This window comes from Frankia casuarinae, from assembly GCF_000013345.1.
GTDB lineage: Bacteria > Actinomycetota > Actinomycetes > Frankiales > Frankiaceae > Frankia > Frankia casuarinae.
The window spans coordinates 2,234,056-2,289,659 of the sequence record NC_007777.1; the positions used below are offsets into that span (position 1 = coordinate 2,234,056).

Sequence of the window (55,604 nt, forward strand, 5' to 3'; positions counted from 1 at the left end):
CATGGCCCAGATCGATGACCACCGGTGGATGACGCGGGCCATCGAGCTCGCTCACCGCTGCCCGCCCGCCACCGGTGCCTACTCGGTGGGTGCCGTCATCGTCGGCGAGAACGGCGAGGAGATCGCGTTCGGGTTTTCCCGCGAGGTCGACGACACGGTGCATGCCGAGGAGTCCGCGCTCGCGAAGGTCGCTCCCGATGACCCCCGTCTCGCCACCGCGACGATCTACAGCACACTCGAACCCTGCTCCCAGCGCATGTCGTGGCCACGCACCTGCACCCAGCTCATCCTGGAAGCGAAGATCCCCCGAGTGGTCATCGCCTGGCGGGAACCCAGCCTGTTCGTCGCCGACTGCCAGGGCTACGAACTGCTCGGCGCGGCCGGGGTCACGGTCGTGGGAATGCCCGAGCTCGGCGAGCGGGCCCGCGCCATGAAGGCTCACCTGGCCGTCTGATCATCGGCTGGATCACCCGCGATGGCGTCCGGGTGGGCCGGTGCCCGCCCCGGCTGCCGCGCGGGAGCCGGGGCAGGCGATCTTCTTGCCCGGCGGCGACGCATGTGGGGCGCGCCGACGGATATCGTAGATGGCGCGGCGTCGCCGTGCCGCCACGCCGCTGGCTGATCGAAACCAGGGGCGCGCCTTCCCTCTCAGTTGAGGTGGCTCAGCAGTTGAGGTGGCTGCGGCGGTGCGGTCGGCGCAACCGCGAGGGGGTGGGTCGGTGGGCGTGATCCGGGTGGAACCGTACGGCGGCCGCGACTTCGACGTCGAGGTCGCGGAGGAGACGTCTCCGGGAGTCCGCGGGCTCTCCTTCAACTACCGGGTGCGGGTCGATGACAAGGTGCTCACGGCGGTGGGGCTCTCGCCCGACGATGTGCCGGGCCTGATCGCGTTGGTCCGCGCGTCGTTCGCGTTCCTGCTCGCGCGGGAACCGGCCGGGTCCATCCTGCCCACCTTCGAGCTGTCCGAGATCACCCGCTACTTCCCGAGCTATCCGGCGGAGATCGCCGGCAGCGTGCCGAGATGAGCGGGGCCGGGGCATCGGGGGACGTCGGGGCATCGGGGGACGTCCGGGCATCGGGGGACGTGGACGCCCTGCTGCTCGTCTCGTTCGGGGGTCCCGAGGGGCCCGGCGACGTGTTGCCGTTCCTCCGCAACGTGACCAGGGGCCGGGACATCCCCGCCTCCCGGCTGGCGGTCGTCGCCGAGCAGTACCACCTGTTCGGTGGGCGTAGCCCCCTCAACGAGCAGAACCGGGCGCTGGTCACCGCGTTGCGTGCGGAGCTGCCCGGGCTGCCGGTCTACTGGGGGAACCGGAACTGGGCGCCCTATCTGACCGACACGGTCGCCCAGATGGCCGCCGACGGCATCCGGCGTGCCGCGTGCTTCGTCACCTCGGCTTTCTCGTCCTACTCGGGATGCCGGCAGTACCGGGAGGACCTCGCGGCAGCCGCCGCCGCGGTGGGGGACCGTGCGCCCGAGCTGGTGAAGCTGCGGCTGTTCTTCGACCATCCGGGGTTCGTGGAGCCGATGGTGGACCGCGGCGTCGCGGCGCTGGCCGACCTGCCGGCGAAGGTGCGTTCCGATGCCCATCTGATCTTCACCGCCCATTCGCTCCCCCTCGCGCAGGCCCGCGCCAGCGGGCGTGGCGAGGGCGCCTACGCTCGCCAGCTGCGGGCCACCGCGGCGGTGATCATCGAGGGGATCGAACGCATCACCGGCGTGCGTCATCCCTTCGACCTGGCCTTCTGCAGCCGCAGTGGATCGCCGGGCGTGCCGTGGCTCGAGCCGGACGTGCGCGATCGGCTCGCGCAGCTGGCCGCGGCGGGGGCCGCCAGTGCCGTGATCATTCCGCTGGGGTTCGTCAGCGATCACGTGGAGGTCCGCTACGACCTCGACGTGGGGGCCCTGGAACGGGCGCGGGAGCTGGGCCTGCCGGCGACGCGGGCGGGCACCGTCGGGGTGGATCCGCGGTTCGTCTCGATGGTGGGAGAACTGATCGAGGAGCTGCGTCGTCCCGGCGGTGTCCGACGGTCGCTGACCGGCCTCGGGCCATGGCCGGCGGACTGCCCCGCGCACTGCTGCGAGCCCCTCGGGCCGCCGCGGACCTGAACCCCCGCGGACCTGAATCCCCGCGGACCCGAATCCGGGGTGGTCCTGAATCCGGGAGGGTGGGCGAGGGCGGACCGCATGGCGATGCGGCCATACTGATGGTGAACCGAGGCTGATGGGGAACCGATACTGATGGGGAACGAAGCGATCAGAACCGAACGACGAAGCGAGTCAAGGTAACGGAGCGATCGGAGATATGCGGCGCTACGTGTTCGAATCCCCGGAAAGGTTCGTGGTGGGAACCGTCGGCCAGCCGGGTGACCGGGTCTTCTTCCTGCAGGCTGCCGGGCGTGGTCAGGTCGTGACGGTCGGTCTGGAGAAAACCGAGGTCACCGCCCTCGCGGAGGGGCTGACCGCGTTGCTCGGCCAGGTGGGCCAGACCCAGGGCATCGTGCTTCCGACCGCTTCGGACGTCGAGATCGATCTTGCCCCGCTGGATGCCCCGTTCGAGGAGGACTTCCATCTGGGCCAGCTCACGGTGTCCTGGGACGGCCATCGGGTCTTCGTCGAGGCGGCCGGGCTGTCTCCCGGGGAGTTCCGGCTCCCCGAGAGCGAGGACGAGCTCGACTCGTTGCGGGTGGGACTGTCGATCAAACAGGCCCGTGCCTTCATCGAACGGGCCCGCACGATCGTCGCCGCCGGGCGTCCACCGTGCGTCCTGTGCGGTCGCCCGGACGATCCGGCCGGGCACTTCTGCCCTCGGCTGAACTGACCGGAGCCGGCCGGGGCGGACAGCCGGCGATCGTCAGTTCGAGGGCGGCACGGGGGCATACGTCGGGTCGAAGGCGTCGTAGGCCGCCGCATAGGCGCGACGCACCGCCGCGGAAAGGTTGCGCAGCGCCGCGGACCTGCGGGCGATCTCGCTCGCGGTCACCGCGGCACCGTCGTCCCGGGCGGCGAGGTCGAGCAGGGTCGACAACCGCTCCGCCCGGGCCAGCAGGGCGTGCGCCCCCGGTGGATGGCCCGGGCCCAGCCCCGGGCCCGGGTCATCCACCCCGCGGTCGCGCAGCAGGGCGAGCACCTCGGGGCGGGCGCTTGCGATGTCGAGGTCGATGAGCGCGGCCGTCGTGGTGCGGATCGCGTTGCTGAGGTCGTGTTCCGCGGCGCGCAGGCCGGCTCCGGGCGGTGGCACGCGGGACGCGACGAGCACCCGCCAGTGCACCGACTCCAGCCGCCCCTCCAGGGCCGGCCCGTGCACGACGACCCCGGGGACGAGCACCAGCGGCGGGTTCGGGCCGATCACGATGATCGCCTCTCCGGCGGTGATCGCGTCCCTGTTCACCTCCGCCGGGCCGGGCAGGCCGGTGGCGTCCCCGGGGGCGGGCAGGACCAGCCGGAGCCGTTGCGCTCCGGCCGAACGCAGGGCTCCCAGGCCCAGCACGAGCGGCTCGTCGCCGAGGGTGTGCGGCGCCGCCTCGCCACCGAGCGCGCGGTGCATCTGGGTGATGACGTCGTCGAGCCCGACGAGCCCGGCAAGCCACGCATTGCCCCATCCGGTGAGGACTCCGGACCGGGGCGACGCTGACAGGGCGGGAAGCACATTGCCTACCGTAGGCAATCGAGGAGCCTTCAGGCTCGCCGAGGGGGCCGTACCAGACCTTTTTCCGGGTGATAGCGCCATTTGTCGCCTCTGGGCAGGCACCGCCCGGCCAGCCAGGGCAGGCCCACGCTCAGCAGCCAGTAGGAGTGCTCGATGATTCCCGGAGCCGGTTCCTCATGATCGGGTCCGTCCGGCAGACCCACGAGTGGTACCCCGGCGTGCGACAGACGGTGGGCGAACGCCTGCGCGATCAGGCGGTGGCCGCGTGGCCCCGGGTGGATCCGGTCCACGTCGAAGCTGGACCGGCTGCGCACCGCAGGGTGCCCGCCGAGGTCGACCATCAACACTCCGGGGTCCGTCCGGGCCGCGGCCTGGACCGCCGCGTTGAGCCGTTCGACCCGTTCGCTCAGGATCCGGCCGAACGGCGCCGGCACCGGGAGCAGCCGGCTGGGATCGGGCATGGTAGCGGTGAGGACGACGACTCCGTCGGCCCGCAGTCGGCCCACCGTCCAGACCAGGTCCTGGCGTAACCGCAGCGGATCGAACGTCGGTTTCAGCACGTCGTTCATGCCGGCGATCACGCTGGCGATCTGGGGGCCCAGCGACAGGGCGACGGGGAGCTGACGGGTACGCACGTCGTGCGTGGTCGCTCCCGTGGTGGCCAGATTGGTGAATTCCATGGCGCCGGCCGGGCCCAGGCACGCGGCGAGCCGGGCGGCGAAGCCCCGTCCTCCCGTCGCGGGGCGGCGGTGTTCGCGTCCCATCGTCACGCCGTCGCCGAGGCCGACCGTGATGCTGTCGCCCAGCGCGACGAACCGCCGGGATCCGGTGCCGGAGTCCATGGCTCTGCCCGCCTTTCAGGCCGCGAGTCAGGCCGCGAGCGGCGGCGCCGGTGGCTGCGGGAAGGCCGTGCCCGGGGCGGCCGGACCGGGCGAGTCGTGGCAGGCAAGGAAGCCCGCGACCGTGGCCGACCAGGGGAACTGCTCCGCGCGGGCCCGGGCCGCGATCCGGCGCGCGTGGATCTGCGCAGGCGAGGCGGACAGCAGGTCCACGACGGCGTCGGCGAACGTGAATCCGCTGCCCGCGGCGATCGTGCCCACTCCCGGGACGATCAGTTCGGCGAGCGCGCTGGCGTGGTGCACCACTGCCGGGGTGCCGCTGGCGAGCGCCTCCAGAGCGGCCAGCCCGAAGGTCTCCACCGGGCCGGGGGCGAGCGCGAGGTCGGCGGTCGCCAGCAGGCCGGCGAGCCGTTCCCGGTCGGCCACGAACCCGAGGAAGGTCACCGGCAGCCCGGCCGCATGCCGTTCCAGCCGGCCCCGATGGGCCCCGTCACCGGCGATCACCAGGCGCGCCGGCACCCGGCGGCGGACGAGTTCAGCTGCCGCGTCCACGGCGAGGTCGACCCGCTTCTCCGGTGCCAGCCGGCTGGCCACCACCAGCAGCGCCTCCTGGTCACGGGCGAAGGCGCGTCGCAGGGTCAGGTCGTGGTGGGCGGAGGAGAAACGGTCGAGCTCGACGCCGAGCGGAACGTGGCGCAGGTTGCCGGCGCCGATGCGGACGAACTCCGCCGCCGCCCAGGCCGTCGTCGCCACGACGGAGTCGAAGGCGGCCGCGAGCGAGGCGTTCGCCCGGTCCGCGGCTGTCGAGACCGGCAGGACTCCCCGCAACGGTGCGGGTGTCCAGGTGCCGAGCAGGCGGTCGAGCCGCTCGTGGCTGACGACCAGCGACGGCACCCCGCGACGGCGGGCCCATCGGGCCAGTGGACGCAGGGTCGCCCGGTCGTGGACCTCGAGTCGGTCGGGCCGTTCCCGGTCGAGCAGGTCGGCGACGCGCCACGGCTCGGTGATGATCCGGTAACCGGTTCCGGGTAGCCGGGGGGCGCGCAGTTGGAGCACGCGGGCATCCGGCCGGACCAGTTCGGCGTCCTGCTCGCCCGGAATGATCTGGACGACCTCGTGGCCCGCCGCGGTGTAGCCGGCGGCGAGGTGGCGCAGTGTCGTCCGGATGCCGCCGGAGGCCGGCGCGACGAAGTTTGCCGCCTGCACGATCTTCATGCTGACCACCCGTCGTCGTTTCCCGTCCCGGGCCGCTTGCGTGCGTCCCATCCGTCCCGTCGTCCGCCCCGCCGTCCGCTCCGTCCCTCGATGACCGGGCCGGGGTGCCTGAGGCGGCCGAAGCGACCGGCCCCGCCGCCGGTGCCGAGCACGTCACGGTAGTGGCCGAGCAGCTCGTCGCCGATCGCGCTCCACCCGCATCCCGCGACCGACTCCCGGGCCGCCGCACCCATCGCCACCCGACGAGGGAGGTCGTCGGTCAGGGCCGCGACCTGCGCCCGCAGGGCCGCGGGGTCGCCGGGAGTGTAGTGCAGCCCGGTGCGGCCGTGCTCGACAACGTCAAGCAGCCCGCCCGCCGCAGGGGCGACCACCGGTACCCCGCTCGCCTTGGCCTCCTGCGCCGCCTGGCAGAATGTCTCGTGGATGCCGGTGTGGACGAAGACGTCGAGGCTCGCGACCGCGGCCGAGAGCTCCTGCCCGGCGCGGAATCCGAGGAACGCCGCGTTCGGCATCGACCGGGCCAGGGTGGGACGGGAGGGGCCGTCACCGACGACGACGAGCCGGGTGTTCGGGATGTCGGACACCGCTCCGAGCAGCTCCACCCGCTTCTCCCGGGCCAGCCGGCCGACGTAGCCGACCAGGACCTCGCCGTTCGGAGCGAGGCGGCGGCGCAGCTCGTCGTCCCGGTGCGCCGGGTGGAAACGTTCGAGGTCCACCCCCCGACTCCAGCGGGCGACCCGTTGCACGCCCTGGCTCAGGAGGGTGTCGACGGCATCCCAGGACGGCGCGAGGGTCCGGGCCGCGAGCCGATGTACGATGGCGAGCCAGTGCCAGATCGTGCGTTCCGCGGTGGCCAGCCCGTAGCGGGCTGCGAACGCGGCGATGTCCGTCTGGTAGACGGCGATGCTCGGTATGCCGAGGCGCCGCGCCGCGAACACCGCCTGCGCCCCGAGGCCGGCGGGCGCCGCCAGATGGACGATGTCCGGGTTGAACTCCCGTAAGGCGGCGGGAAGCCCGGGCCACGGGACTGCGAAGCGAAACGCCGGGTAACCCGGTAGGGGAGCCGACGGTGCCCACAGCACCGGTGCGCCGGCGTGGCTGCGCGCCGCCGCGCGTCGGGCGGCGGGCGCCGGAGCCGGCGCGATGACCATCGCCTCGTGCTGCCGGTCCCGCAGATGTTCCAGCACTCGACAGACCGTGTTCGTCACCCCGTCAACATGGGGGAGGAACGACTCGGTGATCACCGCTATGCGCACACGAGCACGGTGGCAGGGCATGGAGCCGTGCCGCAGACGGCCAGCCGACCGTTACATGAACGTTCTGGCACAGCTTGGTGCACCGTACGGGTGCACACGACCGGCTGTTCATCCGGTCGGCGGATCCGGGCCGGATTCCCGTCCGACATGGTGCCACTTGACATGATACTGCTTGACATGTTGTCACTTGAGGTGGTGTCACCTGACATGGTGCTAGCTGACATGGTGTCGTCCGACACGGCGCCCGGCGGACGCCGTGGTTCCTGGTCCGCACCGTCGCACGCCGGCCGCCGGCATTTTCCCCGGGCGCCGGTGAGGAGGATATTTGGAGGCACGGGGCGGCGCACCGGTCGGGGAGTGAGAGCCATCGAGGTGTACGCGTGATGTTCAGGCGGCAGGACACGGTCCTGATCACGTCCGCGGCCCGGTCGCGGCAGTGGGACATCCATCGGCGGGAGGTGCGTTACCTCCTCTCGATGATGTTCCGGATGCTCTGCTTCGTGCTCGCCGTGGTCGCCTTCCACGGCTGGCTACGGTTCGTCGCCGTCGCGATGGCCGTGATCATTCCGTGGGTCGCGGTGGTCATCGCCAACGGTGGTCCGACGCCCGAACGCGACCGGCCCGTCAGCTACGATCCGGGCCAGCCGGCGGCGGGCGAACTGCCGGCCCTGGAGGCCGATCCCCACCGGGTGGTCGACAGTGAGGGCTGGGTGGATGACGAGGGCTGGGTGCACGGCCATCCGGACCCACCGGGCCGGGACGGCACCGGGCTCGGCGAGGCGTCCGTCTCCGGGCCATCGGGTTGACGTCAGCCATCGGGTTGACGTCAGGTTGAGCCGGTGAGGTGCATCAGCTTCACCACTGACTACGGACTCGCCGACGGCTTCGTCGCAGCCTGCCACGGGGTGATCCTGCAGACGGTGCCGGATGCCCGGATCATCGACGTGACCCACCTGGTGCCGCCGGGGGACGTGCGGCGGGGGGCGGCCGTGCTCGCCCAGACGGTGGGTTCCCTGCCTCGGGGGGTGCACCTCGCCGTGGTGGATCCCGGGGTGGGCACGTCGCGCCGGGCCCTGGCACTGCGCGCGGTCGGCGGTCACCTGGTCGGGCCGGACAACGGCCTGCTGATCTCCGCGGCCGAGCGGCTGGGGGGGATCGAGGCCGCGGTCACGCTGGAGGTGCGGCCCGCAACCCCCGCGACGTTCCACGGCCGGGACGTCTTCGCCCCGGTGGCTGCCGCCCTGGCGCGCGGGACACCGCTCCAGGAGGTCGGTGAGCCGGTGGAGCCGGCGACCCTGGTCCGTCCCCGGGCGGCCCTGGCCCGGCTACGCCCGGATGGGACCGTGGAGACCGAGGTGGTCCTCGTCGACACGTTCGGCAACGTCCAGCTCGCGGCCTCCGGCGCGCTGCTCGGCGCGGCCGGGCTGCGCCCGCCGGGTCGGGCGGTGCTGCGACCGCTCCGGCGGGACCGCCTGACCGGGGCCGAGCAGGCGGCCGGCCCGCTCGCGGCCGCGGGCCCGATGACTGAACTGGCCGTGGGGGTCACCTTCGGCTCGGTCGGCCCGGGGGAGGCGGTGCTCTACGTCGACTCGGCGGGGATGGCGGCCCTCGCCGTGCGCGACGGTGACGCCGCGCATGCCCTCACACTTATGCCCGGCGACCGCCTTACGCTGCGCCGCTGGGACGGGCGTCCGGGACAGGCGTCCCGTGAACAGGCGTCCGGGACAGGCGTCCCGTGAACAGGCGTCCGGGACGCCGCACCGCCTGTCGGGGGTCCGCACCGGTCAGCAGAATCCCGGGAGGGTCAGCCAGCTCGGCCCCGGGTCGGGAGCGTCATCGCGCAGGACCGTTCCCTCGATCTTGCCGTACGGCCGGTCCGCAGCGTAGTAGACCGTGTTGGGATTATCGAGCCCGAACGGTTCTAGATCAACCAGAAAGTGGTGTTTGTTCGGCATTGACAGGCGGATTTCGGCGACGTCGGCGTGCGCGGTCAGCGCCGCCTCGCCCATCCGGTACAGGGTCTGTTGCAGAGCCAGGCTGTGGAGGCTCGCGAAGGTGCTGACCAGAGCCGTCCGTACCCCGTCGAACAGCCGCCCGAAGTCGAGGTCTGACTGGGCGTAGCGCCAGCGGGCGGTGACCTCTGTCGCCAGGATGCGGTCTGTCGTCTCGGGCAGTGTGGTGTACCGGTCGCGGAGAAACCCCGAGAATTCCGAGCCGGTCGACTTCAGCAGGACCAGCCCGGCGAGTCCGGACACGACGAAGGCCGTGCCACGGTCGAGGGTGACGACCGTCGTCCTTTTCTCCCCAGCCGACCTGCTGAAGGCATGGTCGTGCGGCACCCCATCCACCTGGATGCGGTCCCACCGGTACTGCTCGATTTCTATCCGGGCGCCGTCGATCCCCGGGAGGGATCCGGCGAAATGGTGACCCAGCCGGATCGCGAAATCCTCGATCTGGCCGATTCCGTGCTCGCGGGCGAAGGCGTAGACGGTGTTTTTCTGCGCGTCCGTGGTGAGCACGTGCGCATTGTCGCCGGACAGGTGCGCGGCGGCGAAGTCACCACGAAGCGCGGTGGAGACGTTCAGATCGGTGATCTGGTGCACCGGTCCGTTCCGCGCCACGTGGACGAGACGGACCTCCGCCTTTCCATACTGATTGGGCCCGAGAACGATCGCCATGTGGCCTCCCTGTCGTGGGACGGTCATTTCCCTTGTCCGGAGTGCGCCTTTCGCCCGACCGGGTCGATCGGCCTGCCGTGGGTCCGACCGTCCCGGCGCCGCACCGGTGTCGTGCCGGCACCGGTGCGGGCCGGAGACCGCCGAACGTGGCCCGACCATTCTGCTGGACCGGGTGACATCCCGGACCGACGGTGAGTTTCGCGCGCCCGACTCGTGCCGCCCGGCGCCCCGGCCTGTCGCCCCGGCCTGTCGCCTGGGTGCCCCTCCGAGCCGTGTGGACCGCGGGGGTGGGATCACGCGGTGGTGGCCCGTCCGGGCGGCTTCCGGCAATGGAAAGCCAGTGAGACGTCAATGGTCCCGCATGCCGGCGGTGCCGTGTACCGCCCAGTCGTCTCTGGTTGCGGAAACTCATCTGCGCGGGTGACGGGTTGCGTCTTCTTTGATATCGCCGTGGGTTCTGGCCGTCGTTTCGGGTGGTCGGTGAAATGTCCTCCGGGGCGGGCAACCTGGGAAGGCGTTCGTGCGTCAGAAGGGGAGAAGGGGAGGGGTGTATGTGGGACGCCTGGAGAGTGCTACTCTCCGTATTAAGATGCTCGACACCGGGTGATGATCTGCCGGTTGGCGCCGTAGATTACGCTGATCGAGGGTACGTGGGGTTGATCTCTGGGTACCGTTCGGACGTAGCTTCCCGTCCGGCGATGCTGCCGGCGCGGTCTTCGGGAGGGGGCATTACATGTCTCGCTCGGTAATGATTCCCCCGCGTATTTCCCGTGGGTGGGGTCACTCGGCCAGGCCGGAATCCCGGCCGGCGGAATCGCCTGGTCGCCGGCCCCGGCGGTGGCCGGGGGGGACGCTTCTGCTCGCCGCGGTGCTGTCCGCGGCGGCCTGTTCCGGCGGGGGGGCGTCACCGGCGCCGGCCGGGGCCACCCCCGCCCCGGATCCGGCGGCGAGCGTGACGGTCACGCCGAGGGACGGCGCTACCGGGGTGGCGCTGACCAGCCCGATCGTCGTGCGCGGCAACGCCCCGCTGGCCGCGGTCTCCGTCAACCGGGGGGCGAGCGCGTCGGAGAAGACGGAGCCGGGGACAATGCCCGGCACCTTCTCGGCCGATCATCGGACCTGGACATCCTCCGGCGGGCTGTTCGCCGACTCGCGGTACGACGTCGAGGCGTCAACGTCCCCGGCGACGGGCATCGCCGGGACGACGTCGGTGCGGACCAGCTTCGTGACCGGCGTCCCGGCGAAGTCGTTCAAGGTCTCCTGGGAGCCGGTCGCGGGCCAGACCGTCGGGATCGGCGCGCCGATCAGCCTGACGTTCAGCGCCCCCGCGTCCAGTCGGGCCGCCGTCCAGAGCCGGCTGGTCGTACGGACCGATCCGCCGGTCCTCGGCGCGTGGAACTGGCTGTCGAACCGGGTCGTCATGTGGCGACCGGAGGGGTACTGGAAGCCCGGGACGAAGGTGCACGTCGAGGCTAACTTCGCCGGCTACGACGCGGGCGGGGGCCGGCTCGGGGTCAAGGACCGGGCGATGGACTTCGTCATCGGCTCCGCCCAGGTCTCCAAGGTCGACTCGGCCACCCACACGATGAAGGTCTTCCGGGACGGGCAACTGCTGCGCACGATGCCGGTCAGTCTCGGCAGACCCAGTCTGCCGAGCATGGACGGCCCGCACAACGTGCTGGGCAAGTCACCCGAAGTGATCATGGACTCGGCCACCGTGGGCATCCCCCAGGGCAATCCGGACTACTACTACGAGAAGGTCCAGTGGGCGGTCAACTACACCAGTGGCGGGCAGTACGTGCATTCCGCCCCCTGGTCGGTGCCCTCCCAGGGGCGAGCCAACGTCTCCCACGGGTGCGTGAACGCCTCACCCGCCGACGCCCAGTGGTTCTACAACTTCACCCGGCTCGGTGACATCATCGACATCGTCAACACCGGTCGGCCGCCGGACACCTCACAGCTCGGCAACGCGTGGTCGGTCCCCTGGGCCACGTGGAAGGCGGGCAGCGCGCTGCCGGTGTCCGACCAGCTCGCCCCCGTGGTGAGCCTCGACTCCGCGGTGAGCACAGTCACGCCCGGGCCCGTGACCGCCACCCCCAGGACCGGCGCGGCGGGCGCCGGCGCCTGACCGGGCGATCGCGGCCTCGCACCCGCGGCAGCGTGGACGACGCCCGGCCCGACCGGTTCGGTGCCGGGCGTCGCCAATGTGCGCCCTCGGCCGCTCCCACCGCTATGGCGGGGGCGGGATGGCGCGGGATGGCGCGCGGTGGCGGGGTGGCGGGACGGGGACAGCCGGTCAGGGGGAGGAGTCGGGCGGGCGAGCAGGCGGTGAATTTCCGTCCGGGGGAGGTGTCGTAAACGACGGATCGGCCCGTGACGGTCGCGAACGGCTCATGCTGTTGAGTAAGGGTATGGAGAGCGAGCTGTCGAGACGCTCCGGCCCGTCGCGACGGTCGGTGCGCCGGTCCGTTCGCGCGTGCGGTCCTGCCCGAGGGCGTCGAGGCGCGCGGGCGCGGCGTCTCGTGCGGGTGCGACGTTCGAGAGGTGCATAGTGAGGCGCTTGCGCAACCAGACCACCGGCCTGCTGGTCTGGTGGGTCGAGGTGCTGATGCTGGTGATCCTGTACTACTCCTACACCGGCACCCGTGCCGTGGCCGACGCCTCCACCGGCGAGGCGATGCGGATGGGCCACGATCTCCTGCGCCTGGAGACCTTCCTGCATCTCGATCCCGAGCTCGGGCTCAACCGCTGGTTGCAGAGTGTACCGGTGCTGGCGGTCGTCTGTTGTTACTACTACGCGACGCTGCACTTCGTCGTGACGCCGGCCCTGCTGGTGTGGATGCATCGTCGGCACCCCCCCCGGTACGCTCAGGCCCGCTGGACGCTGGTGATCACCACTCTGATCTGCCTGGTCGGGTTCTTCCTGTTCCCGACCGCCCCGCCCCGGTTGCTCACCGGCACGTCCTATGTCGACACCATGTCCCACTTCGAGGGCTGGGGATGGTGGAGCGGTAGCGCGAGCGCCGCCCCGGACGGGCTGGAGGGACTGACGAACCAGTACGCCGCGCTCCCGTCGCTGCACTGCGCATGGTCGTTGTGGTGCGGTTTCCTGCTGGTGCGCTTCGGGCGCCGACCGCTGGTCCGGGTACTCGGCGCGCTTTATCCGGCGGCGACCCTGTTCGTCGTCATGTCGACGTCGAACCACTATCTCCTGGACGCGGTCGCCGGATGGGCGGTCCTGGGCGGCGCCGCCGGTGCGGTCGCGCTCGTCGCCGGGTGGCGGTCCCGGGTCGGTTTCGTGGGGAGTGCCGCTGGGCAGCCGGCCGTGCCGGGAGCCGGATCGCAGCTTGCGCCGAACGCGCTGGCACCGGTGTCCGTGCCACTGCCGTCTCCGCCGCCGTCTTCACTGGCGCCGCCGCCGTCTTCACTGGCGCCGCCGCCGTCTTCACTGGCGCCGCCGCCGTCACCGGTGCCTCCGCCCGCCCCGCCGGCCACCTCCAGCATGGCGATGCGGGTCACACCGGTGGCGCGAGCCGATGGAGCGCACGCGAACTGATCGCGGTGGGTGGCCGGTGCCGATCCGACCGGTGCCGATCCGACCGCTGTCGGCCTGGTGTGGCTCCCCAGGTGGGTGCATCTTTCGCCCCGATGCGTTACTTCTGGGACCGATGTGCGAAAGTTGCGGGACAGCGGTTTTCCCGGCCGCGTCCGACCTTGCGGCACCCCTCTCCCCACACCACCTCGAAGATCGGCCCTGTCCCGACGATCAGCGCCACCTCGAAGATCCCGCGTCCGGTCCGATCCCGCTCGGAGTCCGATCGATGTCCCTGTCCACGACCGTGCGTCTGCAACGTCCGCGCCCGGTCGCCTTCGCCATCGCACTCGTGCTGGCGTGGTTGCTGCTTGCCCTTGTCGCGTTCGCCCTGCGCCGCGGTCCCATTGAGGATGATCTCGCAGCCCGGGCGACCGCGGCGGTCCGGTCCACCGGCGGCGTGCACGCCCAGGTTCACGTCGAGGGGCGTGAGGCGGTTGTCACCGGTCGTTTCCCGAGTGCCGCCGCCGCCGAACAGGCGCGAGCCTCGGCCGCGGTCGCCGGCACGACCTCCGCGCGTCTCGGCGACGACGTGGTCATCGCGACCGAACCTGCGCGCCCCCTGGTGCTCGCTGTGGCCGGCCGAGGACTGTCGATCACGGCGACCGTGCCCGACCGGGCGAGCCGTGCCGCGTTGCTCGCTGCCGTGGCGGACGCGAGCGGCGGCTCGGTGACCGGTGAGGTCCGGGTCGACCCGGCCGTGGCGGAGCCGCCGGTGGAGGTGGTGGCCGCCGTCGCGGCGGCGCTGCGCGGTTTTCCCGGGAGCCACTCGGTCACGGTCTCCGGGACGACCGTGGCGGTGGCCGGCAGTGCCCCCGACGAGGCCACGAGGCGGCGCCTCGGCGCCCAGGTGCTGGCAGCGGCCGGTACCACCGTCCCCGATGCCACCCTGGACAACCGGCTTGTCGTCCCGCGCGAGAAGCCTGCCGCCGCGGCGGCGAAGTCCACCTCCGATGCCGGGGCCCTCGCGGCCCTACGCGCCGCCCTCGACGCTCGGAACGTGACGTTCCCGGTCGGCGCAGCAACGCTGAGCCCCCCGGCCCGCCTTTGGCTTGACCGGGTGGCGGCGGCGCTGCGCGCCGGCCGGGTCGTGGTCCTGGTCGGCGGCCACGCCGACGCCTCCGGGTCGGCGACCCTCAATCAGGCGTTGTCTCTGGACCGGGCCCAGGTGATTGCCGACTACCTGACGGACCGGGGCGTACGTCCCGACCTCATACGCGTCGCCGGGTTCGGTTCCCGGTGGCCGGTGGCCGACAACGCCACGCCTCGGGGACGGGCGGCCAACCGTCGGGTCGAGATCGTTCCGTGGCCCGACAGCTGATTCTGGGCGAGCCGGATCTCGGCTGATCCGGCCGATCTGCAGTCCGGCCGGATCTCGGGCCCGGCGGGACTGTCGGGTCCGGCCGATTTCCGGCCCAGTGCCACGATGATGTCGCGGATGCGCGACTGTCTTGCCTGCGGCGGGTGGCCCATGGCATCCTCTGCTTAGGGAAGCCTTAGCTAAGGCCGCTCCACGGGGTCGACCGCTCCACGGGGTCGAAGGATCATCGACAGATCGACGGATCGACAGGGTCGCGAACTGCCGCTTGGCCGTCCGCGTGCTGGCTGTCTCGGGCGTGGTGAGGTGCGGTGCTCGTCTGTTCGTGCTTCGCGGTGTCCGACCGGTTGCTACGCAACGTGATCGCCTCGGGTGCCTGCGACGTTGACGCCGTCGGCGAGCGATGTGATGCCGGGACGGGCTGTGGCGGCTGTGTGGAGGAGATTGCCGAGCTGTTGGGTGAGGCGTCCGCGCGCCGCGGCAGTCCGGTTGCCAGAGCGGGGCAGGGTTCCGGATCGGGTTAGGGCCGCGTGGCGGCCGAAGTGCCGCCGTTGCCGTCGTCACGGAACATCATCAACGCTCTGAGTACGGTCGCGTTCCTGGCCCGTCGGCTACGGAATGAGACCGGCTATGACCGATATCTCGGACCGCCGGCGGACCGGCCCGCCTCCGCGGTGACCGTGCATCGGGCCAGGTGACCGTCATGCTCGGGCGGTGTCCCCGCGCCCGGACACATCCGGTCCACCCGCGAGCTACCGCGTGGAGCTACCGCGTGCTGGGATCACCCTCGCGCTGCCACGACGGCATACGGATGACCCACCCCGACATTGCCGGCTACCGTGGGCCAACCGGCCGAAGTCCGCCTGAGAGGTAGCATCGGCCGGTCGATCCGGCCGAGCCGCGACGCCCCGCTGGTTGCGAGGCACGAGGTCGGCGACGGCGCTGAGTCGGCTGCGCCAGCCGGATCGCGGGCGATGCCTACGGGTACGGTACGGTGCCCCGTGAGGAGGTCGTGGCGATGTCCGCTCGCCAGGTGCGGCGGTTTCAGCTGGAGCGTGACGTTGACGTCTCCGGCGTCTCCGGGACGGGTGCGGTCGCGTTCGGGGCGCAGGCCCCCGACGGCACCTGCGTGCTGTGGTGGGACTCCGAACACGATTCCATCGGGATCTATCCGACGATGGAGACGCTGCTTGCCATCCACGGACACGGCGGTAGTACCCGCGTCGTCTACATCGACGCCGCCGACCAGACCGTCCCCGCGGTTGCGGTGGGGCCCGCCGCTTCGGCCGTTCCCGTCCTCTCCGCGGCGTCGCCCGTGCCGGGTCCGGCGTCGCCCGTCCCGGGTCCGGCGTCGCCCGTCCCGGGTCCGGCGTCGCCCGTCCCGGGTCCGGCGTCGCCCGTGCCGAGCCCGGGGTCGCTGGCCACCCCGGCCCGGTCGGCCCGGCCGAATGCGCCCCTGCGTGCCGCACCGTCGCTACGCCTCGGTTCCGCGGCGCGTTCGGCCGCCGCGGCTCGTGGCCCGCGTCCTTCGCCGACCCGCAAGACGCAGCCCGGGGGTGACGGCCGCTGATCAGGTCAGCGGGCGGAAGCAGGCGGTGGTCCGTTCCTGCGGGTCTACGGTGTAGAGCGCCAACGTGCCCGCCATCTCCTTCGGATCCACGCCGTTGTCGAGCATTTGCCGGTGCAGGCCCGCCATCATGGGCAGGGCGTAATGCACCAGAATCGACGTGATGTCGGCGGGATGGCGCAGCGCCTCGCGAAACTGTTCGTCGGTCGCCGCGTCGCTGGTGAGAGCGGCGAGGACGCCGAGCCGAATCCGCCCGGCGAGGTTCTCCCAGAGCTGGGCGTTTTTCGGGGCCTCCGGTCCTCGCCAGATCCCCGGGAACGCCAGGTCGGCGACGACGGCGGTCGGCTGTCGTCCCGTCCGGAGATGTATCGCGACGACCCACATCGCCATGAGCCAGCACATCCCGCGCAGGGTGTGCAGCGGATCGACCATCATCTGCTCACGGAGGTGCCGCTCGGACTGCGGGCGGCTGGCCGGAGCCAGCCAACCGCAGACGAGACGTTCGAGGTCGACGATCTGGACCATGGGCAGGTCCGCGGGGTGCGGCCGGGCCAGCGCGGCGGCCCGGTTGGACTCGGGGTCGACCAGGGCGAGCGCGCCCGGATCGGAGAGTGTCTGCCAGGCCAGACCTGCCGACGGCATGCGGCACACGGTAACGCGAAACGCGGCGCACCGACCACAGCATGGCGGCATTGTGTGGCATTCGACGGTTGCCTCACCGCCGATTCTCTGGATGTGTCGTCGTGGTCTCCACCGGAGGACCGATGCCGCGCCCACAGCGGTCCCCGGATCCGGGAGGAGCGTCGCGAACGGCAAGCGGACGCCCGGGGTTCACTCCTCGCCGAGGAGATCTGACTACTCGCCGAGGAGGTCGAGGGGGGTGGTGGGTTGGTGGGGGGTGTGGGGGGTGGTGGTGAGGTGGTGGCGCCAGAGGGTTTCGGCGGCGTCGGGGTCGTGCTGGGTGAGGTGGGTGAGGAGCTGGTGGTGGGTGGTGTGCTGGTGGCGCAGGGTTGGCAGGTCGGGGATGGGGGTGGGGGTGTCGGGGGTGGTGGCGTCGAGGATGTGCCGGAGCATGCTGGTGATCATGGTGAGGGTGTGGTTGGTGGTGGTGTCGAGCAGCAGGGTGTGGAAGCGCAGGTGGCGGGTGTGGATGTCGGTGGGGTCGGGGGTGGGGGTGGTCAGGGCGTGGTCGGTGGCGGTGAGGTGGGCGGTGAGGGTGGTCAGGGTGTGGTCGGTGGCGGTGGTGGCGAGGAGGCGGATGGCGGTGGGTTCGAGGTGGGTGTGGGCGGTGTGGATGTCGGCGAGGGTGGTGTGGCGGTGTTCGAGGACGAGGGCGGTGTAGCGGGCGGCGACGTCGCCGTTGGGGGTGTGGACGCGGGCGCCGCCGTGGGCGCCGCGGCGGACGGAGATGAGGGCTTCGGATTCGAGGACGCGGAAGGCTTCGCGCAGGGTGGGGCGGGAGACGCCGAACTGTTCCATGAGGACGGCTTCGGGGGGTAGGGCGTCGCCTTCTTGGAGTTCGCCGCGGACGATCTGGCGGCGTAGGTGGGCGGCGACGAGTTCGGCGGTCTTGGGGACGCGGACGTGTTGGCCGACGCGGTTGGTGGCTAGCAGGGGGGTGGGTAGGGGGTGGCCGGGGCCGGTGGCGGTGATGCCGCCGATGCCGGGGGTGCCGGTTCGGGTGATTGTCGTGGTGGTGTCCCGGGCGGGGCGCGACTCGCGGTCGTCCGTCTCCCCCGGGCGGGCCAGCCGAACCGGATGCCCGGTCATCAGGCTCGTCGGCGTCTCGGTCGGATGCGTTAACGTCATGATCTCTTGATCCCCCTGATGATCGTGCTGTCCGGAATCTGGTATTCCCCAGACTCCGGACTGCGATGTCGGATGTGTGGCTAGTGGTCTTTGGTGCCGTCTGACTACGAACCGTGCTTACGAAGTCGCATTGTGGCAGCGATGGGGGTGGTCCTCCGGTCCGGGGCGGTGAAGGACCACGTTGTATTCCGCATTCTGTTACGCAGAGTTAATAAAAATGTCGACCTGACCGACTCGGCCCGGGTGCGGGCGCGCTCGACCGGACTGCCGCGGTCCCCGCTCCGTCTGGTCCCTCGAACAGGCGTTGACCAGCGCGTCCTTGAAGGGGTCAATGGACGGTGAGGCGCGAGACGAGAAAACGCACAAGCACGCTCGCCCGGGATCCCGCCGATCCGAGCTCGGAGTCGACTACAGTGAGTTGTCGACCTACGCGTCGCACGGTGACCGCCGCCTCGACCTCCGTGTCGAGGGGGAGGGAGACGAACGGTGCAACGGCAGCCGGTGCGCCGAACCGTGGCGGTCGCCGGCCCAGGGCTGGGGACAGAGAGCAGCAGGGGATCGAGGAGACCGGATGCCGAGGGTTTCTCCCGTGCCTCGGGTGGGCGCGCGGGCCAGTCGCCAGGCGTGTCCAGAGGAAGGCTGGCGGCGCGCACGCTACCGCTCGTCCCGCGCGCGGCGGCGGTGAGGGAGATCTTCGAAGGCGAGAGCCGTTGACCCCCGGCTTAGTACGGGAACGGGGAGCGTGGCCGGGACAGCGGCTGGACGGCCTGGGCGGCGGGAGGGAGCCGTTCCGGCAGGGGCGGCACGGGATCACAAAGGATCATGGTCGTCCCCGCGGGATCGTACTGCGACGTCGAGGTTTCCCCGGGTACTGGTTCTGTCTAGCAGGATCAGTCGATTATCTGAAGGTATGGGGGTGCTGGTGACGCCTGTCACGCCGATCGGCCGCCGGCACCTGTTCGGCGGACGAGCTCGTCACGACCGTCACGACCGTCACGACCGTCACGTCCTCAGGCCCATGGCGACGGGACCGAGGACGTCCAGGTGGCCCGGCACGGGCCGACCTGGACGTCAGGATCGGGCGAGGTGAACCAGGATCAGACGAGGTCGAACCGGTCGAGGTTCATCACCTTGACCCACGCCGCGACAAAGTCGTGCACGAACTTCTCCCGCGCGTCGTCGCTCGCGTAGACCTCCGCGAGCGCGCGCAGTTCGGAGTTTGAACCGAAGACGAGGTCGGCGCGGCTGCCGGTCCACCTGACCTTGCCCGTGGCGGCATCGCGGCCCTCGAAGGTGTTCGCGTCCTCGGACGTCGTCTTCCACGTCGTGCCCAGCTCGAGCAGGTTGACGAAGAAGTCGTTCGTCAGCGACCCGGGGGTCGCGGTGAAGACGCCGAGCGGCGACTGCTGGTAGTTGGCGCCCAGGACCCGCAGACCACCGACGAGGACCGTCAGCTCGGGGGCGCTCAGGGTCAGCTGGTTCGCCCGGTCGAGCAGAAGGTACTCAGCCGGCAGGCGGTGGCCCTTCCCCAGGTAGTTGCGGAACCCGTCCGCCGTCGGCTCGAGCACCGCGAACGACTCCACGTCGGTCTGCTCCTGCGACGCGTCGGTACGTCCCGGTGCGAAGGGGACCTCGACGTCGAAGCCGGCGTTCGCGGCGGCCTGCTCGACGGCAACACCACCGGCGAGCACGATCAGGTCGGCGAGTGAGACCTGCTTGCCGCCGGTCTGGGCGGCGTTGAAGACCTCCTGGATTCTCGTCAGCGTGCGCAGGACCGCCGCCAGCTGGTCGGGTTCGTTGACCTCCCAACCGCGCTGTGGTTCGAGGCGGATGCGCGCACCGTTGGCGCCGCCGCGCTTGTCACCACCGCGGAACGTCGAGGCCGACGCCCACGCGGTGGAGACCAGCTGGGAGACCGACAGGCCCGAGGCAAGGATCTGACCCTTGAGAGTGGCGACGTCCGCGGCGTCGATGAGCTCGTGGGCCACCGCCGGGAGCGGGTCCTGCCACAGCAGCGTCTCGGTCGGGACCTCCGGGCCGAGGTAGCGCGCGACCGGCCCCAGGTCACGATGCGTCAGCTTGAACCACGCCCGGGCGAACGCGTCCGCGAACGCGCTCGGATTCTCCAGGAAGCGCCGCGAGATGGGCTCGTAGATCGGGTCGAACCGGAGGGCGAGGTCCGTCGTCAGCATCGTGGGGGCGTGGCTTTTCGCTGCGTCGTGGGCGTCGGGGACGGTGCCGGCACCGGCACCGTCCTTCGGCTTCCACTGGTTCGCACCGGCGGGGCTCTTCGTCAGCTCCCACTCGTAGCTGAACAGGATCTCGAAGAAGCTGTTGTCCCAGCTCACCGGGGTGTTCGTCCACGCACCCTCAAGCCCGCTGGTGATCGTGTCCCCACCCCTGCCGGTGCCGAAGGTGCTCGTCCAGCCGAAGCCCTGCTCCTCGATGGGGGCGCCCTCGGGCTCCGGGCCGACGTGCTCGTCCGGGTTGGCCGCGCCGTGGGTCTTGCCGAAGGTGTGGCCGCCGGCGATCAGGGCGACCGTCTCCTCGTCGTTCATCGCCATCCGGCGGAACGTCTCGCGGATGTCGCGCGCCGCGGCGATCGGGTCCGGGTTGCCGTTCGGGCCCTCCGGGTTGACGTAGATGAGACCCATCTGGACGGCGGCGAGGGGATTCTCGAGCTCCCGGTCGCCGGTGTAGCGCTCGTCGTCGAGCCAGGTGGTCTCGGGGCCCCAGTAGACGTCCTCGTCAGGCTCCCAGACGTCCACCCGACCGCCGGCGAAGCCGAAGGTCTCGAAGCCCATCGACTCCAGGGCGACGTTGCCGGCGAGGATCATCAGATCGGCCCATGAGATCTTCTGACCGTACTTCTTCTTGACCGGCCACAGCAGGCGGCGAGCCTTGTCGAGGTTCGCGTTGTCCGGCCAGCTGTTGAGGGGAGCGAAACGCAGCTGGCCGGCACCCGCACCACCGCGACCGTCGCTGATGCGGTAGGTGCCCGCGCTGTGCCACGCCATCCGGATGATGAACGGGCCGTAGTGACCGTAGTCGGCCGGCCACCAGGCCTGCGAGGTAGTCAGCACCGCCGCGATGTCCTGCTTCACGGCGGCGAGGTCGAGGGTCCGGAAGGCCTCGGCATAGGTGAACTCCCCGCCGAGGGGGTTGGCCACGGCGGGGTTCTTGGCGAGGATCTTCAGGTTGAGCCGGTTCGGCCACCAGCCGCGGTTTCCGCCGCCCTGGGTGGGGTGCGGGGCGCGCCTGTGCGCGACCGGGCAGCCACCGCCGTTCTCCGCGTTCGTGTTGTACACGACTGCGTCATGGTTCTCGGACATGGGACCCTCCGGGCATAGACGGATCAGGAGCGATCAGGAACGCGTGCGGTGGAACAGCCGGGGCGCCGGCCCCAGTAGATGGCCGCGGCCGTCGTTGATGGCCTCGTTGACGGCCTCGTCGATCGAGAAGCCGCGCAGGGATGACTCCACTGTCATAACTGTCACACTGTCACGGTCGGCGACTCGGAAGAGAAATCGAAAAATTCCGCAACTTTGATAGCCTCAATCTATGGCTAGTCCGCACCCGACCCTGGCCCAGCTGCGCGCCCTCGTCGGAGTGGCCGATCACCGGCACTTCGGCCGCGCCGCGGCGGCCCTGCACGTCAGCCAGCCGACGCTGTCCAGCGCGGTGGCGGCGCTTGAGCGCACCCTGGGCGTCCAGCTCGTGGAACGCACCACCCGCAGCGTCCTGCTCACCGGGCTCGGGGAGGAGATCGTCCGGCGGGCCCGGGGGGTACTGGGTGCCGTCGACGACATCGGTGAACTGGCCATCCGGGCCCGGGAACCCCTGGTCGGTGACATCCGTCTTGGGGTCATCCCCACGGTGGCCCCCTACCTGCTCCCACAGCTGCTGCCGACGCTGCGGGAACGGTGGCCGCAGGCGCGGCTGCGGCTGCGGGAGTCTCAGACGGCCACCCTGCTGGCGGAGCTGCGCGGCGGTGCGCTCGATCTCGCGTTGCTCGCTCTGCCCACCGATGAGCCGGGGACAGCCGAGATCCCGCTGTACGACGAGGACTTTGTCCTCGTCACCCCCGCGGAGCACCCGCTGGCGGGTGGCGTTGCCGTGCCGGTCGCAGCCATCGGCGGGCAGGACCTGCTCCTGCTGGAGGACGGGCACTGCTTCCGGGCCCAGGCACTCGAGGTCTGCCGGGAGGCAGGGGCACGGGAGCGTTCCACCCTGCGTGCGGCGAGCCTGTCGACGATCGTCCAGATGGTCGCCGGTGGCCTGGGGCTGACCCTCGTCCCCGCCGCCGCTGTCGGAGTCGAGGTCGGCGAGGGGCGGGGCCTGGCCGTCGCCACGTTCCGCCGGCCCGCGCCGCACCGGCGCGTCGGCCTGGCCTACCGCTTGACCTCGGCCCGCGTGACGGACTGGAACCTGCTCGCCGCCGAGGTGCGGGCCGCCCTGCCGGGGACGGGTCTCGCCCTCGCCCCGGTGCCGGCCGCGGCGGTCTGACGCGCGCCCTCGGCGGGCTCCGGGGAACGCGGCAGGCCGGCCGCGAGCGCACGCCACTGTGCCACTGGCAGCGGATCCGTCTCGGCGGATTGCCGGCTGACAGCCGCGAGGATGTCATGCCATTCCTGCAGCGTGGTCACGATCGCGGGCTGGTCGCCGAGGTGCTCGAGGAGCCCCTGGGAGTGCGTTCAGCCGCGCGACCAGCCGGGGCAGGGCGGGATGCCGCGATGCCCGCACCGTCGCCCGGCTGTGGTTTCGTGCGGGCGGAGCTGGGCAGAAGGACTTTGGGCTCATTGTCCGTCAGCGGACAGGGCCAGGGTCCCGCCGGCTCGTCTTGATGAGGAAAACTGATTCGAGGGGATGGCGGGACCGCCGTGCTTCGCGGCCTCCACACCTGCCCGGGTGCTGTGTGCCCAGGCGGTGGCCGTCCCGGAGAGGTCGCGCCGGTTGTTCACCGTTCCGGCGGTTGCGGAACAACCCCGAAGCAGTGGTCAGTGTTTCCCGCCGCGGCCGATTTACCCGCCGACGACCAGGGAGACGGCGATGGAAGTGTTTGACCGATAACAGCTGATTGTGTGGTCGAATCGAATGATGTCGAAATGATATTGACGAGTGGAGGAACATCATGGCATTTCCGGTGCGAAGCAGCCAACGTCCGGCCCCGGTGATCAGGTGGGATCCGTTCCGGGAGATCGAGGACGCCTGGACCCGGATGGGAAGCCTGCTCGATGAGGTCGTCGGTGGCGCGGAAGGCCGACCGGTGGGACTGCTGGCCGCCGCCGTCATCCCGGTCGACATCGAGGAGACCGACGATGCCTACATCGTCGAACTCGAGCTCCCCGGGGTGCGCGGCCGCGATGTCTCGATCGACCTGCAGGATAACGAGCTTCGGGTCACCGGTGAGATCAAGGAGCGGGAACGGAAGGGCGTGCTACGCCGTCAGACCCGCCGGGTGGGCAGGTTTGAACATCGCATCGTGCTGCCGGGCGAGGTGGACCCGGAGTCGGTCAGTGCGTCGCTGGACGACGGGGTGCTGACGATCCGGCTCGCCAAGTCCAGGAAGAGTCAGCCCAGGCACATCGAGGTCACCGGCGGCAGTGGCGGCGGCAGCTGACCCGGCGGCGGGGCCGCTGCCCGCGTGTCCGCTATCCCCGGCGGAGGCCGTGCCCGCCTGGCCGCGGCGCCGTGGTGAATCCTGAATCCTGAATCCTCCATAAAACTACACCGGACAACCGGGTGTGGGCAGTTAGGATACTTACAACTACACAATCCCTACCAGAATGGTAGATTATTAAAATTCCCTCTGGACTCGCAACGGAATGGTCGTTAATGTTGCATCCGTTGTCTACGGAGGAGGGAAATGATCAACATCATTGGTGCGGGCTTCGGGCGCACCGGAACGCTTTCGCTCAAGTTGGCCCTCGAACAGCTCGGTTACGGCCCTTGTCATCACATGGACGAGGTCCTCGCGCACCGAGAGACCATTGCCGCATGGACGAGTGCCGCTGAAGGCGCTCCTGTGGACTGGGACTCGCTGTACGGCCGTAAGAGTTCGGTGATGGCGTGGGTGGGCGGGCCGAAGGCCCGGCCGGTGTTGCCGGTCGGGTGGTTTTCGGCTTGTGGGTGGGGTTAGGGCTCGGGCCCGTCGGGTGGGCCGTCCTGGGGTGGGTCGGTGCTGGGAGGGCTGCCGGTCTGGGTGGTGGTCTGCCAGGTGAGGAAGGGTTCGAGGGCGGGGCCGGCGGGTGCTTTCCCGCCGGCTGTGGCGCAGGCGTTCAGGTAGCCGGTCAGGAACGCGAGGGGTTCACGGCCGTTACGCTCCGCGGTGGCGACGATGGTCCAGACCCGGGCGGCGAGGTGCGCGGCCCACTCAGCGTGTGCGCCGTAGTAGTTCTTCCGCCCGACGACCGGGGTCCGTAGCGCTCTCTCGGCAGCATTGTTGTCAAGATCCAGGTCGGGGAAGTCCTGGTGGCGGGCCAGCCCGTCCCATTCCCGGTCCAGGGTCGCCAGGACCTTCTTCGCCGCCGGGTGCAGGCTGTGGATCGCCGCCTCCGCGCGCCGCGCCGTGTCGATCGCCCTCAGCGCGGCCTCGAACGCGCCGGCGGCCTCGCGGTAGCCGCCGGTTGTGGGCTGCTCGGCGGCGAGGGCGCGGTGAGCGAGGTAGAGCATCCCGATCCGGGCGACCCACTGGTCGGCCCAGTACCGCAGTTGGGGGTGGGCGTCCCCGGCCCGGATGAAGTACCGGCGGATGTGTGCCCAGCACCAGAGCGGGTCGACTCCGTCGACGCGGCCCAGGGACTGGTAGACGGTGTAGAAGTCCGACGAGACGACGAGGCGACGTCCGTCGGACAGCGCCCCGGCGGCCCGGTCGATCCCGAAGTGCTTCTCGACCGGGGCAGCCGAGCGGGTCGGGTCCATCCGGAACACCACCGTGTCGGCGGCGACGAACACCCACAGCCACCAGCGGGTCCCGTCCTTGCCCTCGACCCGCTCGAACACCCGCCACGTCGTCTCGTCCGCGTGGACATGACCGGCGGCGGCGTTACGCGCCACGATCTGCTCATCGAGCCCGCCGAGCAGTCCATGCACGTCCTTCAACGCCCCACACAGAGTGCCCTCGGCAACACCGAGCCCGGCGGCGGCCAGCGCCCGAGCGATCCGGTGCAACGGCAGGCCCAGGACATACTTCTCGTAGAGAAGGCGGGCGAGGAACCCCGCGGTGAACCGGCCCTTGGGAATCGGTTTGGGTGGCACCGGCGCGGTCACTGTCCGCGGCCCCGGACATGTGCAGCACCGCCGATACCGCCGCCGCCGATGCACGATCCGGGTGATCACGACCTGCCAGTCGACCTGTTCGCTGTCGTCGGTCCCCAACGGCGTGAACGCCACCCCACACCCGGGGCAGGCACGGTCGACCTCGGGCACATCATGGATCTCCTCGCGGGTCTGCAGATGCGAGTAGTCCCGCCGGCCATGCCCCCGGCTCCCCGGCCGCTGCCCGCGTTGACGCGCCGGCCGGCCGGCATCCCCACCGCCCGAATCCTGCCGATCTTCTGGTTTCTCATCCACAGCCGACGACGGGCCGGTCTTCTCCGAGGAACGACCGAACAGCATCCGGGACAGCACCGCGACCTGCTCGCTCAACTCCTCGACCCGCAGCTGCAGCTGCCCGACACGGGCCTCGGCTTTCTCCGCACACTCCTCGGCCCGCTCGGCACGCCCACGCCAGTACGCCACCTCGGTGACATCATCGGTGACAGACAGAACAGACACACCACCCAGGACACATCACCAGCGTCCTCGGTATCAGGAACTACACCCGACGTATCACGAAGAGCCCACAACCCCCCACCAGCATCCCGCGGACACTCCGCCCGACTCCCGCCACAGCCACGACACCGCCACACGGCGGAACCAGCCCCTCCACGCCATCGCCGAATACTTACGTACGGCCAGTACAGATCGACAGTCGATTGGCCGGGAGCCCGGTTCTGGCGGGAGCTTGCGGACCACTACCCGTCGGCTCGAGTGATTCTTACGGTTCGCGACCCGGAAAAGTGGTATGACAGTGCGCGGAGCACACTGTTCCAGGCGATATCGAACCGACCGGCGCGAATGAGCGCGGAAGCCATGCGCGTGATCACCATGATGAATCTGGTGGTGTGGGACGGTGTCTTCAAGGGGCGTTTCGCAGACAAGGACCACGCCCTACAGGTCTTCGCGGAGCACAATGCCGCGGTGCAACGCGAGATCTCAGCCGACCGTCTGTTGGTATTCGACGTCGCCCAGGGGTGGGGGCCCCTGTGCGACTTCCTCGGTGTGCCGGTTCCGGGGGAACAGTTCCCCCGACTGAACAATCGAGAAGCCTACGCGGCGAAACACCGTGAACGTGTCGTCGCGGCCATGAGCGCGAGTGGTGTCCAGCCGTGAACCCGCCCAGCTCGGTGGCTGAGGCGGGGATTCCCGGCCCGGCGCGGTCCCGGGCACGTGCGCATCCCACGGCACCCGGAGCCGGCCGCCGGCGTGGAGGATCAGGAGCGGCGGGCGCGTAGCACCCGAGTGAGGACGTCCGGTCGCAGCAGGGCCGACGGCGGTTCGACCAGATTGATGATTCGCATGAACACCCGGGCCACCACCGGGTCGGTATGCGCGGCGGCGTGCACGTGGGGCAGATAGGCGTTGACCAGCCTGATCCGCGGGGTGCGCCGCCCCTGCACCTGTGGGTATCCTAGATCATTTCCGGTGGCCAGAGCCCAGGCCAAGTCGGCGGGAACGGCCGCGGCGGTGAAGAACCGCCGGGGCAGATCGGCGTCGGTGCGGGCGGCGGGTGGGCCGAGCGCGTCCGGCGTGTCCCGCAGGGCGTCCCGCAGCGCCAGCGCCTGCTGGGCCGCGACCGTCATCCCCTGGGCGTACAGCGGGTTGAGGCTGCACACCGCGTCCCCGAGGGCGACGAAGCCGGCGCTGGGCTCGCGCAGGCGTGCGTACGGGCGTCGCACCGATCCGCGAAAGCGGTAGGGGGTCGGATCCCCGAGCGGCTCGGCGTCGGCGATGAGCCGGGCGATGTCGGGAGCGGGCAGGGTTGCCGCGAAGCGGGCGAACCCGTCCGGGTCGGTGGGCGGATGCTCGCCGAGCATGCCGGCCAGGGTGACGATCCACCGATCGTCCTCCTGCGCGACGGCGCCACCGCCGCGCAGCCCGGGGATCGTCGAGATGATAACCGCACGTTGGCCGTCGAGGTCGCTCGCGCGTCGCCGGTAGACGCGGGATGCGTAGCCGAGGTCGACGTCGACCTGCTCGCGCACGGGCACGGGCAGCCCGTGCGCGGCGAGCCAGTCCGCTGCCCGGGAGCCGCGGCCGGTCGCGTCGACGACCAGCTCCGCCTCGATGACCTCGCCGCCGTCGAGGTGCGCATCCGCAGGGCGTACCCCGCCGGGCCAGGTGCTGCTGTCGGGCCGGGTGCCGTTGGCTTGGGTGCCGTTGACTCGGGCGTCGTCCGGCCGCGGGCCACTGTCGAGGCGTTCGACCCGGACCCCGACGATCCGGCCGGGTTCGTCCGGACCGCCCGGGCCGGGCCGGCCCACCAGCCCAACGGCGCGCACCCGCTGCAGCAGGCGGACCTGGGAACGGGCGAGTACGGCCTCCCGCAGCACGCTCTCCAGCAGCGGCCGGCTCGCCAGCAGGGAGGTGAGCCCGGTGTCGGTGGGGTACAATCGCCGCCCGCGGACGTACCACCGGGTCTCGACGAGCATGTGGGCGCGAGGCGCGCCGTGGCCGGTCACGGTGTCGGTGAACCCGGGGAACAGCTCCTCCAGGCACAACCGGCCTCGTTCGGTGAGGGCGTGCAGATGGGATCCCTGCGCGACGCCGCGGCGAGTACCCTCGGTGGTGAGGTCGTCTCGTTCGATGATCGTCACCCGGTCGAAGAACTCGGCCGTCACCCGGGCCGCGAGGAGCCCGGCCATCCCGGCGCCGAGGACGACGGCGTGCCCCCGGCTGCCGCGGGGCGGCCGGGAGTCCGTCAGGGCCGCGGAAGTTGACGTTCGGCTTGTCCTGGCGGCTGTCGCTGAGCGGCTCCAGGCAGCTCCAGCTTCTCGACCCGCGTCAGCAGCGTGCGCAGCAGGTGTCACATGAACTCCCTCTTGCCCGGTCTCTCGCGCGGTGCATGGAGCAGGTGCCTGGAGCAGGTTCATGGAGCCAGAGCAGCCATGAGGTATTGGCGGCCCGCCGGATCGACTCGTGGGTTAATCTTCCCGGAATCCTGGGCGAGAACATCATAAAAATCCAAGGACTTCGTCGTGGGCGCCATAGCCTGTTCCCATCGATCGATGGGATGACGTAATGACTGGCCGTTGATATTGTCGAACCAACTGTGGTGAAATAGAAACGAGTCCGCACAGGTCGACGGGACCGGGCCAGGGGAGATTCCAGCATGGCGACCTCCGACACCATCGAGAACGCGCACAGCTTTGACGTATTCCAGCACTATGAGCGGCTGCAGTGGAAGCTGGTCGACCTGCCGCTGGACGAGATCCGCAGGGATCTTGTCCAGCCCGAGTATATTGCGCTGGTCAAGGGTGCGGTCATGGGTGAGGCCACCTCCATCGCGGCGGTGCACGGCTTTCTCAACGAGTTCACCGACGATTACGACTGCTCTGCCTTCGTGAACATCTGGGGCTACCAGGAGCTCCAGCACCACTACGCCTTCCGGGCGTGGCTGCAGGCGGTGGACGCCCAGATCGACCAGCGCCGGATCGAGGCGTTGCGCGAGCCCTACGTGCCGGGCACCACGCCGAGCGCCACTTTGATCACCAACGTCATCTCGGAGATGACGGTGAACACGGTCTACCGGACGATGTCGGAGTGGGTGCGCGAGCCGGTGCTGGCGGACCTCATGCTGCGCGCCAGCCGGGACGAGGCCGGTCATGCCCGGGAGTTCATGTACTTCGCGAAGCGCCGGCTGGAGCGGAATCCGCACGAGCTCGTGTCCGTGTTGGAGACGTTCCACTTCTACATGTCGAACAACCGGATCAAGCATCCGGTGGGGGAGTTCAAGCACCGCCTGCTCGAGGATCTTCAGGGCCACGAGACCATTGACACCGCGTTCGAGGTGTTCTTGCGGGTTTCCGAGCCGGATACGCTGGAACAGCTCCAAGTGAAGATCCGCAAGGCGCTCGGCAGCGTTCTCGGCCGGGAGTTCAACCGGAACTCCGACATCCGGCAGGCGTTGGTGGAGGCGATGCCCTGACCGCTTCGGCGATCGAGTTCGTCAGTACCGGGCCTGACGGTGCCGGGTTTGCCGGTACCGGGCCTGTCACGAACGGATCCGGTAGTTTCCCGTGCGGCCATCCACGCGGACGCGTCCCAGCCGGGACGCGTCCGCGTGATCGTGCGCGTGATCGTGTGGCGGCCGAGTCGTGGGGAGCTGAGCACGGTCCAGGGATCGCGGACCGCGCTCAGCTCCCGCAAATTCACCGGCCGCCGGTTCGTGGGACGGCCACTGCTGCTGCGCTGGTCCTGGCAGGGACCTACGGGGTGTCCAGGGTCGTCGACCGGCAGGCGTCGACGAAGCGAACCAGTTCGTCGACCTTGTCGGTGCGGACGTCGACCGCCCGGTTGACCACTCGGATGAGGTGCGGGTAGGCGTCGGTGTGATCGTAGCGGGCAGTCTCGGCGATCCGCAGGGCCCAGCGCCAGTAACCCCGGATCGTGTCGGCCAGTGGCATCCGGAAGTGCGCGATAACCTCCCGGATCGGCTCGATGACGGCGTCGCCGTGGCGGCGCAGGTACCGTTCCACGATGTCGGCCATGAAGGTGAAGTGCCGGGCCTCGTCCTTGGCGAGCCGGTTCAGCAGATCGGCCAACACCGGATCGCCGACGACCGCCCGCAGCTGCTGGTAGTACAGCTGGGTCGCCTTCTCCTGGACCAGGGCGTAGGCGAACAGCGAGACCGCGTGGTCGTGCGGCAGTTCGAAGTGCTTGCGCCCCTCGGTCGCCAGTTCCCGCCGCAGCTCGTCGGGATCGGCGATGCCGGCGGCGACCTGGTAGCGGAACAGTGCCCGGGCGTGGCTGTCCTCCTCCTGCGCCCAACGCACGGTGAAGTGGTAAAGCTCCCGGTTGTGCACGAAGGTCTCGACGTCGACGTCGGGGTTCAGCGGGAAGGCCCGCTCGTACACGCCGAAGTAGCCGGGCAGGTGGTCCTCGATCAACGTGATGAACCGGACCGCGGAGCGCTGTCCCTCGGTGAGCCGACCGGCGTCGGCGTTCTCCCAGGCGAACGTCGATTCGACGTCGAAGCGGCGGGTGGTGGAACCCGCCTGGTGGAAGGCGATGACGGCCGCCTCGACCTCGGCGGGAGGAAGCAGCGGCGCCAGGGCCGGGCGTGCGGGGGCTCGCGGTGGTTCGACGCCGCGGGCCTGGCCGAACGCCGGCCGGAGAATGTCGGATGCCGTCATGATGTGGATCCCGTTCCTCGCTCGGCGGCGGTCAGCGTGCCTTGCGGCACACCAGCGCGTAGTGCTTGGTGGTGTAGCCCCAGCCGGCGTTCGCGACCTCCAGATAGCGGCGCAGCGTCGCGGCCGTTCCCGGGCGGATCGCGTCGATCCGCTCCGCGGCCGCGTCGACGTTCACCAGCCAGTCGTCGATGGTGCGCCGGTAGTCGTCGGTGAGATCGTCGAGGCTCGCCAGGGAGAAACCGGCGTCCTCGGCGCCGGCGACGAGGTCGGACAGCGGCCGCATGTCCCCCCAGCCGAAGATCGATGCGCGGACGAACTCGGTCCCTTCCCGATGGTCGAACGCCGCCCGGGTGGCCGCGTTGCGAAAGCAGCTTTCCGACACGTACAGCCGTCCGTCGCGGCGCAGCAGCGCCCGGGCCCGCCGGAACACGACATCGAGGTCGGGCATGTGCACGATCGAGCCGAGCATCGTCACCGCGTCGAAACTCCCCGAGGGCAGCTCGACCGTCTCGAAGTGGCCCTGGATCGTGGTGACGCGGTCGCTCACGCCGAGCTCGGCGGCTCGCTGCGCGATGTAGGCGTGCTGTCGCCCTGCGGGGGAGACCCCGACGACCTCGGCTTCGTACTCGACCGCCATGAACAGCGTCAGCGAGCCCCAACCGCATCCGATGTCGAGGACGCGACCACCGCGGCGCAGGCCGAGCCGATCGGCGACGAAGTGGAGCTTGGCGATCTGCGCCTGCTCGAGGGTGTCGTGCTCCGTGCGGTAGAGACCCGAGCTGTACTTGCGCAGGGGATCGAGGAACAGGCCGAAGACCTCGGGCGGCAGGTCGTAGTGCTGATTGGTGTCGCTCGTCGTGGGTTCGGTGCTCGTCGTGGGTTCGGTGCTCGTCGTGGGTTCGGTGGCGAGGCCCGCCGCCGCCTCCGGCGCGGTGGTGACGGGCGAGCTCATGCGGCCTGCACCTGCAGCGCAGCCTGGACGACGTCGGCGACCTCGGCGACGGTGACCGCCGAGAAGACGTCATCGTCCTCGAGTTCGACGTCGTACTCGCGTTCCACCCGGGCGATCATCCGGAGCACCTTCACCGAGTCCGCACCCTCCACGGAGCGCAGATCGGCGTCCGCAGCCAGGTCCTCGATCGGGATGCCGAGCTCACGAGCGACGATGGCGGTGACGGTGGTGACGATCTCCGTATACGACACGGACATTCAGTGCTCCTCTGAGGTGGGGAGGCCGGCGGCGGTGGACCCGGTGGCCGGTGGTCTGGTGAGCGTCGCCGCCAGCGCCTGCGCGACGCGGTCGGCCTCGGTCGGATTCAGCATCATCCGGTCCCGGGCGGTGTCCATCGGGGTCGGGCGGTAGGTCGCGCTTGCGGTCGCGAGCAGCGTCCCGGCCTCGTCGAGGAGCTCGGCCTCGGCGTGCACCAGCCCGTTTGCTCTGCCGCCGCTTACGCCGCCGGCCGTGCCGCCGACCGGTGCCGCGTCCCCGCGGCCGGGGGTAGCATCCGGGACGCCGCGCAGCCGGGCGACGCAGCGGTATTCGGCGCCGACGCTCAGCGGGGCGAGGTAGCGTACCCGCAGCGCGGTGGTGAACGCGGTGAGCCCGACCTGCAGCACGATCAGATTGCCCATCGTCTCATCGACGATCACTCCGATGAGGCCACCGTGCACGACGCCGGGATAGGACTCGTGCCGGCGTTCGAGCCGGAAACGGGTCGAGATGCCGTCGGCGTGGGCGGAGAAGCGTAGTTGCAGCCCGTGCGGATTGTGCGGCGAGCAGCCGAAACACCGATAGTCCGCGAGCACGGACCACGGCACGCTCAGGTAGTCCTCCGGATCGTCGGCTTCCCGCGGGCCGTCAGGGCTCGGCGTCATCAGGTGGCTGTGCATCGGGCTCCCTGGTCGATGGGCGCGGAACGCGGTGGGTGTGCGGAATTGGACGCTGGGCTTGCGGGTCAGAGCACGCCGCGCCCGACCAGGTCGCGTACCGCCAGCCGTTGGAATTTGCCGCTGGAGGTGCGGGGCAGCGCGCCGGGCTCGACCAGACGCACCGTCACCGTGGACAGCCCCAGCGCCGCAGTCGCCGCCATCCGCAGGTCGGTCGCGAGTCGGGCTCGGTCCGCGGGCTCGGTCAGCGCGGTCTCGCCGACCACCGTGACGCCGCCGGCAGCCTTCGCTCCGGTGGCGTCCGGAGGGCTGCCGGCGGCGTCCGGCTGGTCGGGGGAGCCGAAGGCGACGACGCGACGTCGGTGCACGCCCGGAAGGTCACGCACCGCCGCTTCGGCGTCCTCGGGGTAGTAGTTCACGCCGCGTATAATGATCATTTCCTTGTCCCGGCCGGTCACGAACAGATCGTCGCCGCGCTGGAAGCCGAGGTCGCCGGTGCGCAGCCAGCCGTCCGCTGTGAAGCCCCCGGTCGTCAGGCCCCCCGCGGTGAGGTAGCCCGAGGTGACCGAACCACCCCGGATCTGGATCTCGCCCACCCGCAGGCTCGGCGCCAGACCGTCGCCGAGCGGATCGGCCAGGACGTCACCGTGCAGGTCGGCGATGCGAATCCGGATGTCGCGGACCGGCCGGCCGACGGCGACCAGCCCCTTGGCGCGCGGATGCTCGCGCGGGACCTCCGTCACGATTCCCTCGGCGGCGAGTCGGTCCCGGTCGACCCAGGTGACCACGGGGGCGCGGCCCAGCGGCGGGAAGGCCACGGCCAGGGTGGCCTCGGCCATCCCGTACACGGGGAACATCGCCGTGGGGGCGAACCCGGCCGGCGCGAAGTGGTCGAGGAAGCGCTCGACGCCGACCGCGGAGACCGGCTCGGCTCCGTTCAGCGCGACGCGCCACCGGCGCATGTCCAGCCCGGGTACCTCGTCTGGGTCGATCGCCCGGACGAGGTCGTCGTAGGCGAAGTTCGGCGCCGGCGAGATCGTGGCGCCGCTGGCGAGGAACGAGCGCAGCCAGCCGGCGGGGTCACGGACGAAGTCCGCCGGGGACCAGACGGTCATCGGGATGCCGGTCATGATCGCGCTGAGGGTCGCGAACAGCCCCATGTCGTGGAACAGCGGCAACCAGATTCCGCCGTGATCGCCTTCACCGAGCCGGATGCCGTCGATGATCGCGCGGATGCCGCACAGCACGGCGCGGTGGCTGAGCACCACGCCCTTCGGGGCCGCGGTGCTGCCGGAGGTGAACTGCACGATCGCGACGTCGTCCGCACCCACCGCACCCACCGCACCCACCGGGCATTCGGGACCCGGATGTGGCTGGCGTGTGGGCGTGGCGGGACCGACGTCGCGGACCAGGTCAGCCGCGGGGAGGAACCGGAGTCCGCCGAGCCGGTCGGCCGTGCGGCGCAGGATGGCCGACACTCGGCCGCCGGTGACCACCCGGTGGATGCCCGCGGCCGCCGTAGTGCGCGAGACCCGGTCGGCATAGCCGTTGAGGTCGTGCGCGGTGGTCGGCAGTGGCAGCGGACAGGCCGCCGCGCCCGCCCGACTGATCGCGAAGAGCGCGAGCAGAAACTCGGCCGAGTTCGCGGCCAGCACCCCAACCCGCTCGCCGGCCTGGACCCCGTCCGTCGTCAGCGCGGCCGCGATGATCCGGGAGGTGGCCGCGAGGTCCCGCAGCGAGATCACCTCGTGGGTGGACGGGAACGTGACGGGCGTGTCGGGATGCCGGGCGGCCGCGACGTCCAGTGCGTCGTGCAACGTCTCGGCGTCGAGCGGCTCATGGTGCCCGCGAGCGTCGGTCGTGCCGGTCGGGTCGGTCGGGTGGCTGCCGTGGGTCGCGTGGGTCGGCCCGCCGGTCGTCGCCGACCGTGGGGGGCCCGGCCGCGGATGGAGAGTCGGAGACATGGGCGAGATGGCGGAGGTGGGCGAGGTGACCTCGCTCCGGATGGCAGGCATGATCCGCGCTCCTGTCTTCCGCGTCCGGGTGTCTTCCGCGTCCGTGCGACGGATGGGGCCCGGCCGGCACCGAGGCGACGGCGGCCGAACAGCAGCCGATCGGGCCGCCCGTCGGGTGTACTCGCCCGTCGGGTGTACTGATCTCTGTCCGTCGGGTGTACTGATGATCGGATGTGCTGATGAATGCCGCGGGCGGCAGGAAAAGGCTCGTGGGTATGGTGGTCGTTCGTCAACAAAAATTTAGGTAATCTATTGATCCATCAGGGCCGACAATACATCACCGAATCGTTCCGGCGGTCGGAAAATTCATCCGATGGTTTCCTGGGAGTTCACCTGGGTGTCGTCCTGGTGGTATCAAATGTACCGATCACCTCGCCGGGTCGCCGGGTCGCCGGCTCGGCGCGCGACCGCGACCGCGACCGCGACCGCGACCGAAGCAAGTTTCCCGTGTCCGGCCGGAATCCGGAGACAAGGGTCAGGAGACAAGACTCGGGAACGGAACTGAGGGTCCCCACCCGCCGCCACCGTCCTTACTCATCCCATCCATCGCCTCCATTCCCTCATTTCTCACCGCCGCGATCAGGCTCCGGGCAGGTGGCCTGAACGCACAGGTCCCGGGGCGCTTCCAGGTGGAGACCCACCGTGAACCGAGCTCCGTGGCACCACCCGCGCCGGCATTCGTCGGACCGACGATGAGGAGCACGTCATGGCAGTCACAACCGATTCCGTATTCGCCGGGGCGGACGCCGGTACCGGCGTCGCGGCCGACCACGGGAAACCGCTCCCGGACCAGGCGCCTGATCTGCTGGCCGCGTTGTTCGATCCCGCGAACAGGCCGAATCCCTATCCGCTCTATGCGCGCCTGCGGGCAGCCGGCCGGCTGCACGAGACGCCGTTCGGACTGCGGGTCGCCACCCGGCACGACGACTGTGTAGCGGTACTGTCCAACCAGAGCTGGGGGCACGATCAGGAGGCCCACCAGCTGCATCCCACCTTGCCCGCCGAGGAGTTCCCGGCGACGTTCCTGTGGATGGAGCCGCCGGACCACACCCGGCTGCGCGGCCTGGTGAGTAAGGCGTTCACCCCGGGTCGGGTCGCCGATCTGCGGCCGCGTATCACCGCCCTCGTCGACGATCTGCTCGACACCGCGCTGCGGGCCGGAGAGTTCGACCTCATCGAGACGATCGCGTACCCGCTGCCACTCACGATCATTTGTGAGATCCTCGGGGTGCCGGCGGCCGACCACGGCATCATCCAGATCTGGTCGCAGGCGTTGGCCAGGGCGTTCGACCCGGACGTCCTGATGTCTCCGGAGGCGTTGGCGGAGCGTAACGACGCCATCCCCGAGTTTCTCGCCTACTTCCGTGCGCTGGTCGCGCGCAGCCGCCGCAGCGGTGGCGACGATCTGCTCAGCGCGCTGGCTGCCGTCGAGGAGCAGGGTGATCGGCTGACCGAGGACGAACTGCTCGGCACCTGCGTGACCCTGCTGATTGCCGGCCACGAGACGACGGTCAACCTGGTCGGCAACGGGGCGCTGGCGTTGCTGCGTAACCCCGACCAGACGGCGTTGCTGCGCGACGAACCGGATCTCATCCGGCCCGCCGTCGACGAGCTGCTACGCTATGACTCCCCGATCCACCTCAACACCCGGGCAGCGACCCGGGAGATGACGGTGGGTGGCCGAACCTTTTCCCCGGGTGAGGGTGTGGTGGCGTTGATCGCTTGCGCCAATCGTGATCCGGAGGCATTCGACGACCCGGACCGTCTCGATGTGCGCCGCTACGTGGCAGGCTCCGGCGCGTCCCGGCACCTGTCGTTCAGCCTCGGTCACCACTACTGCCTCGGCGCGCCGTTGGCGTTGCTCGAGATGGAGATCTTCCTGGCGGGGTTCCTCCACCGGGTCCGGTCCGCCGAGCTTCTCGTCGATTCGCCGCCCTACAAATCCAACCTGCTCATCCGAGGACTGGCGGAGCTCCCCGTCCGCTTCCGGGGATAGTGCCGCAAAGTCGCGGATCGAGCCGCTTCTGATATTCTGCTCGAAGTCAAGTGCCAGGTCGGAGGCGTGGTGGATGCCACGTCGGGCGAATCTTACACCGTACCTTCCGTATCTCCACACGCCGTATTCACCCGTAGTTTTTCGGGATCGCTAGCGTGTCCGCGGGAGGTACCATGGAGAGCAAGATCGATTTCCGATACCTCGTCTCTTTCTTGGCGATCGCAGAAGAACTCCACTTCGGCCGGGCCGCGGCCAGGCTCCATCTGGCCCAGCCCTCTCTCAGTCAGCAGCTCCAGCGTCTCGAACGTGACATCGGTGTCGAACTGGTCAACCGGACCTCCCGGGAGGTCCGGTTGACCCCGGCGGGCCGGGCCTTCGAGATGGAGGCACGACGTCTGCTGGAACAGGCACGACAGGCGGTCCGGGCGGCCAGGGAGGCCGCTTCCGGCCGGACCGGTCGGATCTCCATCGGGTTCAACTTCCCCGCCGGGGAACGGGTCCTCCAACCCACCCTGCTACGGCTCAACGCTGACTACCCGAACGTCTCGACCACTCTCTGGGAGGCTCGCAGCGGCCCCCAGCTGTCCGCCCTCACCGCGGGAAAACTCGACGTCGCGCTCGTGTTCGCCGGGCCTCTCGCGGCCCAGTTGCGGTCCCATCGGGTCTTCACCGTGCCGCTGGTGGCGCTCGTCGGGCGAAACCATCCGTGGGCGGACCGTCGCCAGGTCTCGTTCCGGGAGCTGGCGGGCCAGGGATGCGTGCTGTTCCGCCGGGAACAGAGCCCGGCGATGCACGACGCTATCCTCGCCGCCGCCGACCGCTGTGGCATCCGCCTGAGTGTGGCAGAGGAGGTCGACGACTCCGGCGCCACCGGCATCGTCGTCACGACCAGGCCGGTGGTGGCCTTCGCGTCGGCGGATCGCGGCGCGCATGTGCCCACGAAGGGCCCCGTCGCGGTGCGGCTCGTCGACCCGGTACCGACTGTCGGCGCGTACGCGGTCTGGCGTCCGGATCCGCAGCCCGTCGTCACGGCCTTCCTCAACAGCCTCGACGCCGCCGGGCCGTTCCTGGGACCGCCGTCCCTGGATCCGTCCAGGTCGGACGAGCCGGCGACCGGCCCGGCACCAAGGCCGCGGAGCACGCCCGCGGCCTTGACCTCGGTGACCGCCGGTGCGTGCTCGCTGATCCGGCAGGCCTGAAGACCGGCAGGCCTGAAGATCGGCAGGCCTGAACAATGGATCGATCAGAGAAAACCATCGCGGTCAGCTCCACAGCGACGTCCGTACCCATTCACATGGGCTGGGAAGACGGTTAGCATGAAGAAGCGGCCGGGCTTGTCCCGTTCCACTCGCGGTGCCATTTGGAGTGATGGGTGCGATGTCGGAACGTCTTTGTCATCGTCTTTTCCATCGCATTTAATAGGGGATTTTTCGTCGACCATCCGGGCTGACCTGTGCGCGTCCGGGAACGGGGATCAGGGGATCAACTGTGAACATTCTGCGGGTGCCCGGAGGTACTGAGCTGCCCGCCGACCGAGGGCTGGCCGCCGCCGTCCTTACTGAGGTCGCCATGGTCGCCGACCGGCCGGTTCTGGCCCATCAGGTGGACGGAGGCTGGCGCGATGTGACCGCGGGCCGGTTCTGCTTCGACGTCGCGGCCGTCGCCAGGGGCCTGGTGGCGCACGACGTCGGGGTTGGCGACCGGGTTGCGATCATGGGTCGGACCGGTTACGGCTGGGCCGTTGCCGACTTCGCGATCTGGAGCATCGGCGCGGTCACCGTCCCCGTCTACCCGACCTCCTCGGCCCACCAGGTCGACCACATCATCGGTGACTCCAAGGCCTCGTGGTGCTTCGTCGAGACACCCGACCACGAGCGCCTGGTCCTGTCAGCGGGTCTTCCCGCGACGCGCGTCTGGTCGCTGGACGAGGCCGTGTCGGCACTCGGCACCGCCGGTCAGTCCGTCGCGGAGTCCGAGGTGCTCCGCCGCCGGGACGCGGTCCGGGCCGACGACCTCGCGACAATCGTCTACACCAGCGGGACGACCGGCGTGCCGAAGGGCTGCCTGCTGACCCACGCGAACGTCTTCTCCGCCGCCGTCAACTCGGTGGAGCGGCTGGACCCGGTGATGCGTCCGGCCACCGGCTCGGCCAGTACCATTCTTTTCCTTCCGCTCTCGCACGTGTTCGGGCGTGTGACCATGATCGGGTGTCTGTGGGCCGGAGTGCGGACGGCCCTGCTGCCGGACCCCGGGGGCCTCGTCCCGGCGCTGCGCACCTTCCGCCCCACCTTCCTGATCACCGTTCCGTCGGCGCTGGAGAAGATGCGCAAGGGCGCGCGGGCGGCGGCGGCGGGCGGACTCTCGGGGCGCCTGTTCGCCGCGGCCGAACGGACCGCCTGCGTGCTGGGTCGGGCCCGGCGTGGGCAGGGCGGCCTGGGGCTCGTCACGCGGCTTCAGGCTCCGCTGTTCGACCGGCTGGTGTACCGCCGGTTGCGCGCGGCGTTCGGCGGGCGCCTGCGCCACGTCGTGTGCGGGGGAGCGACGCTCGACCCCTCCACCGCCGAGTTCCTCACCGGGGTCGGGGTGCACGTCCTCGGCGCCTACGGGCTGACCGAGGCCTCGACGGCCGTCAGCATCAGCGCTCCCGGGCTCGACCGGCCGGGCAGCACGGGCCGTCCGCTGCCGGCGACCACCGTCGCGATCAGCGACGAGGGCGAGGTCCTGGTGGCTGGGCCGCAGGTCTCGCCGGGCTACTGGCCGGATCGGACGGGCGCGCACGAGCCGTGGTTGCGCACCGGTGACCTCGGTCGGCTCGACGACGACGGGTATCTCCACATCACCGGTCGAATCAAGGAGATCATTATCACCACCGGGGGGAAGAACGTCTCGCCGGCACCGCTGGAGGACCGCATCCGGCTGCACCCGCTGGTCAGCAACGCCATAGTGATCGGGGAGAACCGGCCGTTCGTGACGGCCCTCGTGACCCTCGATCGGGCCGCCGTGCAGGCCTGGGCCCGGCGAGGCGGTCACAAGCTGGACGAGGCCGCCGCCCACACCGACCCTCGGCTGGTCGCCGAGGTCAGCGCCGCGGTCGACGCGGCGAACGCGCAGGTCTCGCGGGCCGAGTCGGTGCGGAAGTTCCGCCTCCTGAGCCACGACTTCACCATCCAGGGCGGCCAGCTCACCCCGTCGTTGAAGCTTCGCCGTGCCGTGATCGAGGAGGAGAACGCCAAGGAGATCGAGGAGCTGTACGCGTCCTGACCGCCCGGTACCGGTCCGGCACCTGGCCCCGGCACCGGTCCGGCACTGACCTCCGCCCGCCTGGATCTCGGCGCATCGAAACGGAGCCGCACGTGGATTCCGCCGCACCGTCCCTGGGAGCACCGGATTGGCCCGCACGGTCCGACCCGGAGATGGAACCGCCCGGCCACACCCGGCTGCGCGGCCTGGTGAGCAAGGCGTTCACCCCGCGCACGATCGAGGGGATGCGGCCGTGGGCCGAGCAGGTCGTTGACGACCTGCTGAGCCGCCTCATCCAGCGGGGCCTGACGTCGCTGCCGCTGAGCCTCACTCCCGGAGGCGTCGCGTGAGCATCGAGACGACCGACCCGACGGCGAACGGGCGGACGACAGCCAGGCAGGCGGTGGGCCGGCAGGCGGCGCGGCAGGTGGTGGTCACCGGTCTCGGGGCCACGACACCGCTCGGCGGCGACGTCGCGTCGACGTGGAGCGGCGTGCTGGCCGGCCGATCCGGGATCCGCCGGCTCGATGAGCCGTGGGCGCAGTCGCTGCCGGTCCGCATCGCCGCGCCGGTGGCCGTCGAGCCGCAGCTTGGCCGGGTGGAGGCACGCACGCTCGACCGGGGGCAGCGGCTTGCCCTCGTCGCAGCCCGGGAAGCCTGGGCCGACGCGGGCACCCCCACGCCGGAGCCGGAACGTTTCGCCGTCGTCGTCGGTTCCGGGGTCGGCGGCCTCACCACCCTGCTCGACCAGTACGACGTGTTCCGGGAGCGCGGGGCGCGCCAGGTGTCCCCGCACCTGGTGCCGATGCTCATGCCGAACGGACCGGCCGCGGCGGTGGGTCTCGCGCTCGGTGCCCGCGCCGGGGTGCACGCTCCGGTGAGCGCCTGCGCGTCCGGTGCGGAGGCCATTGCCACCGCCGTCGACCTGATCCAGGCCGGTCGAGCGGATGTCGCCGTCGCCGGTGGCACGGAGGCCGCCGTCCATCCGCTCCCGCTCGTGGGATTCGCGCAGATGCAGGCGCTGTCCCGCCGTGAGGACCCGCCGGAGTCGGCGTCCCGGCCGTTCGACAAAGTCCGGGACGGATTCGTGCTCGGCGAGGGTGCCGGGATGTTCGTCCTGGAGGCCGCCGAGCACGCCCGCGCCCGCGGCGCCCGGGTCTACACGACCGTGGCCGGCGCTGGGGTCAGCGCCGACGCCTATCACGTCGCAGCCCCCGACCCGACGGGAGCCGGGGCGGCGCGGGCCGTGCGCCGGGCGTTGCACGCCGCCGGTCTTGACCCGGCGGACGTGGTGCACGTGAACGCGCATGCCTCGGGGACACCGGCTGGCGATCTCGCCGAGAGCCGTGCGCTGCGCGGCGCGCTGGGCGCGGCGCTCGACGGTGTCGCGGTGACGTCGACGAAGTCGATGACCGGACATCTGCTGGGCGCGGCCGGCGCGGTGGAGGCGCTGCTCTGCGTGCTGACGTTGCGGGAGCGGACGGTCCCGGCGACCCGCAACCTCGAGGCGATCGACGACGAGATCACGCTGGACGTGGTGACGATGGACAACAGGCCGATCCGGACCGGCGCGGCGCTGTCGACGTCGTTCGGCTTCGGCGGCCACGATGTCTGCCTCGCCTTCACCCCCTGGCCCTGACCGTCGGTCGCCTCGCCGTGGTCGGTACGTCTGCCCGAGCGGACACCGGACGGCCATGGCGGGAGCATCGGGTGCGCACGATGCTCAGAAAGTCGCCATGCACATGTTGCCAAAGATCCGACTAGCCGTAACCATTGGCCCGTGATGTCCTACGAACAGGTACTGCAGGTGTCCGATCCGCTCGAGCGAGCCGCGTTGGCAGATGATCTGATGTGGGCTGACCATCCGCGCAGACTGGATCTGCGCACAGCACGTGGGGTGGCCATTCGGGAGGCGTTGGAGGCGGGGCGGTCGCCCGACGACGTCGCCCGCCGACTCGTCGTCACCGTGGCCGATCTGACCTGGATGGCCGCGCCTGCGGCATCCGCCGTAGCTTGATCCGTCGAGGGCCGGTCGGACAACGGCGTCCGCCGACCCGAACCCCACTGTCGGTTGTCCACCCTCGGAACCGTGCCGTCACCCACGGCCTTTCAGGGCCGCAGTCGGAACGGTGGGTAGTCGTCCGTGGTCAGAATGACCGCGTAGCAGACCACCCGGTTCGTCCAGCGCAGCACGCCGACGACGAAGTCGAACAGTCCCCGCGGGAGGCGTCCGGTGAGGAGCACGGCGAACCAGCCGACGATCATCGCCGCCACCGTCGCGATATACAGGAAGAACAGCGCGATGTAGTGCGGGACCGCCAGCAGCCACTTGACCAGGGGCAGCCAGCGGTTCAGACGCGCGGCGTCCGGATAGGGAATCGTCAAGTGGACGGCCTGTTCGTCCTCCGTCGAGGGATATTCGTCCCGCAGCAGGGTGAGATAGGCCACGACCCGGTTCGTGAAACTCAGTAGAGCGACATTCCAGTCGAACCACCACCGCGGGTACCTCTGCCGGAAAAGAATCAGCAGCAGGGGAGCGAAGAACAGCAGCCCGCCGCCGAACATCGCACTGTTTCTGCCGTATCCCGTACCGCCGACCGCCGCGAGGACGACCGCGATCGGGATGACCGTGATAATTCGAAAGAACACGGTGAGTCGATCGCGCTCCCCTGTCGGGTAGTCGATCTCGAAGGACACCGGATGGCCGGGGTGCCGCGGCTCTACGCTAAATGTCCCCTGGTCGGTCATGGCTGCTCCCTGGTAAATCGGTAACCTCGTCCTGCCGGCTTATTTTCGGTCAGCGGTGCCGGGTGCGAGAGAGCCATGAGTCCCCCTTTTTCGGTCGGATCGGACCGAGGCGGCCACGGCGAACCATCCGGCTGACGGTGTTCCTTGCCGCCACCCCTGCCACCAGCAAGATTGGTGCGGAATATATTCTTTTGCGCAGTCTTGTCGTCTTTATGGAGAAGGGGATATCGAGAAGGGGAGGCTGTCAGCGCGATGACGACGGCCATGATCTGTCAGGCCGCCCGAGAGGACTGTCCCCGACACCGGGCGGTAGTCCCCGACCCCGGGCGGGTAGGGAGACCGACGGGCCGGCCGCGAGCGGGGTGCTCTGTGGGGCTGCCCGGGCCCCGAGGAGCCGTGGATGCACGAGCTGGCGATCACCCAGAACGTCGTGGACACGATCGTGGAACGGATCGGGGCAGCGCGGGCCACGGCGGTTCACCTGGTCATCGGGCGGGTGTCCGGCGTCGTGCCCGACTCCGTCCGATTCTGTTTCGACCTGGTGGCAGCGGGCACGCCGGTCGAAGGCGCTCGCCTGGAGATCGACGAACCGCCGGGCCGTGCCCGTTGCCGGCGGTGCGGCGCCACGTTCGAGGCCGACGATCGCCTGCTCCTGGTGCTCTGCCCGTGCGGCAGCGCCGACGTCGAGGTGGTCGGTGGCGACGAGCTGATGATCGTTACGGTCGAGGTGACACCCGTGCCGAGCGGCGGAGGTGATGTGGGATGTGTGGAACCTGCGGGTGTGACGACGTCGCGGCGCCGCCCCGGCTGACCTCCCTCGACGGGGTCGACCCCGTCGACCCCGTCCTCGTCGGTCCCGGCCCGGCGCTTGCCGGCCACGCGCCTGACGGGGGGACCACGTCGCGCACCGTGGTTGTCGAGGAGCGGATGCTGGCCAGGAACGACATGCTCGCCGAGGCGAACCGCCGCCGCCTGCTCGCCCGTGACGTGCTGGCGATCAACCTGATGGGCTCGCCGGGATCGGGCAAGACGACGCTGCTGGAGCGGACCGTCCGCGAGTTCGGCGTGGGCGTGCCGATCGCGGTGGTTGAAGGTGATCAGGAGAGTATCCGCGACGCCGAGCGCATCCGGTCCACGGGCGCTCCCGTCGTCCAGATCAACACCGGCCGTGGCTGCCACCTCGATGCGGCCATGATCGACTGTGCGCTGCGTGAGCTCGAACCAGCAGAGGATTCGATGGTGTTCATCGAGAACGTCGGCAATCTGGTCTGCCCGGCGCTGTTCGACCTGGGCGAGCGAGCCCGGGTGGTGCTGATGTCCGTCACCGAAGGCGAGGACAAGCCGACCAAGTATCCGCACATGTTCGCGGCTGCCGATCTCGTCCTGCTCACCAAGTGCGACCTGCTGCCCTACCTCGACGTTGAGGTCGCGCGGTACGAGGCGCAGGTTCACCGGATCAATCCCCGGGTCGACGTACTGCGCGTCCGCGCGACCCCGGGATCGGGGCCGGGTCTGAGGCCGGGGCCTGGCCTGGGCCAGTGGTACGCCTGGCTGCGCGCCGAGCGGGGTGCCGGCCACCGCCCGCGGTCGAGCGGGCCGTCTCACGGTGTTTGAGGCCGCGGCACCCGGGCAACCCGTCGAAGAATAGCTACGAGTGTTCTCGTAACTGCATATAGCCATAATGCGTAGTTACATGTGGTTACAGTACGGTGGGCATCGTCCCCAGGGGTGGTGCCACGGCTCCGCCGAAGGGGGACTGTCATGCTGCTCGCGGGTTCGTCCTGTCCTGGGCATCGCTCGCCATGACGGCGCCCAGCGCGCGGACCACCCTTCACGTGGACGTGGGGGCCGGCACCGGTGCCGACGAGGCCGGTGGGAGCTGTCCCGCCGGTTTCGCGTCGGCCCGTGCAGTGGCTGACGCGGTGCTGTACGAGGGCTATCTGCTCTATCCGTATCGCCGCTCCTCGGGCAAGAACCGGATGCGGTGGCAGTTCGGGGTGCTCGCGCCGCGGCGTTGGGTCGAGGCGGGTGGGCCGGTTCCACGGACCGTCGCCGGATCGACGGATGCGTGGTGCCAGCAGACCGACTGTCTTCTCGAGCTGTCCCCGACCGCCTCGGTTGTCGTCCGGCTGCGCTTTCTGCAACTCCAGCGCCGTTCGGTCGAGGTCAGAGGGGCCGACGGTGCGTTCGGCGAGGTCGACGCGCTGAAGGCGGACGGCGCTGCTCGGCTGAGTTTCGACGAGGCGGTGCCGCGCGAGGCCGGTCTCACCCTCGACCTGGCCGACCTGGCCGACCTGGCCGACCTGGCCGACCTGGCCGACCTGGCTGACCTGGCCGACCCGGCCGACCCGGCTGTGCGGGGCCGGTCGGCGGAACAGGCTGATCGTGGAGAGTCGTTCAGCCTGAGCCTGCCCGGTGGCATGGAGATCGAGCCGTTGGATGATCGCGGCAACCCGGCGGGCCGCGACGTTGGGCGCGGCGGTGCGGCTCGGGTGGTTCGCCGGCGGTGGCCGGTCTCGGCGACGGTCCGGGTGTCCGTGACGCGGGCTGCGGCTCCCTTCCGGCTGTACCGGCTGCGCCTGGTCGTCGAGAACACGGTGGCGGACGTCCCCGCCGGCGCCGCGCGACCGATGGCGCTGCGCCGATCGATGATCGCGACACACAGCCTCCTGGGTGCGTGCGGGGGACGGTTCCTCTCGCTGCTCGATCCGCCGACCTGGGCCGCCGGGGCGACACGGGAGTGTGAGAACATCCACACCTTCCCCGTTCTCGCCGGTGCCGACGGAGCGCCGGACGTGATGCTGTCCTCGCCGATCATCCTGTACGACCATCCCCGGATCGCCCCCGAGAGCCCGGGTGACCTCTTCGACGCCACCGAGATCGATGAAATCCTCTCGCTGCGCACGCTGGCTCTGACCGACGACGAGAAACACGAGGCTCGGGCGACCGATCGCCGCGCCGCGGAGATTATCGACCGGGTCGACGGGATCCCGCGGGACACACTCGCCCGCCTGCATGGCGCCGTCCGGTCGCTGCGACCGGTTCCGTCGGTCGGGGCCGCGCCGGCCGGCGTACCGGTTGCCGCCGCGACCACGCGATGGTGGGAGCCGGAGGCGGACCGGTCGGTCCGTCCGGACAGTGACAGTGTTTCCCTGGACGGCGTGATGATCGCTAAGGGCAGCCGGGTCCGGCTGCATCCCCGTGACCGTGGAAGCAGCTGTGGAAGCGACGCGCACGACATGTTTCTCAGGGGGCGCGAGGCCCGGGTTCAGGCCGTCTTTCTGGACGTTGACGGCGCCTGGCACGTCGCGGTGTCCCTGGACGACGACCCGGCCGCCGAACTGCACCGGTGGTACGGCCGTCATTACTACTTCGCACCCGAGGAGCTGGCACCGCTCACCGACGGACCGGGTGCGTCATGATCGGGCCGGCGCCCACCCGCGTGGGTCCGCCCGCGGGTTCCTCCGCGGGTCCACCGCGCGTCCTCGTCGCCGGGATCGGCAACGTGTTCCTCGGCGACGACGGATTCGGGGTGGAGGTTGTGCGCCGCATCGACCCGGCGGACCTGCCGGCCGGGGTGGACGTCGTCGACTACGGGATCCGCGGCGTGCATCTCGCCTATGAGCTCCTCGACGGCCGGTACGACGTGGTGATCCTCGTCGACGCGGTCCCGTCGACCGATCCACCGGGGACTCTCGTGGTGCTCCGGCCCGAACTTGACGGGGCCGGCGTCAACGACATTCCCGTTGACGACATCCCCCCCGTCGATGACATCCCCCTCATGGACGCCCATGGCATGTCTCCCGACGTGGTCCTGCGGTTGCTGCGGGGCCTCGGTGGCGATGTCGGCCGAGTGCTGGTCGTCGGCTGCCGACCCGCCGTCGTCGAGGAGCGGATGGGACTGTCCCGCGCCGCGGGGGCTGCCGTCGGCGACGCGGTGCGGCTCATCGCGCAGATCGTCCGAGACCCCGGCTCGTGGGGTCCATCCCCAGCATCCGCCAGTAGGAGGGAGGGGCCGAGATGACGGCCACGAACCCGCAGTCCGGGAGCTCGCGACGCGGCGGTTTCGACGAGGTGCACATCCTCTGGATCTCCGAGGGGATGAGCTGCGACGGCGACACGGTGTCGGTGACCGCGGCCTCCCAGCCAGCGATCGAGGATGTCGTCACCGGGCTCGTGCCGGGGTTGCCGACGGTCCATCTGCATAACAAGGTGCTGTCGCCGACCGTCGGCGGGGAGGAGTTCCTGGCCCCGTACCGAGCCGCGGCCCGCGGTGACATCGAGCCGTTCATCCTCGTCATCGAGGGCTCGATTCCGAACGAGAACATCCACGGCGACGGGTACTGGACGTCGTTCGGGAACGATCCGGACACCGGCCAGCCGCTGACCCTGAACTGGTGGATCGACCGGCTGGCACCCAGGGCGTGGGCGGTCGTCGCGATCGGCACCTGCGCCGCGTACGGCGGGATCCACGCGATGGCCGGCAACCCGACCGGGTCGATGGGCCTTGCCGACTACCTGGGCCATGACTTCACCTCCGCCGGCAACCTGCCGATTGTCAACGTCCCCGGCTGCCCGGTTCAACCGGACGACTTCATGGAGACGCTGACCTGGGTGCTTTACCACGCGGCGGGCACGGCACCGCCGCCACCGCTGGACGACCAACTCCGACCCCAGTGGATCTTCGGTCGGACCGTGCACGAGGGCTGTGACCGGGCGGGCTACTACGAACAGGCCGATTTCGCGAAGGACTACAACTCGCCGAAGTGTCAGGTGAAGATTGGCTGCTGGGGTCCGGTGGTGAACTGCAACGTGCCCAAGCGCGGGTGGATGGGCGGGCTGGGCGGCTGCCCGAACGTGGGCGGCATCTGCATTGCCTGCACGATGCCGGGATTCCCGGACAAGTTCATGCCGTTCATGGACATGCCGCCGGGAGGGAGCCTGTCCTCGCGCGCGATCAAACCCTACGGGTCGTTCATCCGCAGGCTGCGTGGCATCACCAATGCGACGGCGAACACCGAGCCGAAGTGGCGGCACAACCGGGAGCTGCTGACCACCGGCTACGACCCGCATTACCGCCCCTAGGACCGGGCCGGAGCCCACGTCGGCGAGACGGCAGGCGGGGCGGCACACCCGGTCTGTCCGGGCCGGGCCCAGCGATGCCGGAGGGAGTGTGCGATGACGACGACCAGGCAGTCGAGAACCGGGGAGAAGCCCGCCCAGATCGTGGAGATGGCGTGGGACCCGATCACGCGCATCATCGGCAACCTCGGGATCTACACGAAGATCGACTTTGCCAACCGGCGGGTCACCGAGTGTCACAGCACCTCGTCGCTGTTCCGCGGCTATTCGGTGTTCATGAAGGGCAAGGATCCGCGGGACGCGGGTTTCATCACCAGCCGCATCTGCGGCATCTGTGGGGACAACCACACCACCTGCTCGGTCTACGCCCAGAACATGGCGTACGGCATCGCGAACCCGCCGATGGCGGAATGGATCATCAATCTCGGAGAGGCCGCCGAGTACCTGTTCGATCACACGATCTTCCAGGACAACCTGGTGTTCGTGGACTTCTGCGAGGCGATGGTCAAGCAGACCAATCCCGGCGTGCTGGCCCGGGCAGAGGCCACCGCCGCACCGAACGCGGCCGTGCACGGGATGCGGACTATCGCTGACATCATGCGTTCGTTCAACCCGTTCGAGGGGGAGATCTACCGGGAGGCCCTCAAGGTTAGCCGGATCACCCGCGAGATGTTCTGCCTGATGGAGGGCAGGCACGTGCACCCCTCCACGCTGTATCCGGGCGGGGTCGGCACGATGCCGGAACCGACGGTGTTCACCGACTACCTCAGCCGGCTGATGGAGATCCTTGATTTCGTCAAGAAGGCCGTCGCGTTGAACGACGACCTGTTCGACTTCTGGTACGAGGCGCTGCCCGGTTACGAGGAGGTCGGCCGCCGCCGGGTGCTGCTGGGCTGCTGGGGCGCGTTCCAGGATCCGAACGTCGTGGACTACCGGTACGAGAACATGACCACCTGGGGCCGGGCGATGCACGTGACACCCGGGATCGTCGTCGACGGCGATCTGCTGACCACCGACCTGGTGGAGATCAATCTGGGTATCCGGATCCTGCTGGGCAGTTCCTTCTACCAGGACTGGGTGAACGAGGAGCCGTTCGTCACCCGGGATCCGCTCGGAAATCCGGTCGACATGCGCCATCCGTGGAACCAGACGACGCTGCCGGTGCCGCAGAAGCGGGACTTCGGGGAGAAGTACAGCTGGGTGATGAGCCCGCGGTGGCTTGACGCCCGCAGCGGCGAGCATCTCGCCCTGGATACCGGGGGAGGGCCCTTCGCTCGGCTTTACACCACGGCACTCGCCGGACTGGTGAACACCCCCTACGTCACCGCGACCGGGGGCGCGGTGAACATCTCGCTGCCGCGCAGCCGCACGCTGCCCGCCGTCGACCTGCAGTGGAAGCCGCCGGCCTGGTCGAACGCGATCGAGCGGGACCGGGCCCGTGTCTACTTCGTCGCCTACGCGGCGGCGATGGCGCTGTACTTCCTCGAGCAGGGCATGGATCGGGTGCGCTCGGGTGACACCCGGGTGTTCTGCGACTTCGACGTGCCGGACGAGACGATCGGCTGCGGTTTCCACGAGGCGGTGCGCGGCGTGCTGTCGCACCACATGGTGGTGCGCGACGGCAAGATCGCAAATTATCACCCCTACCCGCCGACGCCGTGGAACGGCAGCCCCCGCGACTTCTTCGGAACTCCGGGCCCCTACGAGGACGCGGTACAGAACATGCCGATCTTCGAGGAGAACGGTCCGGAGGGGTTCAAGGGCGTTGATGTGATGCGGACGGTGCGCAGCTTCGACCCCTGCCTGCCCTGCGGGGTGCACATGTATCTCGGTCGGGGCCGCACCCTGCGCACGGTGCACTCGCCGATGTTCGGGGCCAGCCATGGTTGATCCGGACGGCGCGGGTGGGCACCGGCTCGACGATCTCGCTGTGCGGGGCCGGCTCGCCCACCTCGACGAGGTGCTGGCGCAGGTGGAGCGCATTCCGGGGCCGAGTGGTGAGCTGGCGATCGACGCGGTGGCAACACTCGCGGCGGTGTACGGCGAGGCGCTGGCCCGAGCCGTCGGATACGCGTCGGGAGCCCCGGAGGTGCTCGCCGCGTTCACCGGCGACGAGCTGCTCGACCATCTGCTCGTCCTGCACGACGTCCATCCTGAGCCGGTCGGGGCCCGGGTCGCGCGGGCGATCGAGCAGCTTCGACCCGCAGTCCGGGACCGGGGTGGGGAGATCGAGCTGAGTGGGATCGAACGGGGGGTGGCCGAGGTCCGGCTGACCCTCGGCGGGTGTGGCTCGACCTCGGCGGGGGTCACCGAGGCGGTTCGCCAGGCCGTGCTCGCCGTCGCGCCGGAGCTGTCCGACGTCCGGCGCCTACCCGCGCCGGGTGAACCCGAGCGGACCGCCTTCGTTCCCCTCGACACCGTGCTCGCCCGGCCCGTCGCCGACGGGGTGGGTCCATGACGGCCCCGATGTCCCCGACGGCCGACGGCGCGTTGCGGCGGCTTGTGCGCGCCGCGACCGACCGCGCCGGCGCGGCCGAGGCCCGCTGCGACATGTGCCGGACCGCCGTGCCGGCGGAGCATCGGCACATCCTCGACGAACAACGCGACGAGCTGCTCTGCGCCTGCCAGGCGTGCGCGCTGCTGTTCGACCGGGAGGCGGCCGGACGTGGGCACTTCCGGCTCGTTCCCCGGCGACGGCTGCGGCTTCCCGCACTCGACGCGGACGAGCTGGGTACCCCGGTGGGGTTGGCGTTCTTCGTCGTCGGGACCGACGGCTCGGTCAGCGCCCGCTATCCCAGCCCGATGGGCGCCACCCGCTGGGGCGTCGCGCCCGGCACGTGGCGCGGCATCGTGCGGCGCTGCCCGGCGCTGGGTGACCTGACACCGCTGGTCGAGGCGCTGCTGACGAACACTACCCACGGCCGCCACGAGCACTGGATCGTTCCCGTCGACGACTGTCACCGGCTCGTGGCGGTCATCCGGCGGGAGTGGAGGGGCCTGTCCGGAGGCCTGCGCGTGTGGCCGGCGATCGACGGGTTCTTCGCCGATCTCGGCCGCCGGCCCGCAAGCCCGGTGCGGGCCGCACGGCCGGTGCATCTCACGGGCCAGGGCCGCGCTGGCCCCGCGGGGCGGGGCTGAGAGGAAAGAGAGGGAGGGCAGGACGAGATGGCCGAGATCCGGGTCGGTAAGCCCGACGTCGCGCCGGACGCCACCGCGCACGTCAAGGGGGTTGCACAGGGCAACGCGACCGGTTCGTACCGATGGCAGGTGGGGCACCACGCCGATGGCAGCGCCGACGCTCGGCGCTCCACCGGCGTCCGACCGAAGAGGCGCAATCCCGTCGCGCCGAGGAGCATGCCCAACCTGCCGCCGGGGTAGCGCCCAGCAGGCGGCGCACCACCCGAAGCCCGCGGACACGCGTGGGAAAACGGTACCGAGGAGGTGGACATGAGTAGTCGCAAGCTGGTGCTGGCGACAGTCGGCGTGGCCGGTGCCGTCGGCCTATTCTGGAGGGAGTATCCGGCCCTCGTCCGATACATCAGGATCGAGAAGATGTGATGGCGGACGGCACGGCGGGCCGCATGACCCGGCCGGTGCTCTCGGTGGGCGGGGCCGGTGAACCGAGCCGGGAGGCCGGCCCAGGCGGCCGGGCCCGGCGACGGTTCGTCGTCCAGGGGCTGGTCCAGGGGGTCGGCTTCCGGCCGTTCGTCCACGCCGCCGCGACGGAGCTGGCTCTGACCGGCTGGGTGCGCAACGACACCGGCGGCGTGGTCGCGGAGGTCGAGGGAACCCCCGGCGCAGTCGAGGACTTCGCCCGCCGGCTTCGCTGCGACGTGCCGCCGCTGGCCATGGTCGAGCGGGTCGTGACCACGGAACTTCCGCCCTGCGGCGGATCCGGCTTCGCGATCGTCCGATCCCGGCCGGCCGCGGGTGGGCGTACGGCGGCGGCCCCCGACGTGGCGACATGCCCGGATTGCCTGCGGGAACTGGCCGATCCCGCGGACCGGCGTTACCGGCATCCGTTCATCACGTGCACCAACTGCGGACCCAGGTTCACGATCATCACCGACCTTCCCTACGACCGGCCGGCAACGACGATGGCCCGGTTCGCCATGTGCCCCGTGTGTGAGCGGGAGTACTCCGATCCGGCCGACCGACGTTTCCATGCCCAGCCGATCGCCTGCCCGGCGTGCGGACCGCGCCTGGAGTTCGTGTCGCCGTTGGGCGCGCCGCGGACCGGCGAGGACGCGCTCGCCGCGGCGCGGCGGCTGCTCGCCGACGGTGGCGTCCTGGCGGTGAAGGGGGTGGGCGGCTACCACCTCGCCTGCGTCGCCACCGACCCGACGGCGGTGACGACCCTGCGACGCCGCAAACGGCGCGGCGGCAAGCCGTTCGCCGTCATGGTCCACGACCTGGCTGCGGCCCGGGCCCTGGCGCATGTCGACGAGCGGGAGGCGGCCCTGCTCACCGACCCCGCTCGGCCCATCGTGCTGGTGCGCCGCCGTCGCGACGGCCGTCCCGCGCTCGCCGACTCCGTTGCCCCGGACAACCCCGATCTCGGTCTGCTGCTGCCCTACACGCCGGTGCACCATCTGCTGCTCGGCCTGCCAGGCGAGCCCGTGCCCCTCCATCGAACCGTCGGCACCGCCGGATGGCCGCCGTTGGTGATGACCTCCGGGAACCTCGGCGGCGAGCCGATCGCGGCCGAGGACACCGACGCCCTGCGCCGGCTCGCCCCGCTTGTCGATGGCTGGCTGCGCCACGACCGTCCGATCCGGGTGCCCTGCGACGACTCCGTTGTCCGGGTGGTCGATGGTGCCCCGTCGCCGGTACGCCGCTCGCGTGGCTACGCGCCGTTGCCGGTGCCGCTGCCGTTCGAGGTGCCCCCGACGCTGGCCGTCGGGGCCGACCTCAAGAACACCTGCGGCCTGGGCGCGGGCCGGTCGGCCTGGCTCAGCGGGCACATCGGGGACATGGACGACCTGGCCACCCTGCGCGCCTTCGACGCCGCCGAGCGGCACCTCGAGCACCTGACCGGCGTCACCCCCCGCCAGCTCGTCACCGACGCGCATCCGGGCTATCGGTCGCGCCAGTGGGCTGTGCGGCACGCCGCCGGCCGACCGATACGGACCGTGCAGCATCACCATGCCCATGTGGCCGCGCTGATGGCCGAGCACGGCCTCGACGGCACCCGGCCGGTGGTGGGATTCGCCTTTGACGGGACCGGCTACGGCCCCGACCGGGCCGTGTGGGGCGGCGAGGTGCTGATCGCCGACTACCGCGGGTTCCGGCGCTTCGCCCACCTGGGCTATGTGCCGCTTGCCGGTGGGGACGCCGCGGTTCGGCGGCCCTGCCGGATGGCGCTCGCCCATCTGCACGCCGCCGGAGTCCGCTGGGATCCCACCCTGCCGCCGGTCGTCGCCTGCCCGCAGCCGGAGCGGCGGGTGCTGACCCACCAGCTGGCCAGCGGGCTGGGCTGCGTGCCGACCTCCAGCATGGGGCGGCTCTTCGACGCGGTCAGCTCGCTGCTCGGCATCCGTCACGAGGTCGACTTCGAGGCGCAGGCGGCGATCGAGCTGGAGGCCCGGGCGCGCACCGCGGCCGGCGGCGGCGCGGACGACCGCGAACGCCACGCGTTCGCCCTGCGCGGGCAGGGGCTGGGCAGGCCGCTGATTATCGACCCGGCGCCGGTCATCCGGGCGATGGTGAGGGATCTGTCGGCCGGGCTCGCCGTGGACATCGCCGCGGTCCGTTTCCACACAGCCGTCGTGGCGATGATCGTGGACCTCGCCCGGCGGGCACGCGGCGAGGTGGGCCTTGACCTGGTCGGACTCACCGGCGGGGTCTTCCAGAACGCCGTTCTGACGACGGCTGCATCCAGGGCACTGCATGCGGGGGGCTTCACGGTGCTGCGGCATGCGCGGGTACCTCCGAATGACGGGGGGATCGCTCTCGGTCAGCTGCTCGTCGCCGCAGCGCGGGAGAAGACGCGGGAAAAGGGGTGAGGAACAGGTGTGTCTCGCGGTTCCAGGACGGGTGGTGGGGATCGAGGAACGCCACGGGGCCCGGATGGCCGAGGTCGATTTCGGGGGTGTGCGCAAGGACGTCTGCCTGCAGTACCTGCCCGAGGTCATGGTCGGCGAGTACGTGATCGTGCATGTGGGGTTCGCGATCCAACGGCTGGACGAACGCTCGGCGGTGGAGTCGCTGGCCACCTTCGCGCGGATGGGACTCCTGACCGAGGAGCTGGGTGACGGTGCGGCCGGTGTGAGTGCCACGGCCCGCGGGGCCGGCGAGGAGGGGGTGACGCGGTGAGGTATCTGGAGGAGTTCCGGGATCCGGAGCTGGCCGGTCGGCTGCTGGAACAGATCCACGCGACGACGACTCGCCCATGGTCGATCATGGAGGTCTGCGGTGGGCAGACTCACTCGCTCATCCGGCACGGTATCGATCAGCTTCTGCCCGAGGGCATCGAGATGATCCACGGCCCCGGCTGCCCGGTGTGCGTGACCCCGCTTGAGATCATCGACAGGGCGCTGGAGATCGCCGCACGGCCGGGCGTCATCTTCTGCTCCTTCGGCGACATGCTGCGGGTGCCGGGGAGCGATCGGGACCTCTTCCGGGTGAAGAGCGCGGGCGCCGACGTCCGGGTGGTCTACTCCCCGCTGGACGCCCTGACGATCGCCCAGCGCAACCCCGATCGGGAGGTCGTGTTCTTCGGGATCGGATTCGAGACCACCGCGCCGGCCAACGCGATGACGGTCTTCCAGGCGAAACGGCTCGACTTGGGCAACTTCTCCCTGCTGGTGTCGCACGTGCTGGTACCGCCGGCGATTGCCGCGATCATGGAGTCGCCGAGCTGCCGCGTCCAGGGGTTCCTGGCCGCTGGTCACGTCTGCAGCGTGATGGGCACCGGCGAGTACCCGGCCCTGGCACGGCGTTACGGCGTGCCGATCGTGGTCACCGGCTTCGAACCACTCGACCTCCTCGAGGGCATCCGCCGCACCGTGGTGCAGCTGGAGGCCGGCCGACACGAGGTGGAGAACGCCTATCCCCGAGCGGTTCCGGCAGCCGGCAACCCGGCCGCCATCGCGATGCTGCGGGATGTTTTCGAGGTGGCCGACCGGGCCTGGCGGGGCATCGGTGTCATCCCGGGCAGCGGCTGGCGCCTGTCGCCGGCCTACCGCGACTTCGACGCGGAGCTGCGGTTTGCCGTCGCGGATGTCCACACGGCCGAGTCGTCGGCGTGCCGATCGGGCGAGGTGCTCCAAGGCCTGATCAAGCCGCATGAGTGCGCGGCCTTCGGACGGCAGTGCACTCCGCGGACCCCGCTCGGCGCGACCATGGTGTCCTCCGAAGGGGCCTGTGCCGCCTACTACCTCTACCGCCGGATGAGCACCTCCCCGGCGATTGCGCAGCCCCTGCCGGAAGCGGGACGTGCGCCGGAAGCGGGACATGTGCTGGAGGTGGGACGTGCGCTGGAGGTGGGACGTGCGCTGGAGGTGGGACATGGTGGATGAGGCCGCGACGGCGGTGGATCCGGCCGCGTGGACCTGCCCGGCGCCGTTGGTGGAGTGCCCCACGATCGTGATGGGGCATGGCGGCGGGGGGGCGATGTCGGCCGAACTCGTCGAGCATCTCTTCCTGCCGGCCTTCGCAGCCGCCGGCGCGGGCGGTCCGGAGGACCTGGGGGATGCGGCCGTGGTCACCGTCGACGGCGCACGGGTGTCGTTCACCACCGACTCCTACGTCGTTCGACCGTTGTTCTTCCCTGGCGGCTCGATCGGTGATCTTGCGGTCAACGGAACCGTCAACGACCTGGCGATGTCCGGCGCCGAACCCCGGTACCTCTCGACCGCATTCATCCTGGAAGAGGGCACCGAGCTGACCGATCTCGGCCGGGTGGCGGATGCGCTCGGAGCGGCGGCCCGTGCCGCGGGCGTCCGGCTGGTCACCGGCGACACCAAGGTCGTCGATGCCGGTCACGGTGATGGGGTCTACGTCAACACGGCGGGGATCGGCCTGGTTCCCGACGGCGTTGACATCCGGCCCGCTCGGGCCCGGCCGGGCGACGTCGTCCTGGTCAGCGGCGAGATCGGGCTGCACGGGATCGCCGTGCTCAGCTGCCGGGAGGGCCTGGAATTCGCCACGGAGGTCCGCAGTGACACCGCACCGTTGCACGGACTGGTCGGCGCCATGTTGCGCACCGGCGCGGACGTGCACGCCCTGCGGGACCCGACGCGCGGAGGACTGGCCG

General features: G+C 70.4%; 53 protein-coding genes (1 of these 53 running past the window's edge). 35 read left to right on the forward strand and 18 right to left on the reverse strand.

The annotated features are described in order from the left end of the window. Position 1: 1 nt before the first annotated feature. The 4 genes from FRANCCI3_RS09545 (at position 2) to FRANCCI3_RS09560 (ending at position 2,822) form a co-directional block, all read left to right on the forward strand. Positions 2-454 (forward strand): deaminase, encoded by a 453-nt coding sequence (locus FRANCCI3_RS09545; RefSeq protein WP_011436336.1) that lies wholly within the window; start codon positions 2-4, stop codon positions 452-454. Positions 455-719: 265 nt separating this feature from the next. Then, complete coding sequence (locus FRANCCI3_RS09550; protein WP_023841911.1) at positions 720-1,025, forward strand: hypothetical protein; 306 nt, start codon at positions 720-722, stop codon at positions 1,023-1,025. Next, positions 1,022-2,110 carry a ferrochelatase gene (locus FRANCCI3_RS09555; protein WP_011436338.1) on the forward strand — a complete coding sequence of 363 codons (1,089 nt, stop codon included), beginning with the start codon at positions 1,022-1,024 and terminating at the stop codon, positions 2,108-2,110. Before FRANCCI3_RS09550 ends, FRANCCI3_RS09555 begins: the two co-directional genes overlap by 4 nt. Before the next feature lie 196 nt (positions 2,111-2,306). After that, positions 2,307-2,822 carry a DUF3090 domain-containing protein gene (locus FRANCCI3_RS09560; protein WP_011436339.1) on the forward strand — a complete coding sequence of 172 codons (516 nt, stop codon included), beginning with the start codon at positions 2,307-2,309 and terminating at the stop codon, positions 2,820-2,822. 33 nt (positions 2,823-2,855) lie between these two features. Here FRANCCI3_RS09560 and FRANCCI3_RS09565 read toward each other — a convergent pair whose 3' ends face one another. The 4 genes from FRANCCI3_RS09565 to FRANCCI3_RS09580 are packed head-to-tail and all read right to left on the reverse strand — an operon-like array spanning position 2,856 to position 6,960. Next, positions 2,856-3,650 (reverse strand): hypothetical protein, encoded by a 795-nt coding sequence (locus FRANCCI3_RS09565; protein ID WP_173645814.1) that lies wholly within the window; start codon positions 3,648-3,650, stop codon positions 2,856-2,858. A 29-nt stretch (positions 3,651-3,679) separates the two neighbouring features. Beyond that, entirely contained in the window at positions 3,680-4,492 is an 813-nt protein-coding gene (locus FRANCCI3_RS09570; RefSeq protein WP_011436341.1) for an SGNH/GDSL hydrolase family protein, read from the reverse strand. 27 nt (positions 4,493-4,519) lie between these two features. Then, positions 4,520-5,704 carry a glycosyltransferase gene (locus FRANCCI3_RS09575; protein ID WP_011436342.1) on the reverse strand — a complete coding sequence of 395 codons (1,185 nt, stop codon included), beginning with the start codon at positions 5,702-5,704 and terminating at the stop codon, positions 4,520-4,522. Next, on the reverse strand, positions 5,701-6,960 hold the full coding sequence (locus FRANCCI3_RS09580; protein WP_198537839.1) for a glycosyltransferase family 4 protein: 1,260 nt from the start codon (positions 6,958-6,960) through the stop codon (positions 5,701-5,703). Before FRANCCI3_RS09580 ends, FRANCCI3_RS09575 begins: the two co-directional genes overlap by 4 nt. Before the next feature lie 383 nt (positions 6,961-7,343). On the opposite strand from FRANCCI3_RS09580, the gene FRANCCI3_RS09585 reads away from it, so the two are divergent. Together FRANCCI3_RS09585 and FRANCCI3_RS09590 are read left to right on the forward strand one after the other, a co-directional pair. Further along, complete coding sequence (locus tag FRANCCI3_RS09585) at positions 7,344-7,766, forward strand: DUF3099 domain-containing protein (RefSeq protein ID WP_011436344.1); 423 nt, start codon at positions 7,344-7,346, stop codon at positions 7,764-7,766. A gap of 33 nt (positions 7,767-7,799) precedes the next feature. After that, positions 7,800-8,699: an SAM hydrolase/SAM-dependent halogenase family protein gene (locus tag FRANCCI3_RS09590; protein WP_011436345.1), complete on the forward strand. Its 900-nt coding sequence runs from the start codon at positions 7,800-7,802 to the stop codon at positions 8,697-8,699. A gap of 45 nt (positions 8,700-8,744) precedes the next feature. Here the strand turns inward: FRANCCI3_RS09590 and pucL are convergent, their stop codons facing one another. Next, complete coding sequence (gene pucL, locus FRANCCI3_RS09595; RefSeq protein WP_011436346.1) at positions 8,745-9,638, reverse strand: factor-independent urate hydroxylase; 894 nt, start codon at positions 9,636-9,638, stop codon at positions 8,745-8,747. A 780-nt stretch (positions 9,639-10,418) separates the two neighbouring features. Next, entirely contained in the window at positions 10,419-10,736 is a 318-nt protein-coding gene (locus FRANCCI3_RS27930) for a hypothetical protein (protein ID WP_235463258.1), read from the reverse strand. On the opposite strand from FRANCCI3_RS27930, the gene FRANCCI3_RS09600 reads away from it, so the two are divergent. From FRANCCI3_RS09600 to FRANCCI3_RS27935, 5 genes are all read left to right on the forward strand, one after another. Continuing rightward, complete coding sequence (locus tag FRANCCI3_RS09600; RefSeq protein WP_371681836.1) at positions 10,726-11,766, forward strand: L,D-transpeptidase; 1,041 nt, start codon at positions 10,726-10,728, stop codon at positions 11,764-11,766. The genes FRANCCI3_RS27930 and FRANCCI3_RS09600 overlap by 11 nt on opposite strands. Positions 11,767-12,189: 423 nt before the next feature. Next, a complete protein-coding gene (locus FRANCCI3_RS09605) occupies positions 12,190-13,194 on the forward strand; it encodes a phosphatase PAP2 family protein (RefSeq protein WP_011436348.1) in 1,005 nt (334 codons plus the stop codon). Positions 13,195-13,459: 265 nt separating this feature from the next. Beyond that, entirely contained in the window at positions 13,460-14,551 is a 1,092-nt protein-coding gene (locus FRANCCI3_RS09610; protein ID WP_011436349.1) for an OmpA family protein, read from the forward strand. A gap of 308 nt (positions 14,552-14,859) precedes the next feature. Then, positions 14,860-15,072 carry a (2Fe-2S)-binding protein gene (locus tag FRANCCI3_RS09615; RefSeq protein WP_011436350.1) on the forward strand — a complete coding sequence of 71 codons (213 nt, stop codon included), beginning with the start codon at positions 14,860-14,862 and terminating at the stop codon, positions 15,070-15,072. Positions 15,073-15,566: 494 nt separating this feature from the next. Then, complete coding sequence (locus FRANCCI3_RS27935) at positions 15,567-16,118, forward strand: hypothetical protein (RefSeq protein WP_235463251.1); 552 nt, start codon at positions 15,567-15,569, stop codon at positions 16,116-16,118. Here the strand turns inward: FRANCCI3_RS27935 and FRANCCI3_RS09625 are convergent, their stop codons facing one another. From FRANCCI3_RS09625 to FRANCCI3_RS28535, 4 genes are all read right to left on the reverse strand, one after another. Next, positions 16,119-16,757 carry a hypothetical protein gene (locus tag FRANCCI3_RS09625; protein WP_023841904.1) on the reverse strand — a complete coding sequence of 213 codons (639 nt, stop codon included), beginning with the start codon at positions 16,755-16,757 and terminating at the stop codon, positions 16,119-16,121. A 213-nt stretch (positions 16,758-16,970) separates the two neighbouring features. After that, positions 16,971-17,924: a FadR/GntR family transcriptional regulator gene (locus FRANCCI3_RS09630; RefSeq protein ID WP_011436353.1), complete on the reverse strand. Its 954-nt coding sequence runs from the start codon at positions 17,922-17,924 to the stop codon at positions 16,971-16,973. A 1,097-nt stretch (positions 17,925-19,021) separates the two neighbouring features. Further along, positions 19,022-21,256 carry a catalase/peroxidase HPI gene (gene katG / locus FRANCCI3_RS09635; RefSeq protein ID WP_011436354.1) on the reverse strand — a complete coding sequence of 745 codons (2,235 nt, stop codon included), beginning with the start codon at positions 21,254-21,256 and terminating at the stop codon, positions 19,022-19,024. A gap of 33 nt (positions 21,257-21,289) precedes the next feature. Beyond that, positions 21,290-21,421 carry a hypothetical protein gene (locus FRANCCI3_RS28535; protein WP_255353890.1) on the reverse strand — a complete coding sequence of 44 codons (132 nt, stop codon included), beginning with the start codon at positions 21,419-21,421 and terminating at the stop codon, positions 21,290-21,292. Positions 21,422-21,485: 64 nt separating this feature from the next. Between FRANCCI3_RS28535 and FRANCCI3_RS09640 the strand changes: the two genes are divergently transcribed. The 3 genes from FRANCCI3_RS09640 to FRANCCI3_RS26850 all read left to right on the forward strand — a co-directional run bounded on the left by FRANCCI3_RS09640 (position 21,486) and on the right by FRANCCI3_RS26850 (position 24,063). Then, positions 21,486-22,430 (forward strand): LysR substrate-binding domain-containing protein, encoded by a 945-nt coding sequence (locus tag FRANCCI3_RS09640; RefSeq protein WP_011436355.1) that lies wholly within the window; start codon positions 21,486-21,488, stop codon positions 22,428-22,430. 625 nt (positions 22,431-23,055) lie between these two features. Further along, positions 23,056-23,544: an Hsp20/alpha crystallin family protein gene (locus tag FRANCCI3_RS09645; RefSeq protein WP_011436356.1), complete on the forward strand. Its 489-nt coding sequence runs from the start codon at positions 23,056-23,058 to the stop codon at positions 23,542-23,544. 246 nt (positions 23,545-23,790) lie between these two features. Beyond that, positions 23,791-24,063 carry a sulfotransferase gene (locus FRANCCI3_RS26850; protein WP_085949868.1) on the forward strand — a complete coding sequence of 91 codons (273 nt, stop codon included), beginning with the start codon at positions 23,791-23,793 and terminating at the stop codon, positions 24,061-24,063. Here the strand turns inward: FRANCCI3_RS26850 and FRANCCI3_RS09650 are convergent. Continuing rightward, positions 24,060-25,700: an IS66 family transposase gene (locus tag FRANCCI3_RS09650; protein ID WP_011434743.1), complete on the reverse strand. Its 1,641-nt coding sequence runs from the start codon at positions 25,698-25,700 to the stop codon at positions 24,060-24,062. The genes FRANCCI3_RS26850 and FRANCCI3_RS09650 overlap by 4 nt on opposite strands. Positions 25,701-25,865: 165 nt before the next feature. Between FRANCCI3_RS09650 and FRANCCI3_RS09655 the strand changes: the two genes are divergently transcribed. Further along, on the forward strand, positions 25,866-26,357 hold the full coding sequence (locus tag FRANCCI3_RS09655) for a sulfotransferase family protein (protein ID WP_167534329.1): 492 nt from the start codon (positions 25,866-25,868) through the stop codon (positions 26,355-26,357). Positions 26,358-26,458: 101 nt separating this feature from the next. On the opposite strand, the gene FRANCCI3_RS09660 is transcribed toward FRANCCI3_RS09655, so the two are convergent. Beyond that, on the reverse strand, positions 26,459-27,889 hold the full coding sequence (locus tag FRANCCI3_RS09660; RefSeq protein WP_023841709.1) for a hypothetical protein: 1,431 nt from the start codon (positions 27,887-27,889) through the stop codon (positions 26,459-26,461). A 467-nt stretch (positions 27,890-28,356) separates the two neighbouring features. Between FRANCCI3_RS09660 and FRANCCI3_RS09665 the strand changes: the two genes are divergently transcribed. Beyond that, positions 28,357-29,172 (forward strand): ferritin-like domain-containing protein, encoded by an 816-nt coding sequence (locus tag FRANCCI3_RS09665; RefSeq protein ID WP_011436358.1) that lies wholly within the window; start codon positions 28,357-28,359, stop codon positions 29,170-29,172. A 280-nt stretch (positions 29,173-29,452) separates the two neighbouring features. Here FRANCCI3_RS09665 and FRANCCI3_RS09670 read toward each other — a convergent pair whose 3' ends face one another. The 5 genes from FRANCCI3_RS09670 to FRANCCI3_RS09690 all read right to left on the reverse strand — a co-directional run bounded on the left by FRANCCI3_RS09670 (position 29,453) and on the right by FRANCCI3_RS09690 (position 34,281). Next, positions 29,453-30,379: an acyl-ACP desaturase gene (locus tag FRANCCI3_RS09670; protein WP_011436359.1), complete on the reverse strand. Its 927-nt coding sequence runs from the start codon at positions 30,377-30,379 to the stop codon at positions 29,453-29,455. Between the two features lie 31 nt (positions 30,380-30,410). Then, positions 30,411-31,331 (reverse strand): SAM-dependent methyltransferase, encoded by a 921-nt coding sequence (locus tag FRANCCI3_RS09675; protein WP_011436360.1) that lies wholly within the window; start codon positions 31,329-31,331, stop codon positions 30,411-30,413. Beyond that, positions 31,328-31,588 carry an acyl carrier protein gene (locus FRANCCI3_RS09680; RefSeq protein ID WP_011436361.1) on the reverse strand — a complete coding sequence of 87 codons (261 nt, stop codon included), beginning with the start codon at positions 31,586-31,588 and terminating at the stop codon, positions 31,328-31,330. Before FRANCCI3_RS09680 ends, FRANCCI3_RS09675 begins: the two co-directional genes overlap by 4 nt. Further along, entirely contained in the window at positions 31,589-32,269 is a 681-nt protein-coding gene (locus FRANCCI3_RS09685) for a PaaI family thioesterase (RefSeq protein ID WP_011436362.1), read from the reverse strand. A gap of 65 nt (positions 32,270-32,334) precedes the next feature. After that, positions 32,335-34,281, reverse strand: coding sequence for an AMP-binding protein (locus FRANCCI3_RS09690; protein WP_011436363.1), 1,947 nt, complete (start codon positions 34,279-34,281; stop codon positions 32,335-32,337). A gap of 706 nt (positions 34,282-34,987) precedes the next feature. Here FRANCCI3_RS09690 and FRANCCI3_RS09695 point away from each other — a divergent pair. From FRANCCI3_RS09695 to FRANCCI3_RS09720, 6 genes are all read left to right on the forward strand, one after another. After that, positions 34,988-36,277 (forward strand): cytochrome P450, encoded by a 1,290-nt coding sequence (locus FRANCCI3_RS09695; RefSeq protein WP_011436364.1) that lies wholly within the window; start codon positions 34,988-34,990, stop codon positions 36,275-36,277. 185 nt (positions 36,278-36,462) lie between these two features. Beyond that, entirely contained in the window at positions 36,463-37,476 is a 1,014-nt protein-coding gene (locus tag FRANCCI3_RS09700; protein WP_082456797.1) for a LysR family transcriptional regulator, read from the forward strand. Between the two features lie 289 nt (positions 37,477-37,765). Next, positions 37,766-39,538: an AMP-dependent synthetase/ligase gene (locus FRANCCI3_RS09705; protein WP_011436366.1), complete on the forward strand. Its 1,773-nt coding sequence runs from the start codon at positions 37,766-37,768 to the stop codon at positions 39,536-39,538. Between the two features lie 92 nt (positions 39,539-39,630). Then, on the forward strand, positions 39,631-39,867 hold the full coding sequence (locus FRANCCI3_RS28705) for a hypothetical protein (protein ID WP_011436367.1): 237 nt from the start codon (positions 39,631-39,633) through the stop codon (positions 39,865-39,867). 53 nt (positions 39,868-39,920) lie between these two features. Next, the gene (locus tag FRANCCI3_RS09715; protein ID WP_035734092.1) at positions 39,921-41,156 is read left to right on the forward strand and encodes a beta-ketoacyl-[acyl-carrier-protein] synthase family protein; all 1,236 of its coding nucleotides are present in this window, start codon (positions 39,921-39,923) and stop codon (positions 41,154-41,156) included. 144 nt (positions 41,157-41,300) lie between these two features. Beyond that, positions 41,301-41,534, forward strand: a complete 234-nt coding sequence (locus FRANCCI3_RS09720; RefSeq protein ID WP_023841713.1) for a hypothetical protein — start codon at positions 41,301-41,303, stop codon at positions 41,532-41,534. Between the two features lie 92 nt (positions 41,535-41,626). On the opposite strand, the gene FRANCCI3_RS09725 is transcribed toward FRANCCI3_RS09720, so the two are convergent. After that, positions 41,627-42,265, reverse strand: a complete 639-nt coding sequence (locus FRANCCI3_RS09725; RefSeq protein ID WP_011436370.1) for a DUF4389 domain-containing protein — start codon at positions 42,263-42,265, stop codon at positions 41,627-41,629. A gap of 400 nt (positions 42,266-42,665) precedes the next feature. Between FRANCCI3_RS09725 and FRANCCI3_RS09730 the strand changes: the two genes are divergently transcribed. The 13 genes from FRANCCI3_RS09730 to hypE form a co-directional block, all read left to right on the forward strand. Further along, positions 42,666-43,076, forward strand: coding sequence for a hydrogenase maturation nickel metallochaperone HypA (locus FRANCCI3_RS09730; RefSeq protein WP_011436371.1), 411 nt, complete (start codon positions 42,666-42,668; stop codon positions 43,074-43,076). Then, entirely contained in the window at positions 43,028-43,879 is an 852-nt protein-coding gene (hypB, locus tag FRANCCI3_RS09735) for a hydrogenase nickel incorporation protein HypB (protein WP_011436372.1), read from the forward strand. Before FRANCCI3_RS09730 ends, hypB begins: the two co-directional genes overlap by 49 nt. A 188-nt stretch (positions 43,880-44,067) precedes the next feature. Beyond that, positions 44,068-45,687: a hypothetical protein gene (locus tag FRANCCI3_RS26855; RefSeq protein WP_011436373.1), complete on the forward strand. Its 1,620-nt coding sequence runs from the start codon at positions 44,068-44,070 to the stop codon at positions 45,685-45,687. Next, positions 45,684-46,289, forward strand: coding sequence for a hydrogenase maturation protease (locus tag FRANCCI3_RS09745; protein ID WP_011436374.1), 606 nt, complete (start codon positions 45,684-45,686; stop codon positions 46,287-46,289). Before FRANCCI3_RS26855 ends, FRANCCI3_RS09745 begins: the two co-directional genes overlap by 4 nt. Next, positions 46,286-47,350 carry a hydrogenase expression protein HypE gene (locus FRANCCI3_RS09750; RefSeq protein ID WP_011436375.1) on the forward strand — a complete coding sequence of 355 codons (1,065 nt, stop codon included), beginning with the start codon at positions 46,286-46,288 and terminating at the stop codon, positions 47,348-47,350. Before FRANCCI3_RS09745 ends, FRANCCI3_RS09750 begins: the two co-directional genes overlap by 4 nt. A gap of 93 nt (positions 47,351-47,443) precedes the next feature. Beyond that, positions 47,444-49,237 carry a nickel-dependent hydrogenase large subunit gene (locus FRANCCI3_RS09755; protein ID WP_011436376.1) on the forward strand — a complete coding sequence of 598 codons (1,794 nt, stop codon included), beginning with the start codon at positions 47,444-47,446 and terminating at the stop codon, positions 49,235-49,237. After that, positions 49,230-49,805 carry a NifU family protein gene (locus tag FRANCCI3_RS09760; RefSeq protein WP_011436377.1) on the forward strand — a complete coding sequence of 192 codons (576 nt, stop codon included), beginning with the start codon at positions 49,230-49,232 and terminating at the stop codon, positions 49,803-49,805. Before FRANCCI3_RS09755 ends, FRANCCI3_RS09760 begins: the two co-directional genes overlap by 8 nt. Next, positions 49,802-50,485: a DUF5947 family protein gene (locus FRANCCI3_RS09765; protein ID WP_011436378.1), complete on the forward strand. Its 684-nt coding sequence runs from the start codon at positions 49,802-49,804 to the stop codon at positions 50,483-50,485. Before FRANCCI3_RS09760 ends, FRANCCI3_RS09765 begins: the two co-directional genes overlap by 4 nt. Before the next feature lie 27 nt (positions 50,486-50,512). Next, a complete protein-coding gene (locus tag FRANCCI3_RS09770; RefSeq protein WP_023841716.1) occupies positions 50,513-50,725 on the forward strand; it encodes a hypothetical protein in 213 nt (70 codons plus the stop codon). Positions 50,726-50,904: 179 nt separating this feature from the next. Further along, entirely contained in the window at positions 50,905-53,352 is a 2,448-nt protein-coding gene (gene hypF, locus FRANCCI3_RS09775) for a carbamoyltransferase HypF (RefSeq protein ID WP_235609314.1), read from the forward strand. Positions 53,353-53,359: 7 nt separating this feature from the next. Then, positions 53,360-53,662 carry a HypC/HybG/HupF family hydrogenase formation chaperone gene (locus FRANCCI3_RS09780; RefSeq protein WP_011436380.1) on the forward strand — a complete coding sequence of 101 codons (303 nt, stop codon included), beginning with the start codon at positions 53,360-53,362 and terminating at the stop codon, positions 53,660-53,662. Further along, the gene (gene hypD / locus FRANCCI3_RS09785) at positions 53,659-54,867 is read left to right on the forward strand and encodes a hydrogenase formation protein HypD (protein WP_011436381.1); all 1,209 of its coding nucleotides are present in this window, start codon (positions 53,659-53,661) and stop codon (positions 54,865-54,867) included. The genes FRANCCI3_RS09780 and hypD overlap by 4 nt, the downstream gene beginning before the upstream one ends. Further along, a protein-coding gene (hypE, locus tag FRANCCI3_RS09790; RefSeq protein ID WP_011436382.1) for a hydrogenase expression/formation protein HypE crosses the window boundary here: on the forward strand, positions 54,857-55,604 show its 5' portion. 332 nt of this gene lie beyond the right edge of the window; 748 of the gene's 1,080 nt are visible here — the first part of the coding sequence; its start codon is at positions 54,857-54,859; its stop codon lies beyond the right edge, outside the window. Before hypD ends, hypE begins: the two co-directional genes overlap by 11 nt.

What these genes read in the sequence shown, in the direction of transcription:
- FRANCCI3_RS09660 (WP_023841709.1), bottom strand. Translation starts at nt 27,889, where the DNA reads ATGGCCGGGCTCCTCGCGGCCCGGGTGACGGCCGAGTTCTTCGACCGG.
- FRANCCI3_RS09770 (WP_023841716.1), top strand. Translation starts at nt 50,513, where the DNA reads ATGGCCGAGATCCGGGTCGGTAAGCCCGACGTCGCGCCGGACGCCACC.
- FRANCCI3_RS09630 (WP_011436353.1), bottom strand. Translation starts at nt 17,924, where the DNA reads ATGACGTTAACGCATCCGACCGAGACGCCGACGAGCCTGATGACCGGG.
- FRANCCI3_RS26855 (WP_011436373.1), top strand. Translation starts at nt 44,068, where the DNA reads ATGACGGCGCCCAGCGCGCGGACCACCCTTCACGTGGACGTGGGGGCC.
- FRANCCI3_RS09575 (WP_011436342.1), bottom strand. Translation starts at nt 5,704, where the DNA reads ATGAAGATCGTGCAGGCGGCAAACTTCGTCGCGCCGGCCTCCGGCGGC.
- FRANCCI3_RS09545 (WP_011436336.1), top strand. Translation starts at nt 2, where the DNA reads ATGGCCCAGATCGATGACCACCGGTGGATGACGCGGGCCATCGAGCTC.
- FRANCCI3_RS09755 (WP_011436376.1), top strand. Translation starts at nt 47,444, where the DNA reads ATGACGACGACCAGGCAGTCGAGAACCGGGGAGAAGCCCGCCCAGATC.
- FRANCCI3_RS09730 (WP_011436371.1), top strand. Translation starts at nt 42,666, where the DNA reads ATGCACGAGCTGGCGATCACCCAGAACGTCGTGGACACGATCGTGGAA.
- FRANCCI3_RS09560 (WP_011436339.1), top strand. Translation starts at nt 2,307, where the DNA reads ATGCGGCGCTACGTGTTCGAATCCCCGGAAAGGTTCGTGGTGGGAACC.
- hypF (WP_235609314.1), top strand. Translation starts at nt 50,905, where the DNA reads ATGGCGGACGGCACGGCGGGCCGCATGACCCGGCCGGTGCTCTCGGTG.
- FRANCCI3_RS09680 (WP_011436361.1), bottom strand. Translation starts at nt 31,588, where the DNA reads ATGTCCGTGTCGTATACGGAGATCGTCACCACCGTCACCGCCATCGTC.
- FRANCCI3_RS09690 (WP_011436363.1), bottom strand. Translation starts at nt 34,281, where the DNA reads ATGCCTGCCATCCGGAGCGAGGTCACCTCGCCCACCTCCGCCATCTCG.
- FRANCCI3_RS09765 (WP_011436378.1), top strand. Translation starts at nt 49,802, where the DNA reads ATGACGGCCCCGATGTCCCCGACGGCCGACGGCGCGTTGCGGCGGCTT.
- FRANCCI3_RS09685 (WP_011436362.1), bottom strand. Translation starts at nt 32,269, where the DNA reads ATGCACAGCCACCTGATGACGCCGAGCCCTGACGGCCCGCGGGAAGCC.
- FRANCCI3_RS09645 (WP_011436356.1), top strand. Translation starts at nt 23,056, where the DNA reads ATGGCATTTCCGGTGCGAAGCAGCCAACGTCCGGCCCCGGTGATCAGG.
- katG (WP_011436354.1), bottom strand. Translation starts at nt 21,256, where the DNA reads ATGTCCGAGAACCATGACGCAGTCGTGTACAACACGAACGCGGAGAAC.
- FRANCCI3_RS09665 (WP_011436358.1), top strand. Translation starts at nt 28,357, where the DNA reads ATGGCGACCTCCGACACCATCGAGAACGCGCACAGCTTTGACGTATTC.
- FRANCCI3_RS26850 (WP_085949868.1), top strand. Translation starts at nt 23,791, where the DNA reads ATGATCAACATCATTGGTGCGGGCTTCGGGCGCACCGGAACGCTTTCG.
- FRANCCI3_RS09675 (WP_011436360.1), bottom strand. Translation starts at nt 31,331, where the DNA reads ATGAGCTCGCCCGTCACCACCGCGCCGGAGGCGGCGGCGGGCCTCGCC.
- FRANCCI3_RS09600 (WP_371681836.1), top strand. Translation starts at nt 10,726, where the DNA reads ATGCCCGGCACCTTCTCGGCCGATCATCGGACCTGGACATCCTCCGGC.
- FRANCCI3_RS09725 (WP_011436370.1), bottom strand. Translation starts at nt 42,265, where the DNA reads ATGACCGACCAGGGGACATTTAGCGTAGAGCCGCGGCACCCCGGCCAT.
- FRANCCI3_RS09625 (WP_023841904.1), bottom strand. Translation starts at nt 16,757, where the DNA reads ATGCCGTCGGCAGGTCTGGCCTGGCAGACACTCTCCGATCCGGGCGCG.
- hypB (WP_011436372.1), top strand. Translation starts at nt 43,028, where the DNA reads ATGTGTGGAACCTGCGGGTGTGACGACGTCGCGGCGCCGCCCCGGCTG.
- FRANCCI3_RS09610 (WP_011436349.1), top strand. Translation starts at nt 13,460, where the DNA reads ATGTCCCTGTCCACGACCGTGCGTCTGCAACGTCCGCGCCCGGTCGCC.
- FRANCCI3_RS09745 (WP_011436374.1), top strand. Translation starts at nt 45,684, where the DNA reads ATGATCGGGCCGGCGCCCACCCGCGTGGGTCCGCCCGCGGGTTCCTCC.
- FRANCCI3_RS09570 (WP_011436341.1), bottom strand. Translation starts at nt 4,492, where the DNA reads ATGGACTCCGGCACCGGATCCCGGCGGTTCGTCGCGCTGGGCGACAGC.
- FRANCCI3_RS27935 (WP_235463251.1), top strand. Translation starts at nt 15,567, where the DNA reads ATGTCCGCTCGCCAGGTGCGGCGGTTTCAGCTGGAGCGTGACGTTGAC.
- FRANCCI3_RS09555 (WP_011436338.1), top strand. Translation starts at nt 1,022, where the DNA reads ATGAGCGGGGCCGGGGCATCGGGGGACGTCGGGGCATCGGGGGACGTC.
- FRANCCI3_RS09670 (WP_011436359.1), bottom strand. Translation starts at nt 30,379, where the DNA reads ATGACGGCATCCGACATTCTCCGGCCGGCGTTCGGCCAGGCCCGCGGC.
- FRANCCI3_RS09750 (WP_011436375.1), top strand. Translation starts at nt 46,286, where the DNA reads ATGACGGCCACGAACCCGCAGTCCGGGAGCTCGCGACGCGGCGGTTTC.
- FRANCCI3_RS09585 (WP_011436344.1), top strand. Translation starts at nt 7,344, where the DNA reads ATGTTCAGGCGGCAGGACACGGTCCTGATCACGTCCGCGGCCCGGTCG.
- FRANCCI3_RS09720 (WP_023841713.1), top strand. Translation starts at nt 41,301, where the DNA reads ATGTCCTACGAACAGGTACTGCAGGTGTCCGATCCGCTCGAGCGAGCC.
- FRANCCI3_RS09640 (WP_011436355.1), top strand. Translation starts at nt 21,486, where the DNA reads ATGGCTAGTCCGCACCCGACCCTGGCCCAGCTGCGCGCCCTCGTCGGA.
- FRANCCI3_RS09695 (WP_011436364.1), top strand. Translation starts at nt 34,988, where the DNA reads ATGGCAGTCACAACCGATTCCGTATTCGCCGGGGCGGACGCCGGTACC.
- pucL (WP_011436346.1), bottom strand. Translation starts at nt 9,638, where the DNA reads ATGGCGATCGTTCTCGGGCCCAATCAGTATGGAAAGGCGGAGGTCCGT.
- FRANCCI3_RS09760 (WP_011436377.1), top strand. Translation starts at nt 49,230, where the DNA reads ATGGTTGATCCGGACGGCGCGGGTGGGCACCGGCTCGACGATCTCGCT.